The 54195-nt window shown below is 70.4% G+C and carries 52 protein-coding genes and 9 pseudogenes; 24 read left to right on the top strand and 37 right to left on the bottom strand.

The genetic code is table 11. The annotated features are described in order from the left end of the window. The first annotated feature begins 180 nt into the window (after nucleotides 1-180). Complete coding sequence (locus AB0P07_RS34510; protein ID WP_365557819.1) at nucleotides 181-1083, top strand: ferritin family protein; 903 nt, start codon at nucleotides 181-183, stop codon at nucleotides 1081-1083. A 218-nt stretch (nucleotides 1084-1301) separates the two neighbouring features. On the opposite strand, the gene AB0P07_RS34505 is transcribed toward AB0P07_RS34510, so the two are convergent. The 3 genes from AB0P07_RS34505 to AB0P07_RS34495 form a co-directional block, all read right to left on the bottom strand. Further along, on the bottom strand, nucleotides 1302-1814 hold the full coding sequence (locus AB0P07_RS34505) for a DUF2231 domain-containing protein (protein ID WP_365557817.1): 513 nt from the start codon (nucleotides 1812-1814) through the stop codon (nucleotides 1302-1304). A 109-nt stretch (nucleotides 1815-1923) separates the two neighbouring features. Continuing rightward, nucleotides 1924-2646 (bottom strand): transposase, encoded by a 723-nt coding sequence (locus AB0P07_RS34500; protein ID WP_365557816.1) that lies wholly within the window; start codon nucleotides 2644-2646, stop codon nucleotides 1924-1926. A 75-nt stretch (nucleotides 2647-2721) separates the two neighbouring features. Further along, nucleotides 2722-2979 carry a transposase gene (locus AB0P07_RS34495; RefSeq protein WP_365557814.1) on the bottom strand — a complete coding sequence of 86 codons (258 nt, stop codon included), beginning with the start codon at nucleotides 2977-2979 and terminating at the stop codon, nucleotides 2722-2724. 104 nt (nucleotides 2980-3083) lie between these two features. Between AB0P07_RS34495 and AB0P07_RS34490 the strand changes: the two are divergent. Next, nucleotides 3084-3244, top strand: a pseudogene (locus tag AB0P07_RS34490) (transposase); the annotation flags it as partial. A gap of 36 nt (nucleotides 3245-3280) precedes the next feature. On the opposite strand, the pseudogene AB0P07_RS34485 reads toward AB0P07_RS34490, so the two are convergent. Next, a pseudogene (locus AB0P07_RS34485) lies at nucleotides 3281-3421 on the bottom strand (transposase); the annotation flags it as partial. Nucleotides 3422-3569: 148 nt separating this feature from the next. Here AB0P07_RS34485 and AB0P07_RS34480 point away from each other — a divergent pair. Then, nucleotides 3570-4169, top strand: a complete 600-nt coding sequence (locus tag AB0P07_RS34480; protein ID WP_365557812.1) for a hypothetical protein — start codon at nucleotides 3570-3572, stop codon at nucleotides 4167-4169. Here the strand turns inward: AB0P07_RS34480 and AB0P07_RS34475 are convergent. Continuing rightward, entirely contained in the window at nucleotides 4153-4350 is a 198-nt protein-coding gene (locus tag AB0P07_RS34475) for a TetR family transcriptional regulator (RefSeq protein ID WP_365557809.1), read from the bottom strand. The genes AB0P07_RS34480 and AB0P07_RS34475 overlap by 17 nt on opposite strands. 245 nt (nucleotides 4351-4595) lie before the next feature. On the opposite strand from AB0P07_RS34475, the pseudogene AB0P07_RS34470 reads away from it, so the two are divergent. The 4 genes and pseudogenes from AB0P07_RS34470 to AB0P07_RS34455 all read left to right on the top strand — a co-directional run. Next, nucleotides 4596-4766: pseudogene (locus AB0P07_RS34470) on the top strand (alpha/beta hydrolase); the annotation flags it as partial. Nucleotides 4767-4811: 45 nt separating this feature from the next. Beyond that, nucleotides 4812-5027, top strand: a pseudogene (locus tag AB0P07_RS34465) (toxin); the annotation flags it as partial. Nucleotides 5028-6297: 1270 nt separating this feature from the next. Further along, the gene (locus tag AB0P07_RS34460) at nucleotides 6298-6636 is read left to right on the top strand and encodes a MerR family transcriptional regulator (RefSeq protein ID WP_365557807.1); all 339 of its coding nucleotides are present in this window, start codon (nucleotides 6298-6300) and stop codon (nucleotides 6634-6636) included. A 1720-nt stretch (nucleotides 6637-8356) separates the two neighbouring features. Then, nucleotides 8357-8873 (top strand): annotated as a pseudogene (locus tag AB0P07_RS34455) (hemolysin III family protein); the annotation flags it as partial. A 54-nt stretch (nucleotides 8874-8927) separates the two neighbouring features. Here the strand turns inward: AB0P07_RS34455 and AB0P07_RS34450 are convergent. The 6 genes from AB0P07_RS34450 to AB0P07_RS34425 all read right to left on the bottom strand — a co-directional run bounded on the left by AB0P07_RS34450 (nucleotide 8928) and on the right by AB0P07_RS34425 (nucleotide 14843). Then, on the bottom strand, nucleotides 8928-9239 hold the full coding sequence (locus tag AB0P07_RS34450; RefSeq protein WP_365557804.1) for an SCO5918 family protein: 312 nt from the start codon (nucleotides 9237-9239) through the stop codon (nucleotides 8928-8930). Between the two features lie 464 nt (nucleotides 9240-9703). After that, a complete protein-coding gene (locus tag AB0P07_RS34445; protein ID WP_023586105.1) occupies nucleotides 9704-9907 on the bottom strand; it encodes a cold-shock protein in 204 nt (67 codons plus the stop codon). 465 nt (nucleotides 9908-10372) lie between these two features. Next, nucleotides 10373-11353 (bottom strand): SDR family oxidoreductase, encoded by a 981-nt coding sequence (locus AB0P07_RS34440; RefSeq protein ID WP_365557800.1) that lies wholly within the window; start codon nucleotides 11351-11353, stop codon nucleotides 10373-10375. Nucleotides 11354-11818: 465 nt separating this feature from the next. Next, the gene (locus AB0P07_RS34435; RefSeq protein WP_365557798.1) at nucleotides 11819-12163 is read right to left on the bottom strand and encodes a Tn3 family transposase; all 345 of its coding nucleotides are present in this window, start codon (nucleotides 12161-12163) and stop codon (nucleotides 11819-11821) included. A 495-nt stretch (nucleotides 12164-12658) separates the two neighbouring features. Continuing rightward, nucleotides 12659-13777, bottom strand: a complete 1119-nt coding sequence (locus AB0P07_RS34430) for an acyl-CoA desaturase (protein WP_365557795.1) — start codon at nucleotides 13775-13777, stop codon at nucleotides 12659-12661. Between the two features lie 7 nt (nucleotides 13778-13784). Next, the gene (locus tag AB0P07_RS34425) at nucleotides 13785-14843 is read right to left on the bottom strand and encodes a ferredoxin reductase (RefSeq protein WP_365557792.1); all 1059 of its coding nucleotides are present in this window, start codon (nucleotides 14841-14843) and stop codon (nucleotides 13785-13787) included. 87 nt (nucleotides 14844-14930) lie between these two features. On the opposite strand from AB0P07_RS34425, the gene AB0P07_RS34420 reads away from it, so the two are divergent. The 3 genes and pseudogenes from AB0P07_RS34420 to AB0P07_RS34410 all read left to right on the top strand — a co-directional run. Then, nucleotides 14931-16070, top strand: coding sequence for a helix-turn-helix domain-containing protein (locus AB0P07_RS34420; RefSeq protein ID WP_365557789.1), 1140 nt, complete (start codon nucleotides 14931-14933; stop codon nucleotides 16068-16070). Between the two features lie 458 nt (nucleotides 16071-16528). Next, a pseudogene (locus AB0P07_RS34415) lies at nucleotides 16529-16609 on the top strand (ribbon-helix-helix protein, CopG family); the annotation flags it as partial. Between the two features lie 37 nt (nucleotides 16610-16646). After that, nucleotides 16647-17099: pseudogene (locus AB0P07_RS34410) on the top strand (alpha/beta hydrolase); the annotation flags it as partial. Between the two features lie 59 nt (nucleotides 17100-17158). Here the strand turns inward: AB0P07_RS34410 and AB0P07_RS34405 are convergent. The 4 genes from AB0P07_RS34405 to AB0P07_RS34390 all read right to left on the bottom strand — a co-directional run bounded on the left by AB0P07_RS34405 (nucleotide 17159) and on the right by AB0P07_RS34390 (nucleotide 21033). Further along, nucleotides 17159-18424, bottom strand: a complete 1266-nt coding sequence (locus AB0P07_RS34405) for an ABC transporter permease (protein ID WP_365557788.1) — start codon at nucleotides 18422-18424, stop codon at nucleotides 17159-17161. Further along, on the bottom strand, nucleotides 18421-19110 hold the full coding sequence (locus tag AB0P07_RS34400) for an ABC transporter ATP-binding protein (protein WP_365557785.1): 690 nt from the start codon (nucleotides 19108-19110) through the stop codon (nucleotides 18421-18423). Before AB0P07_RS34400 ends, AB0P07_RS34405 begins: the two co-directional genes overlap by 4 nt. Next, nucleotides 19107-20345: a peptidoglycan-binding protein gene (locus AB0P07_RS34395; protein WP_365557782.1), complete on the bottom strand. Its 1239-nt coding sequence runs from the start codon at nucleotides 20343-20345 to the stop codon at nucleotides 19107-19109. The genes AB0P07_RS34400 and AB0P07_RS34395 overlap by 4 nt, the downstream gene beginning before the upstream one ends. Nucleotides 20346-20439: 94 nt before the next feature. Further along, on the bottom strand, nucleotides 20440-21033 hold the full coding sequence (locus AB0P07_RS34390; protein ID WP_365557780.1) for a hypothetical protein: 594 nt from the start codon (nucleotides 21031-21033) through the stop codon (nucleotides 20440-20442). Nucleotides 21034-21178: 145 nt separating this feature from the next. Here AB0P07_RS34390 and AB0P07_RS34385 point away from each other — a divergent pair, with 145 nt between their 5' ends. Further along, nucleotides 21179-21877, top strand: coding sequence for a response regulator transcription factor (locus tag AB0P07_RS34385; protein WP_365557777.1), 699 nt, complete (start codon nucleotides 21179-21181; stop codon nucleotides 21875-21877). After that, entirely contained in the window at nucleotides 21867-23651 is a 1785-nt protein-coding gene (locus tag AB0P07_RS34380) for a HAMP domain-containing sensor histidine kinase (RefSeq protein ID WP_365557774.1), read from the top strand. The genes AB0P07_RS34385 and AB0P07_RS34380 overlap by 11 nt, the downstream gene beginning before the upstream one ends. A 76-nt stretch (nucleotides 23652-23727) precedes the next feature. On the opposite strand, the gene AB0P07_RS34375 is transcribed toward AB0P07_RS34380, so the two are convergent. The 3 genes from AB0P07_RS34375 to AB0P07_RS34365 all read right to left on the bottom strand — a co-directional run bounded on the left by AB0P07_RS34375 (nucleotide 23728) and on the right by AB0P07_RS34365 (nucleotide 26101). Beyond that, nucleotides 23728-25338, bottom strand: coding sequence for an alpha/beta hydrolase (locus AB0P07_RS34375; RefSeq protein ID WP_365557771.1), 1611 nt, complete (start codon nucleotides 25336-25338; stop codon nucleotides 23728-23730). Between the two features lie 115 nt (nucleotides 25339-25453). Then, nucleotides 25454-25672, bottom strand: a complete 219-nt coding sequence (locus tag AB0P07_RS34370) for a hypothetical protein (protein WP_365557768.1) — start codon at nucleotides 25670-25672, stop codon at nucleotides 25454-25456. A gap of 147 nt (nucleotides 25673-25819) precedes the next feature. Further along, complete coding sequence (locus AB0P07_RS34365) at nucleotides 25820-26101, bottom strand: hypothetical protein (RefSeq protein ID WP_365557765.1); 282 nt, start codon at nucleotides 26099-26101, stop codon at nucleotides 25820-25822. A gap of 142 nt (nucleotides 26102-26243) precedes the next feature. On the opposite strand from AB0P07_RS34365, the gene AB0P07_RS34360 reads away from it, so the two are divergent. Beyond that, entirely contained in the window at nucleotides 26244-26855 is a 612-nt protein-coding gene (locus AB0P07_RS34360; protein WP_365557762.1) for a TetR/AcrR family transcriptional regulator, read from the top strand. Between the two features lie 20 nt (nucleotides 26856-26875). On the opposite strand, the gene AB0P07_RS34355 is transcribed toward AB0P07_RS34360, so the two are convergent. Then, nucleotides 26876-27022 carry a hypothetical protein gene (locus AB0P07_RS34355; RefSeq protein ID WP_365557759.1) on the bottom strand — a complete coding sequence of 49 codons (147 nt, stop codon included), beginning with the start codon at nucleotides 27020-27022 and terminating at the stop codon, nucleotides 26876-26878. 349 nt (nucleotides 27023-27371) lie between these two features. On the opposite strand from AB0P07_RS34355, the gene AB0P07_RS34350 reads away from it, so the two are divergent. From AB0P07_RS34350 to AB0P07_RS34335, 4 genes and pseudogenes are all read left to right on the top strand, one after another. Further along, the gene (locus tag AB0P07_RS34350) at nucleotides 27372-27575 is read left to right on the top strand and encodes a cold-shock protein (protein ID WP_030404051.1); all 204 of its coding nucleotides are present in this window, start codon (nucleotides 27372-27374) and stop codon (nucleotides 27573-27575) included. A gap of 342 nt (nucleotides 27576-27917) precedes the next feature. Then, nucleotides 27918-29414: a DEAD/DEAH box helicase gene (locus AB0P07_RS34345; protein WP_365557755.1), complete on the top strand. Its 1497-nt coding sequence runs from the start codon at nucleotides 27918-27920 to the stop codon at nucleotides 29412-29414. Between the two features lie 48 nt (nucleotides 29415-29462). Continuing rightward, nucleotides 29463-29867 carry a CBS domain-containing protein gene (locus tag AB0P07_RS34340; RefSeq protein WP_365557753.1) on the top strand — a complete coding sequence of 135 codons (405 nt, stop codon included), beginning with the start codon at nucleotides 29463-29465 and terminating at the stop codon, nucleotides 29865-29867. Nucleotides 29868-29913: 46 nt separating this feature from the next. After that, nucleotides 29914-30060: pseudogene (locus tag AB0P07_RS34335) on the top strand (SCO5918 family protein); the annotation flags it as partial. Nucleotides 30061-30240: 180 nt separating this feature from the next. Here AB0P07_RS34335 and AB0P07_RS34330 read toward each other — a convergent pair. From AB0P07_RS34330 to AB0P07_RS34285, 10 genes are all read right to left on the bottom strand, one after another. After that, a complete protein-coding gene (locus AB0P07_RS34330; protein ID WP_365557750.1) occupies nucleotides 30241-31062 on the bottom strand; it encodes an alpha/beta hydrolase in 822 nt (273 codons plus the stop codon). Between the two features lie 331 nt (nucleotides 31063-31393). After that, nucleotides 31394-32626 carry a cytochrome P450 gene (locus AB0P07_RS34325; protein WP_365557747.1) on the bottom strand — a complete coding sequence of 411 codons (1233 nt, stop codon included), beginning with the start codon at nucleotides 32624-32626 and terminating at the stop codon, nucleotides 31394-31396. A gap of 108 nt (nucleotides 32627-32734) precedes the next feature. Further along, nucleotides 32735-34060, bottom strand: a complete 1326-nt coding sequence (locus AB0P07_RS34320) for a cytochrome P450 (RefSeq protein ID WP_365557744.1) — start codon at nucleotides 34058-34060, stop codon at nucleotides 32735-32737. Continuing rightward, entirely contained in the window at nucleotides 34057-34608 is a 552-nt protein-coding gene (locus tag AB0P07_RS34315; protein ID WP_365557849.1) for an ATP/GTP-binding protein, read from the bottom strand. Before AB0P07_RS34315 ends, AB0P07_RS34320 begins: the two co-directional genes overlap by 4 nt. Nucleotides 34609-34648: 40 nt before the next feature. Next, the gene (locus AB0P07_RS34310; protein WP_365557742.1) at nucleotides 34649-35008 is read right to left on the bottom strand and encodes a DUF742 domain-containing protein; all 360 of its coding nucleotides are present in this window, start codon (nucleotides 35006-35008) and stop codon (nucleotides 34649-34651) included. After that, nucleotides 35005-35451, bottom strand: coding sequence for a roadblock/LC7 domain-containing protein (locus AB0P07_RS34305; RefSeq protein ID WP_256111013.1), 447 nt, complete (start codon nucleotides 35449-35451; stop codon nucleotides 35005-35007). The genes AB0P07_RS34310 and AB0P07_RS34305 overlap by 4 nt, the downstream gene beginning before the upstream one ends. Next, complete coding sequence (locus tag AB0P07_RS34300) at nucleotides 35448-36908, bottom strand: ATP-binding protein (RefSeq protein WP_365557738.1); 1461 nt, start codon at nucleotides 36906-36908, stop codon at nucleotides 35448-35450. Before AB0P07_RS34300 ends, AB0P07_RS34305 begins: the two co-directional genes overlap by 4 nt. 464 nt (nucleotides 36909-37372) lie before the next feature. Beyond that, a complete protein-coding gene (locus AB0P07_RS34295; protein WP_365557737.1) occupies nucleotides 37373-38257 on the bottom strand; it encodes a hypothetical protein in 885 nt (294 codons plus the stop codon). Between the two features lie 152 nt (nucleotides 38258-38409). Further along, on the bottom strand, nucleotides 38410-38652 hold the full coding sequence (locus tag AB0P07_RS34290; protein WP_365557846.1) for a DUF6411 family protein: 243 nt from the start codon (nucleotides 38650-38652) through the stop codon (nucleotides 38410-38412). A 301-nt stretch (nucleotides 38653-38953) separates the two neighbouring features. Further along, nucleotides 38954-40387, bottom strand: coding sequence for an endo-1,4-beta-xylanase (locus AB0P07_RS34285; protein ID WP_365557734.1), 1434 nt, complete (start codon nucleotides 40385-40387; stop codon nucleotides 38954-38956). 406 nt (nucleotides 40388-40793) lie between these two features. Between AB0P07_RS34285 and AB0P07_RS34280 the strand changes: the two genes are divergently transcribed. Further along, nucleotides 40794-42221, top strand: a complete 1428-nt coding sequence (locus AB0P07_RS34280) for a non-reducing end alpha-L-arabinofuranosidase family hydrolase (RefSeq protein ID WP_365557731.1) — start codon at nucleotides 40794-40796, stop codon at nucleotides 42219-42221. A gap of 26 nt (nucleotides 42222-42247) precedes the next feature. On the opposite strand, the pseudogene AB0P07_RS34275 reads toward AB0P07_RS34280, so the two are convergent. Both AB0P07_RS34275 and AB0P07_RS34270 read right to left on the bottom strand, forming a co-directional pair. Continuing rightward, a pseudogene (locus AB0P07_RS34275) lies at nucleotides 42248-42971 on the bottom strand (GNAT family N-acetyltransferase). A 114-nt stretch (nucleotides 42972-43085) separates the two neighbouring features. Then, the gene (locus AB0P07_RS34270; protein WP_365557730.1) at nucleotides 43086-43865 is read right to left on the bottom strand and encodes an OBAP family protein; all 780 of its coding nucleotides are present in this window, start codon (nucleotides 43863-43865) and stop codon (nucleotides 43086-43088) included. A 349-nt stretch (nucleotides 43866-44214) separates the two neighbouring features. Between AB0P07_RS34270 and AB0P07_RS34265 the strand changes: the two genes are divergently transcribed. Continuing rightward, complete coding sequence (locus AB0P07_RS34265) at nucleotides 44215-45615, top strand: MFS transporter (RefSeq protein WP_365557727.1); 1401 nt, start codon at nucleotides 44215-44217, stop codon at nucleotides 45613-45615. Next, a complete protein-coding gene (locus tag AB0P07_RS34260) occupies nucleotides 45612-46766 on the top strand; it encodes an FAD-dependent monooxygenase (RefSeq protein WP_365557725.1) in 1155 nt (384 codons plus the stop codon). The genes AB0P07_RS34265 and AB0P07_RS34260 overlap by 4 nt, the downstream gene beginning before the upstream one ends. Here the strand turns inward: AB0P07_RS34260 and AB0P07_RS34255 are convergent. Together AB0P07_RS34255 and AB0P07_RS34250 are read right to left on the bottom strand one after the other, a co-directional pair. After that, on the bottom strand, nucleotides 46753-46947 hold the full coding sequence (locus AB0P07_RS34255; RefSeq protein WP_365557723.1) for a DUF397 domain-containing protein: 195 nt from the start codon (nucleotides 46945-46947) through the stop codon (nucleotides 46753-46755). The genes AB0P07_RS34260 and AB0P07_RS34255 overlap by 14 nt on opposite strands. Further along, the gene (locus AB0P07_RS34250; RefSeq protein WP_365557721.1) at nucleotides 46944-47762 is read right to left on the bottom strand and encodes a helix-turn-helix transcriptional regulator; all 819 of its coding nucleotides are present in this window, start codon (nucleotides 47760-47762) and stop codon (nucleotides 46944-46946) included. The genes AB0P07_RS34255 and AB0P07_RS34250 overlap by 4 nt, the downstream gene beginning before the upstream one ends. Before the next feature lie 144 nt (nucleotides 47763-47906). Here AB0P07_RS34250 and AB0P07_RS34245 point away from each other — a divergent pair, with 144 nt between their 5' ends. From AB0P07_RS34245 to AB0P07_RS34230, 4 genes are all read left to right on the top strand, one after another. Continuing rightward, a complete protein-coding gene (locus AB0P07_RS34245) occupies nucleotides 47907-48374 on the top strand; it encodes an ATP-binding protein (RefSeq protein WP_365557718.1) in 468 nt (155 codons plus the stop codon). A 98-nt stretch (nucleotides 48375-48472) separates the two neighbouring features. After that, nucleotides 48473-48655, top strand: a complete 183-nt coding sequence (locus AB0P07_RS34240; RefSeq protein WP_365557715.1) for a hypothetical protein — start codon at nucleotides 48473-48475, stop codon at nucleotides 48653-48655. 218 nt (nucleotides 48656-48873) lie between these two features. Further along, on the top strand, nucleotides 48874-49521 hold the full coding sequence (locus tag AB0P07_RS34235) for a helix-turn-helix domain-containing protein (RefSeq protein WP_365557712.1): 648 nt from the start codon (nucleotides 48874-48876) through the stop codon (nucleotides 49519-49521). A 184-nt stretch (nucleotides 49522-49705) separates the two neighbouring features. Beyond that, complete coding sequence (locus tag AB0P07_RS34230; RefSeq protein ID WP_365557709.1) at nucleotides 49706-51328, top strand: MFS transporter; 1623 nt, start codon at nucleotides 49706-49708, stop codon at nucleotides 51326-51328. A gap of 21 nt (nucleotides 51329-51349) precedes the next feature. Here AB0P07_RS34230 and AB0P07_RS34225 read toward each other — a convergent pair whose 3' ends face one another. Genes AB0P07_RS34225 through AB0P07_RS34210 form a run of 4 tightly spaced genes read right to left on the bottom strand, consistent with a single transcriptional unit; the run spans nucleotide 51350 to nucleotide 54008 of the window. After that, entirely contained in the window at nucleotides 51350-52210 is an 861-nt protein-coding gene (locus AB0P07_RS34225) for an ATP-binding cassette domain-containing protein (RefSeq protein ID WP_365557707.1), read from the bottom strand. Then, complete coding sequence (gene cbiQ / locus AB0P07_RS34220; protein ID WP_365557704.1) at nucleotides 52207-52956, bottom strand: cobalt ECF transporter T component CbiQ; 750 nt, start codon at nucleotides 52954-52956, stop codon at nucleotides 52207-52209. Before cbiQ ends, AB0P07_RS34225 begins: the two co-directional genes overlap by 4 nt. Beyond that, a complete protein-coding gene (locus AB0P07_RS34215; RefSeq protein ID WP_365557702.1) occupies nucleotides 52957-53313 on the bottom strand; it encodes an energy-coupling factor ABC transporter substrate-binding protein in 357 nt (118 codons plus the stop codon). Next, a complete protein-coding gene (locus AB0P07_RS34210; protein ID WP_365557700.1) occupies nucleotides 53310-54008 on the bottom strand; it encodes an energy-coupling factor ABC transporter permease in 699 nt (232 codons plus the stop codon). The genes AB0P07_RS34215 and AB0P07_RS34210 overlap by 4 nt, the downstream gene beginning before the upstream one ends. Between the last annotated feature and the right edge of the window lie 187 nt (nucleotides 54009-54195).

The raw sequence follows: 54195 nt of genomic DNA, 5'->3' as shown, positions 1-54195 counted from the left end.
ACGTGCGATGACTGTGCGTATTCACTCCTACGGGTGACGTAATAAGGCATCGTCCTGCAGGTGCGGGTGGCATGAGAAGGGACGTTCGCACCCACAGGGGGTGCGCAGCGTAAGGAGGACATAGTGTTCCGCCATTCGATACGTGCGCTCACAGTGGGTCTGTGTGCGCTGGCCGCAGCCGTGCCGGCAGTACCGGCTCTGGCCGGGGGTGCGCCGCCCCCGTCACCGCACACCACGACCGGTGCTCCCCAGCCGCAGACGCTGGCCGACCTGGCGACCGGGATGAAGGGTGAGGCGTACGCCTACGCCGCCTACAGCCTGTTCGCCGCCGAGGCCGACCGCCAAGGCATGCCGGCCGTTGGCAAGCTCTTCCGGAGCACGGCGCACACCGAGCTGAACGAGCACCTGCGCGAGGCGGCCGCCCTGGCCGGAACGGTCGGACTCAACACCGCCAACCTGAACCAGGCCATCAGCGGCGAGACCTACGAGCACCAGGTCATGTACCAGCGCTTCGCCGAACAGGCCCGTGAAGACGGAGACCTCGAGGCAGCCAAGCTCTTCAGCGAGATCGCCGCGGACGAGGGCCGTCATCGCGACGCCTTCCGCGCAGCCCTCACCGCCCTGTCCACCGGCCGCGGCACCGTACCGGCACCGCCGACGGCCGATGTGGTGAAGGTGCCCGCGGGCCTGCCGAAGGTGAAGGCCGACCGCACCAAGGCCAACCTCGACACCGCCCTGCACGGCGAGGCGCTCGCCCAGGCCAAGTACTCGCTCTTCGCCGCCCACGCCCGGCAGACCGGCAAGCCCGCCCTGGCTCGTCTCTTCGAGGGGACGGCCAAGGTCGAACTGCAGGAACACTTCGCCGGTGAGGCGGTTCTGGCCGGGCTGGTCCGTTCGACGAAGGAGAACCTGCGCAAGGCCGTCACCGGGGAGCACAACGAGGCGACGAACGTGTACCCGGCATTCGCCGAGCGCGCCGCCGCCGTCGGTGACACCGCCGCAGCCGACTACTTCCACGACACCGCCGGCGACGAGGCCAAGCACGCGGCTGCCTTCCAGCAGGCGCTGGACAGGCTGCGCTGACCGCGCTGACAGCAGCGGGAGTGCCTTGCGCCGCATGATGCGAGGCGGTCTGGGCGGCGCTTCACCCAGTCGTCCGGACCGCCTCCACAGGAACTCCGCGGAGCAAGCTCCAAGCGACGGTGTCGCATTGGCAGCATCGCTTTCGCCTGCCGCGCGGCAGGCGAAAGCCCCGGCCTCGTTCCTGCCCCGCACATCGGCTGTCGGTGACCGTTGCCGGGTCAGTTGGCTGTAGTGCTGAAGGATCCGCGCCATACAGACTTGGCGCCGGAATCACCGATTCGGTACACCTGGACAACCGCGCCTACGGCTACCACGACCGACAGTAGGACGGCGATCGCCCATACCGATGCTCTCGGCCGTGCTGCCGTGTCGGTGCCTGCCGCAGGGCGGCTTTCCGGAACGGCCAGATGCCGGTAGGCGAACCAGACCAGGGCAGCGACTGCGAGCATGCCGATCGTCCAGGGAAGCAGTTCGTCGCCCAGTTCCGCGTGCCTCTCCACGAGGGGCGTCTCCGGAACCCGCTCTTCCAGCCATTCGCCCGCGCCCGTGGTCAGGGGTACGAGGGCCAGGGAGATGAGTGCAAGGCCTGGCAGGGCCAGTCCGAACCGTCGCAGGATGGGCGGCCATGCCGCGCAGGCCACCAGGCAAAGCGCTGTCAGGGGTACGAGCACGACCACTGCATGGACCAGCAGAGGGTGTGCGGGGATTCCGTTGATCAGCGTGGGTTCCACGACGACTCCTTGGGCGGCTGGCCACAGGAAGGCAGCAGCACGCATGCTGTGCTCGCACCACGCTCTCCCACGTCCGCGGGAATGATCGGGAACCCGCTCGTGGAGGCGATCAGAGACGACCGCAACGGCCCAGCGTGATCTGCCACTGGCTGACCCTGCACCCGGGCCATCGGCGCTGCCGTATCACCTGTGCTCGCTTCTCTGGAGGACAGTGTCCCCGGTGTTTCTGCTGCCCGCCTGCTCGCCGGACCCGAATCCCGTCGAGTGGGTGTGGGCTCACGTCAAGCGCGGCCTGGCCGACATCGCCGAGGTTGCCCTCGACCGACTCGAGGCCCTCGTAAGCAACCGGATCAAGCGCCTCCAGTACCGGCCCGACACCCTCGACTGCTTCACAGCCGGCACTGGCCTCACGGTTCGCAGGGCTTCTTCTCGGCGTGGCGCCACCGGTAGTAGGTGGAGGAGGGGATCTCCAGTTCCCGGAGGGGGCTCCACCTCCAGGTGTCCGTGCTCGGTGAGGAGCACGGACACCTGGGCCGGGTCGGGTCGAGCTGTGCCGCGAAAAAGCCGAGGCCGTCCGCAGGATCTCGTTCGACCGCTTCAGCTGGGTGCTCTCTTTGCGCAACGCGGCCGGCTCGGCATGTTCGTCGCTGGTCAGCAGATCGCCTCGCTCGCCGGCATCGGCCTCGGCGTGGCGGATCCAGTTGCGCAGGGCCTCGTGGTGGACACCGAGTTCCTCGGCCGTGCGGCGGATCACCGTCTTCGGCTCCGCGGCGCGGTACATCCGCACCGAACGCTCTCGCAACTCCAGCGGATACCCCCTCGGGGCAGGCATCAGCAGCGCTCGTCTCTGTGAATCCCATTCGACCTGCTGTCGCCAATCCCCGCCTCTCGGGGGAACCCCGCACCCTCAACGAACCCACGTCACCTTGACGAGCCGAAGGCAGTGGCGGGCCGCGCTCTTGGGCGGCAGGCCGTGCGGGAGACGGGCCCACTGGCAGCCGGTTCGCCCCTGGTAGAGGACCGAGTTGACGATCTCCCGCATGTCGTAGGCGCCCTGGTGTCCGCTGACCGAGCGGTGTCGGTTCTTCCACGCGGTGATCACCGGCTCGATCAATGACCATTGCTCGTCCGATAAGTCACTCGGGTACGGCTTGCGTTCACTCACCCGGCCGCATCACCAGATCACCAACCGTGGACCGGCGGATTTCGCCCTGCCGTCACACCATCAGGCGATGGCAGACCCACCCAAAGACTTTAAGAACCGCCCGCTCACAGCGACGCGGGCGGCACCGTTGGACTGTCGAACGGACCATGGCCTGGCTCGCCGACTCCGCCGACTCCACCGTCGCTACGAGCGCAAGGCCGAGCACTTCCTTGCCTTCACCAGCCTCGCCTGCACCCTCATCTGCTACCGCGGACTCGCCAAATGAGATGACTTGTAAAGGGTCGCTTCCGCGTACGCGATGTTCCAGAGTGGCGGCGTCGCGGCCGGGCAGTACTTCGATCCGCCGGCCGGTCTCGGCGTTGATGATGACCGTAGCGTAGCTGTGCTGGCGCCGTAGGGCGAAGTCGTCGACACCGATCACTCGCGGGAGAAGGGCGGGCAGCGCGCGATAGCGAGCCGTCGGCAGCCAGCTCCTCTGTTACGGCATGCGGACAAACTCGGGTGAACCCGCGCCGGCCGGAGTGCCGTCTTCCAGGGCGCAACGAACAACACACGGCCGCGATCTCGACAACTCGCAGGAGGTTTCCCTCATGACCACTCGTCGTACCGTACGTCTCACCGGCCTGGCCGCCCTCACCGCCGCCGCGGCCTTCTCGCTGACCGCGTTCCAGGCCGGGACCACCGATGCCTCCGCCAGCCCGGCATCGAAGGACGCCGTCTCCGTCTCTCACTCCATCGGCGACGGTGGGGCCGGCGACGCGAAGATCCAGGCGGGATCAACGGCCGGCACGGAGACCCTGGCCGACGGAAGCACGGCCAGGATCAGCAAGCTCGGCGACCTGCACTACAGCGCCGAGATCGTCAGCGACGGCGCGGTGGTGGCCACGCTCGACGCCGACCAGCACGACGCCGGGCTCGACGCAAACGGCATGTACGTCGTACTCGGGGTGGACGGCGAGATCCACTCCTGGATGGGCGGCGAGCACTACGGCCCGGGCACCTACGAGCTCGAGGGCGGTTGGACGGCCGAGGTCACGAAGCTCGGCGAGCTGCGCTACCACGCGGACATCCTCGACGACGAGGGCGCCGTGGTCGCCACGCTGGACGCGGACAAGCAGGACGCCGGACTGGACGCCAACGACTCGTACATCGTGCTCAGCACCCGCGGCGTGATCAGCTCCAGCATGTAAGCGCCGGATGGGCGGCGGGAGCCTCCGGCCCCGTCGGGGACCCGTCCGCCAACGCGGCGATCTCGCGCACGGTCGTCGCGACGTATTCCCGTTCGGCGAACAGGCGGCCGGCCGCGTCGACGATCGCTTCGTGCGTACTCGCCGCGAGCATGGCTCGCCTCTGCTGTGAAGGCTGCTCCATCCGGCCAGCGCTACCTCCGCGACCTGTCGCGTTGCCCCGGTCCCCGGCCTCCTGGATCAGGACTCCAACTGATCGGAGTGAGGCTCCGGTTGGGGGGGAACGGGAGCTGCCCCCCACACGTCGCACAGAAGGCCCTCATGAAGAAGTCCTTCGTATCCGCACTCGCCGTCATCGTGGTGGTGGCGCTCTCCTCTGCAGGGTGCTCGTCGGCCAACGCGGGCGGATCAAAGCTGAACTGGAGAGAATGCCCGAAGGGCGTCGCCGCGCCGGGTGTCGAGTGCACGACCCTGAAGGTCCCCCTCGACTACAAGAAGCCGGACGGCAAGAAGATCGAGATAGCCGTCTCCCGCCTGGCGAGCAAAAACCCCGACAAGCGCCACGGTGTGCTGCTGACCAACAGCGGCGGCCCCGGCGGGCAGACGCTCACGATGCCCGCCACCCTCAAGAAGATCGGCGTCCCTCTGCACTCCGTCGCCCGCAATCACGCGCTGATCGACGGCAACAAGCCCACCGCCTGGCTCGCCATGCGCGTCTTCCTGTGGTTCAACGGCGCCGCGGCCGGGACTGTCCCGCCGCCCGTCTCCGTTGCCGGACCGTTCGTGGAGGAAGTCGCGCAGGACAACGTGGATGTACCGGTCATTGCCAAGTGCCTGGCTGTCTGGTCCCCCGTTTCCTGACGCTCGACGACGCAGGGCAGGATGCGCGCGTGCCCTGCCCACGAGCTGTCGAACGCCACCCACACATGGCCGCATTGGCTGGCTCGGGAGTATCGGCTGTGCCGACCAAAGGGCTTCGGCGCCCCGCGCCGGGTCGTCCGCCACGGCGTCACGTACCCGGCTCCGTCGCGATCGCCTCCTGGACCAACGGGGCGACTCGGTCATGGGCGCCATCGGCGACGGTGCCGGCTGCTACGACTCCGACGGCCGCCTTTGCAAGCAGAAGCTGCCGTGGAACATGGACGTCGAGTTCAAGCTCGACCCCACCGGCACGGAGACCTCCCGAAGGGTCACCTTGCCGGCGGTCTCGGGTGCGAGCCCCGGTACGAGACCTTGCAGAAAGTCACTGCCCTGTCGTGGGCGTCGGTCACGGATGTCGCCGAGCGGAGGGTGGCGGCCTTGGTGCTCACCGTTTCCATCAGGACACTCCGGCCTCTGGGGCAGCGATCTGATCCTGTCCGCCCGGGGGGTTGGGTCCCGGCTGCGGCCCGCAGGCCCTCCTCACCCCCAGCATCCATCACTGTTCGAGAGTGATTACCTTCCCATCGGACACGCGAAAATCTGTATCGGCTGGAGTAGACATTGGGCAGCAGTGTGGCTATGTTTCTCCTGTGACCCAGAAGGACCGCAGGGTCCGGCAGAGACGAACTGCCGGGCAGCATTACCCGTAGTTGCAGGACGGTGCGGTGGTGGAGTGTCGAAGCCAGGATGGTGCAGGACGGCGACGGGACTGACGACCGGACCGGGCGGCCCGCAGTGATCAGGGGCCGCCGCCGCAGTGGCAGTACCCAGCAGCGAAGTCAGTGAGCGGTACCTCGGTGAAGGCGTCGGCTGCGGACGCGCGCGCCGGGTGGTTCGGCAGTGGGGTTCCAAGCCGGAGCAGGTGCAGGACGGGCAACGGGGCCGACTGCCGGACAGTGGCGCTGTCACAGGTCGCTGGGAGGTTCGTGTCACCAGCAGTAGAGCAGTACTAGAGGAAAGAACGGAGGAACGAAGCGCCATCAGGATCGCCCGGGCGCAGTTTCGGGCTCGGGTACCGCAGGACATCGATAGTGAGGTGGTCTCCGGTCAAGAAACCGCGATCCCCGCGCCCCCGGCAGCAGGCAGGTCGGGTCCGCGGACACAGAAGGCCGACGCAGTATCAGGGTCGGCAGATGGTGTAGGAGTTCCTTCGGGGCCCTGGTGCCGCATGGCATCAGGGCCCCTCCATGCGTTCCGCAGAGAGGTGCAGATGACAGTAGACGATTCGTACGGCCGTCTCGACGACGACGACTACCCCGCCTACACCATGGGTCGGGCGGCCGAGATGCTCGGCACGACCCCCGCTTTCCTGCGGGCCGTCGGGGAAGCCCGGCTGATCACGCCGCTCCGCTCGGAGGGTGGCCACCGCCGCTACTCCCGCTACCAGTTGCGCATCGCGGCCCGCGCCCGCGAACTCGTCGACCAGGGCACTCCCGTCGAGGCGGCCTGCCGCATCGTCATCCTGGAAGACCAGCTCCAAGAAGCGCGGCGTATCAACGAGGAACTGCAGAGGCGCCCGGCCGGCCTGGTGGGCAAGGCCGACGGCTGAGGCCACATCTGCCGGCCGGTCCTGCGAGAGCCCGGCTGCCAAGACGGGAAGCCCTCGCGGCAACCCGAAGAGGCAGCTGTCCGCACCGATGTTCTGGGCCCGGTCCTGCGGTCCTGGCTGGGACTCCCGTCTTCTTGCCGGAGCGATGCGGCTGTGGACGCGGAACCGGACGGCAGTCTCGTCGGGCGCGGGGCGCGGGGCGCAGGCCGATGGCGACGGGGCCGGCGAAGGTGTATCCCTGTGCGCGGCCCGCGCCTGGGCCATGAAACGGCGGGTCACATCCCGGGCCTGACCGACGCGCTCTGCGCCCTCCAGGGCGACCGCGGACAGCAGGGGCCGGTCGGCCAGCGACTGATCCGCGTCTTCGGGCACCACTCGCCCCATACTGCTACCCTTGTCCTGTTTAATCCGGCTCGTGGACGCCCAACTGCCCTGAAAAACCGCCTACAGGCAACCCTCGTGTCACGGATGCATACATCACTCAAGTGCGGCGCGTCGTCGGGTGGGAGACGTCGGTGGGGGAGAGGCCGGGACGGGGCGATGCCAGCGTCGGCGGCGCAGGTGTCACAGGGGCATCGCTTCCGGCTTTCACCACCCGCCCGGGTGCTACCAGCGTGTCATCCACCTGATCCAGGCTGCCGCGGCAGGCGCTCGACGTCGGGGGTGTACTGGCGCAGCTGTACCGTTCCGCCGCGAGGAGCGGCCCGGGTGAGGCCGGCCATACGGCCAATGCCAGAGGCTGAGCGCTGTCCATGGTGAGTTCCGTGCACAAAAGGGCCTGCGGGACCTCCTTTCCAAGACCGTGCTGCAGGAGTCCGTCACAGCGCAGGTGATCCCGTGCTGTCCGCGACCCAGGACTGTCCTCCGTCTGGCCGAGGGTCCTCGTCTTCTGAGCGACATCCCTTTAGCGTGTGCGGTAGCCGCCGAAGGGAGGCGCCATGTCGGACGATCCGACGGGCCCGTTGGGTACGGCAATGCGGGAGGTCACGTTTCCGGACCAGTCTCGCGGGATCATCTTGGTGCGGGCGGGAACACCGCAGGCGGAGGCCGAGGCAATGGCCGCCCGTGTGTGGGCCGAGATGTCGAAAGGCTGACCTGCACGAACACGGACAAACCGTACCGTCTTCACACGCATTTTCCTGAGCCGTCGGCCATGGAACGGAACCAGCCGTACGAACCCCGCACCGGTGCATGGCGCCACCTGTACGCGTCAATCGCCTGGGACGGAGGTGTCCAGTGCCTGGGACGGAGGCGCCCGGGAGTCTCTGTGACGAGGCCGGGGCCACGCGGGGCGAAGAGGTCGCCCCGCGGTCCGCCACCTGGCGCGGCTGTCGGCTGTTCACGAGAACACCGAGGGAGGAGTCGCCCGCCTCTTGCCCGGCGCGTTGCCGGGTGAAGAGCAGGTGGTGAAGGACTTGCTCGCCGAAGGCGGCCGGGGGGCCCCGTCGGCCGGCCTGTACGGCGTTCACTGTCCCAGTGGCGGCAGGCCCCCGACCTAGGCGCCTCCTTGAGGCAGTAGTGACCCCGCCTGGCGATACCGGCCCGATGGTGGTGGGCCCCACCTTCGGCGCGGTTGTTCCGGGCATGCTTTTGGCCTGATCGGATGGTCTTCGGTGATGCCCATAGGGGCGAGTCAGCACGGGGAGTCGGGGCGGGGGAGGCTGTAGCCGGTCTCTCCGGCGGAGCATGCCGTGGCGGTGCCGGGGAGAACTCTCGTCCTGTGACCGACCCGGCCGGGCGGGCGGCGGATCTGGTCGAGCCGGTCAAGCCGAAGCTGCGTGGCTGGCACCACGCTGCTATGGTCGCGGCCTCGTCGAGTGCCGGCGTTGTCCTGATCTGTCCGGCCCGGACGTCGGCGACCTGGGCCTGTGCCGTGCACGCCGTGACTGCCTGGCTGCTGTTCGGGACGAGCGCCGTCTACCCATCTTGGCACCTGGGGGCCGCTGGGCGAGGCCGTTCTGCGTCGTCTCGACCACGCGAACATCTTTCTGATCATCGCCGGCACCTGTACGCCTTTGGCCGTGCTCCTTCGCTCTGACCGGCAAGCTCTGCTGCTGTGGATCGTGCGGACGGGTGCGCTGGCGGGCATCGCCTTCCGTCTCCTGTGGGCCAGCGCTCCCCGCTGGCTGTACACCCCCTGCTATCTGGCCCCGGGGTGGGCACCGGGGCGCTACCTGCCCGGCTTCCTGCACACCGGCGGAGCGGCCGTAGCCACCCTGACAGTGACCGGCGGTCTCGGTGCCGGTCGGGCCCTCACCACTGTTCTGGTGTCGGCGCGCTTGTCGCGTCGGTCAGACGGACAGGTGGGGGGCGCCGAGCATCGCGGAAGCCCGCTGCAGCGGACTGTCGCTGCGCGCAGGAGCGGCCTCGGGAAGGGCGCGGCAGGTGAAGCCCAGCTGGGCCATGGCCCTCAGGACTTCGCCGACGCTGAAGTCGCGGCGGTCCTGGCGGGTGATGACCTGGCCGACCTGCTTGGCGGGGTAGCGGCGTCGTCCGATGATCACGGACTCGCCGGTAACCGGTTCGGGTTTGACGCCCTTCATCGATTCCAGCACGCCGCTCCTGGTCAGGTCGAAGGGGAAGCGGGCAATGACACAGCGCATGGTGCCTCACAGACAGGAGAGGGTTACGGGGCCGGCCGCCGTTCGGCGGTTCAGCGGGAGAGAGCGAGGACGCCCGGGACGCTGCCGTATTCGTCGACCACGGGCGCCAGCCCCATGCGGAACCTTCCCCGAAGCGGCACATATCAAGGAATTCCCGAAGCGATGAACTGCACGGAGAATCGCAAGAACGGGCCGGTGGGCCTTGCCGGCGGATCTGACCAACAGAAAATCCGTTCGGCACATCCGCTGGAATGATTGGGGGTGCTGTGGACTCGATACTCGAAGCGTCCACTGCGCTGTTTCTATGAAGGATGCGGCTGCACCCTCGAAGGGCGATCCGTGTGCGGTAAGAACATGCTGTCCGGGGTGTCGTCCGCAGGTGACGTCACTGCGGGAAACGCATGTAGCTGGGGCCCGCACCCCGAAGGATGCGGGCCCCAGCTACAAGTATGTGACAGTCAGCGTCAGGCGGGAACGATGTTCTCGGCCGTCGGGCCCTTCTGACCCTGCGCGATGTCGAAGCTCACCTTCTGGCCCTCCAGCAGCTCGCGGAAGCCCTGGGCGGCGATGTTCGAGTAGTGGGCGAACACGTCAGCGCCGCCACCGTCCTGCTCGATGAAGCCGAAACCCTTTTCCGCGTTGAACCACTTCACGGTACCAGCAGCCATGTCATTTCTCCTTCGGGGCAGTCATACGGGATTCGCACCGTGCGAACCTCGTGTCGCCGCAATGATCACCCCGCCCGGAGAAAGACCGGAGATATAAAAGCGCTTCCAGTGGTATCGAGTCCGACCGGAGCACTTGAAATTTCGGGAACCACAACTGCAACTGACATCGACAGTAGCACGCCACGGCGGCCACTGTGCGGTGAAGAACGCCACCTTGCTAATTGCGGCAGAAAATCTACCCGCATGCTCCGATGGAAACTCGAACCGCGCGCACAGGTATTGACCCACCGTGCGACGCCACATATTGCATGCCGCGCTCGCGTGATCCGGTCCCCCACCACGCTCTCCGCTTCTGCCCGGGTCGGCCCCGGCTTGCCTGCGCGCCCGCTTCCGTGAACGCGTCGCAGCCCCGGCTGCCCTCTACCAGGCCGACCCTCAGGAGGCGCAACCCGGGGAAGCCGAGGATCAGCGGTAGTCGTCGGGGGAGCCTTCGTTGCCGCCGTAGGTGACGTCCTCGAAGTACGCCCAGGCGTCCGGCTGGCTGCCGTCCACGTCCGTCACCCCGTAGGCCCTGGCCAGTTCCCCGCTGGAGGTGGACTTGCCGTTCCACCGCTTCGCGCGGTCCGGGTCGGCGGCCAGCGCCGCCACCGTGCGGGCCAGGTAGCGCGGGGACTCCGCGATCGCGAACGTCGGCTCTTGGGAGATCGCGTCACGCCAGTTCTCCTCACTCACCCCGAAGTGGGAGAGCATCTGCTCCGAACGCAGGAAGCCCGGGGACACCGCGACCGCCGTGCCCCCGTACTCCGCCAGCTCCTGAGCCAGCCCGAACGCGAGGCGGATCGGGGCGTTCTTCGCCAGGTCGTAGTAGATGTTCTCCCGGTAGCGGCGGTTTGAGTGCGCGGTGCCGTCGGTGACTTCCACATGCAGCGGCGCGTCGGAGCGGATCAGCAGCGGAAGCAGCAGCGCCGCGGTGATCACGTGCGAGCGCGCGCCCAACTCCAGGATCCGCAGGCCGTCGGCGAGCGGTGTCTCCCAGCTCTTCTTCCCGAACACGGAGGTGGTCAGAAGGTGCTCGCCGCCCCACAGGTCGTTGACGAGAATGTCGAGCCGCTCGTACTCCCGGTCGATCCGCTCGACGAGGGCGCGGACCTGGGCTTCGTCGAGATGGTCGGTGGGGACTGCGATTCCGGTGCCGCCAGCTGCGGTGACGAGTTCGGCGGTCTCCTCAATGGTCTCGGCCGTCCGGCCGACCTCGCTGGCCCGGGCCCGGGTGGTTCGGCCGGTCACATACACGGTCGCGCCGGCCCGCCCCAGTTCCACGGCCTGAGCTCGTCCCGCCCCGCGGGTGGCCCCCGCCACGAGGGCGATCCGTCCCGTGAGTGGACCCTTCAGACTGGCCTGCTCGGTGCTCTTGGTGGTCTGCCTGGTGATGTCCTCGTTGCTCATGTCATCCATCGTTCACGCTAAAGCTGACAGAACACGTCACCTTTTATGTGGGAGGTACCGCGCATCATCCCCGCCATAGCGCCAAGTACGTCCTCACACTGATCGTTTTCAGCGTGGCCGACAGCCACCGATCGGGTGACGCCGGTCAGGTCGAGGTAAGGGCCACAACGCACAAGGCTCCCGTGCACGACACGGACACCGCACGCATGATCTCCCAGCGGGAGACCAGCTGCCATCACAGGAACGGGCGAGCACCGCTGTGGCGGCAGGCTCCCACCGCCGCGATCTCGGCCACCTGGTAGCGGCCCTGGACCGGCCCGCCAGGGAAGCAGCGTCCGACGCGACGCCCTGACGCACGCAGCCCTCCCACCAGGACGGAGGACGAACGGGACGAGGGACGACCACGGAGAACCCTGCCCACGATTCCTGCCCGGGCCTCCGGTCTCCGGCACGCTGCAAACGGTCCTAGAGGGGGGAGAGGCGGGCCACGGCCTCATCCTTGACGTCGTGTCCCCCGGAGGGGAGTTGGGCGACGACGGCATCCAGGGAGCGGGTGTTCCGCAGGGCGACAGTGGTGAGGACCAGGCCCAGGCTTGCCAACCGATCTTCCGGCTCCTCGAGGTACGCCTGGCGGAACTGCCCCGGCAGCCGTGGCGGATCGCGCGGGAGAAAGCGGCGGGAATCCTGGACGGTGAGCCACCGTTCAGCAGCCGCCCTCAGGCGTCGTCGACCGGGTCGACCAGAGCAAGCAGGTGCTCCGCAGCAGGTCGCAGGCCCGGGCCTGAGGGGTGACGAGCGACCCGGCGACACGGAGCATGTCGGGCCGATGCGTGGCGACCAGCGACTCCGGGCAGACGCCGACGGAACCTGCCCCGGTACGGCGCGAGGTCCTCGGCATCCGCGGGCGAGAAGCTCCCGGATACGGATGCAGAGTGCTGTGAGCTGGAGGACACCGGTCCCTCATGACGGCCGGGGGCGGTGTGGGCCGTGATAGTCCTGGTGGGCCGCAAGGTGGCTGCTCGAGTGACCCGCTGCACGCCCGGGGAGCCGGCCGCCATCGGCCTTCCCCGAGGTCCGGCCCTGACCAACCAGCCGGCCCGGGCGGTACCGGGCCGGCCGCAACACCTCGCCGAAGGCTGTGTGCCGAGCCCCTGGCGCGCCTCCGGGCGGCGGAGCCGGGCACCGGGCTGCCGCGGATCCTGTGCCGTACGGTCTGATGCCACGGTCACCCACCGCCCGCAGCGGATCTCGCGTACCCGGCGGTGCCGCCGGAACGGCCCAAGGACCTGAACCAGTGGAGGGGAATCAGGCGGCGACGAGCTCCGGCTCGCGGTCCGGCGTCTCGACCCTGGGCTTCTTGTTCGGCAGCGAGAGCCGGAAGACCTTGTGCCACGCGGAGAACACCTGCTTGGGCAGTGGTCCGGTGACGTACTCCAGCTCGTACTTCTCGAACAACGCGCGCACCTTCACCGCGACTTCGGCGTACCGGTTGCTCGGCAGGTCCGGGAACAGGTGGTGCTCGATCTGGTGCGAGAGGTTGCCGGTCATGAAGTGCATGGCTCTGCTGCCGCTGATGTTCGCCGAGCCCATCATCTGGCGCAGGTACCACTGGCCGCGTGTCTCGCCCTTGATCGACCGGCGCTCGAAGACCTGCACGCCCTCGGGGAAGTGCCCGCACATGATCACCGAATGGGACCAGACGTTGCGGACCAGGTTCGCGGTGAACGTGGCAGCGAGCGTGGGGAGGAACGACGGGCCCGACAGCAGCGGGTGGATCACGTAGTCCTTGAGTACCTGCTTGCGGATCTTGCGGCCCACCGCCCTGGCCCGCGCGCGGAACTCCGGGTCCTTGCGGCGGCGCTTGCTCAGGTTCTTGCCGAGCTCCAGGTCGTACGCCGCGATGCCGTACTCGAAGAAGCAGGCGTTGATGAAGTTCCACAGCGGCTGGCCGAGGTGGAACGGGTGCCACTTCTGGTCCTCGTCGACGCGCATGATGCCGTAGCCGAGGTCGTTGTCCTTGCCGATCACGTTGGTGTACGTGTGGTGCAGCTCGTTGTGCGAGTGCTTCCACTGGTCGGCCGGCGAGACGTGATCCCATTCCCAGGTGGTGGAGTGGATCTTCGGGTCCCGCAACCAGTCCCACTGGCCGTGCAGGATGTTGTGGCCGATCTCCATGTTGTCCATGATCTTCGCCACGGACAGACCGGCGGTGCCGAGCAGCCACGCGGGCGGGAAGATCGAGAACAGGAGCACACCCCTGCTGACCAGCTCGAGCTTGCGCTGCGCCGAGATGACCTTGCGGATGTAGGCGGCGTCTTTCTCGCCGCGGTCGGCGATCACTTCGTCGCGGATCGCGTCCAGCTCGCGGCCGAGCTCCTCGATCTGCTCCGCCGTCAGGTGGGCGGTGGGGTCAATGGCGGTCAAAGTGCTCCTACCGTTCGATGTCGCAGGGGCCCGCCGCGGCGGACACACAGGTCTGGATGAGGACGCCCGGCTCGGCCTCGGTGATCTCGCCGGTGCGCAGGTCGCGGACGGCGCCCGCCTTGAGCGGCGTGACGCAGCCGAAGCAGATGCCCATGCGGCACCCGGAGGGCATGAGTACGCCGGCCTCCTCGCCCACGTCCAGCAACGGCGTGGCGCCGTCCGCGTCGACGGTCTTGTCGGTGACGCTGAACGTGACCTCACCGCCGTCGCCTCCGGCGACGGCGATGCCGGGGCGGAAGCGTTCGGTGTGCAGGCGCTCTTGGACGCCGTGCTCTCTCCAGTGTTCTTCGGCGGCGTCGAGCAGGCCCGCGGGCCCGCAGGCCCAGGTCTCGCGCTCGGCCCAGTCGGGCACGAGTTCGTCGAAACGGGCGATGTCGAGCATGCCGTCTGTGTCGGTGTGCACCTCGGTGAGCCGCAGCTTCTTGTCCGCGACCAGGCCGTGCAGTTCGCTGCGGAAGATCACGTCTTGCGGCCGTGGCGCGCAGTGGACCATGACGACATCGTCGAACTCGGTGTCGCGCAGCATGCCCATCACGGGCGTGATGCCGCTGCCTGCCGTCAGGTAGAGCACCTTGGCGGGCTTGGCCCGCGGCAGCACGAAGTCACCGGTCGCCTGGTCGAGCTGGATCAGCGTGCCCGGCTTCACCCTGCGGACCAGGTGGTTGCTGACCTTGCCGTCCGGGATCGCCTTCACCGTGATCGTGACGCGACCGTCCTGGCGGTGCGTCGGCGAGGTGAGGGAGTAGGTACGCCACAGGCGGACGCCGTCGACGTCGACCCCGATCCGCACGTACTGACCGGCTGTGTGGCCGCGCCAGCCCCGTCCCGGCCTGATCACGAGGGTCGCGGCGTCACCCGTCTCGAGGTGCACCGCCTCGATACGCCCCCGCAGGTCAGCGCCCGCACGCAGGGGGCTGACCAGGTCGAGGTAGTCCGACGGCAGCAGCGGCGTCGTGACCATCTCCAGTAGTTTCCACGCCCTGCTGCGCAGGGCCGCGCTCGTCATGGCTCCAGCTTGCTGTGCCGCGAGGCGTAAAGTCCTGACCGCAGGACGTGAATCTGGTCGGATGAATTGTTCGCAGGGAACAAAAACATGAGCCATGCAATCCGGAGGGCCAGCGAACTGGCCTTGGACGAGACGACGGTCACCGCACTTCGGGCCGCGCTGAAGACCACCGCCGACGAGGTCGTCCAGGCCATCATCGACGAGGTCCCCTCCTACGCCAACGCCCTGTCGGGTCACATGGGCGCCACCATCCGCCGAGCCGTGCGCACCGCCCTGGGGCACTACCTGGACCTCGCGAGCGGGAACGCCACGGGCGGCGACGGCGGTGACGCGGCCTACGAGCTGGGCCGCGGCGAGGTGCGCGACGGCCGTTCCATGGACGCCCTGCTCAGCGCCTACCGCGTCGGCGCCCGCGTGGCCTGGCGCTGCCTGGCAGCGGGTGCCGTACCCGCAGGTCTGCCCGCCGCCGAGGTCGCCAAGTTCGCCGAGTTGACCTTCGCCTACATCGACGAGCTCTCCGCCGCGAGCGCCGCAGGCCACGCCGACGAACTGGCCGCCCGGGGCAGGGCCCACGAGCGCCACCTGGAACACCTGGCCCGCGACCTTCTGGGCGGCGCGAGCCCGGATGTGCTGCTGGCCTCCGCCCAACGGGCCGGGTGGCAGCCTCCGGCTTCGCTGACCGCGGTCCTGCTGCCCGCCGCCCAGGCCCGGCCTGCCTACCGCGCGCTCGACCCGGGAACCCTCGTCCTCGACGATCTTCCGGACGCCACCGGAGTGCTGCTCGTGCCCGATGCCGACCGATCACATCTCCTGCGGCAGCTGACCGACCGCACCGCCGTGGTCGGCCCGGCCCGGCCCTGGGCTCGGGCGTCCGCCTCGTACGCACGAGCCGTACGCGCGCGCTCCCTCTCCTCCGATATTCGCGACACTGAGGACCACCTGCCCGAACTGGTGCTGAGTGCCGACATGGACGCGTTCGCGGACCTGCGGGCCCGAGCCCTCGCACCGTTGCGGACCTTGCCCGTCGCGACCGCACGGCGGCTGGAGGAGACGTTGCGGGAGTGGTTGCTTCACCAGGGCAAGCGGGACGAGGTGGCGGCGGCGTTGTTCGTCCATCCCCAGACAGTCCGGTACCGGATGTCGCAACTGCGGGAGCTGTTTCCCGATCTCGCATCGCCACACCGGGTCCTCGAACTGACGCTGGCGGTCGGCCTTCCGGTCAGCTGACGCGTACGTCGACCGTCCGCGAACTCCGGGGCGGAACCCGCCATCATGCGCGCGGTCGCCCGCGGGCACCGCGTCTCCGGGTTCGGCCCGGGGCGGCTCTCGTGCCTCGGTGCCTGACTGGACGTTCTTGCAGCCGGGACGGTCCGGGTGGGCGAGACGATCATGATGCAGCAGGCCGGCTGACGGGGAGCGTCCCACCACATCGCGTCGAGCAGGGGTGGCGAAGGGCGGACAGTCGGCCGTGACGCTCGTTTGACGCCCTGGGTACGCGCATGCACGGCGGTGGGCCAGGAAAGGGGATCCGACCTCGGCCTTTTGAAGACCGCTCAGGTCGACATCTGTCCGATGACGCCTCGTGTGGAGTGCGTGGTGATCCTGGAGCCCGCGGCCAATACTTCGTGACCTGCTAGTTCGACGCGACCGTGCCCGCGGTGACACCCCTCAGGTGTCACGCCTGCATGGCGATGACCCTGCGGCTGCCCGACCACCTTGACGCGAAGCTCACCGAGCGGGCTCGTCGGGAGGGCCGCAGCAGCAGACGCTACTGCGGCACTTACGACCGTCGGAGGGGGGGCCGGACCGACTCTGGTGTTCCTGCGCTACTGGGGTGGTTCCGCCCGCACCTGGGACCTCGTCGTCGACCGCCTGGCGGGCCGTGACGTGCTCACGGTCGACTTCCGCGGGTGGAGCCGGTCGAGCGCTCCGCCCGGTCCCTGCACGCTCGGCCGGCTCGCCGACGACACACTCGCCGTGCTCGCGGACGCGGGGGTCACCGACTACGTCCTGGTGGGGCATTCCATGGGCGGCAAGGTCGCCCAGCTGGTCGCGGCCACCCGGCCCGCCGGCCTCCGTGGCATGGTCCTCGTCGGTTCCGGCCCGGCGAAGCCTGCCGCACAGGTCACTCCCGAGTACCGGCAAGCCCTGTCGCACGCCTACGACTCGGCCGAGTCCGTGGCCGGGGCACTAGATCACGTCCTCACCGCGACCGAGCTGCCCGGGCCGGTCAAGGCGCAGATCGTGACCGACTCGTGGACCGTCGCCGTCGCCGTCGCCGTCGCCGACGGCGCCCGCGGTGCCACCGCCGCCGGTCACGTCGACGCCAGTGCCTCTGTGGGGGGAAGGCGTGCCGCGCGGACCGAGGGGTAGACACCGGCCGCCATGCCGATCAGCACGGCGGCCAGACAGCCGCCCGTGACCGAGGTCAGCGGTATCACCGCAGGCCAGCCCTGGTAGTGCGCGTAGCCGATGTCCGCGAGGGCGCCGAACAGGGTTCCGGCGAGCGCGCCGAGCAGCGACAGGCCCACGGACTCGGTGAGGAACTGGACGCGGATCTGACCGCGGGTCGCGCCCAGTGCCCGGCGCAGCCCGATGTCCCTTCGGCGCTCCAGGACCGAGATGACCATGGTGTTGGCCACGCCGATACCGCCTACCAGCAGTGCGACACCGGCCAGGCCCAGGAAGAGCGAGGAGAAGGTGTTCTGCGTGGCGCGTTTGGCCGCCAGGGCGTCGGACGGGCGGCTGACCTGGACCTGTCCGGGTTGCTCCGGGAACACGGTGGCGGGGAGTACGCTCCGTACGTCCTCCAGATGAGCTTCCTGTGCCTTGACGTAGATGACCGTGGGGTTCCCCTCGAAGCGCAGTGTCTTCTTGGCGGCCGGCCATCCCGTCAGTACGGCGTTGTCGAGATCGTCGGAAAGCGGTACGGAGTGCAGGATGCCGATCACGGTGAACCACGACTTGTTGATCTGTATCTGTGGAGCCGGATCGTTCTCGGGGATTTCCCCGATGCCGAGTCGGCGGGCGGCCCCGTAGCCCAGGACGGCCGTGGGAAACCGCTCGTCGGCGGCGCTGAAGAACCGGCCCGAGAAGATCTCTCCGCCCACCACGCTCAGCAGGTCGCGTCGGGCCGCGAGGACACTGAGTCCGGTACCGGAGAGGTCGTCGTCACCGATGACGTCGGAACGCCGGACCACGGCATGGGTGTTGGCCACGGCGCTCGCCTCGGTGACCGGTTCGATGCGGCGCACCATGTTGATCGATTCCTCGGGCAGTTCGACCGGCACTGCCTGTCCCGAAAACGGCTGGACCCGCAGCATGTTGGATCCGAGCGCCGTCATCTCGTCCATCAGCGCCCGCTGGCTGGAGGCCGGGATCCCGGTCACCACCAGCATCGTGGCGACGCCGATCGAGATGCCGAGTGCCGACAGAGCGGCGCGCAGCTTGCGGGTGCGCAGGCCGAGCAGCCCCAGGACCAGCACGTCGAGAGGGGCGAGACGCACCGGTCCCATCCTGCCGTCGGCACGTCGGAAGGCGAGCCGCAGCGCGGCGCGGCCCGGCTTTGCGGGGGCGGTCATGAGGGGGTTCCGGTCAGTGTGGTGTCCATGATCAGGCGACCGTCACGCATGTGTACCCTGCGGGGCAGTCGGTCGGCTATGTCACGGTCGTGAGTGATGAGTGCGATCGTGGTGCCCGCCGCGTTGAGTTCGGTCAACAGGGCGAGCGCCGCTGCGCCGTTGGCGGTGTCGAGTGCGCCGGTCGGCTCGTCGGCGAGGACCAGGGCCGGCTCATGGACCACCGCGCGGGCGATGGCCACCCGTTGACGCTCTCCTCCGGAGAGCTGCCCCGGCAGATGGCCGGCCCGGCGGGCGAGTCCGACCCGGGCCAGGGCCTCCTCGGCAAGCTTCCTCCGGTACTTCCTGGGCACACCGGCGTACAGCAGGCCGGTCGCCACGTTCTCCGCCGCCGTGAGTCCGTCCGTGAGATGGAAGTGCTGGAAGACGAAGCCAAGGCGGCGTCCGCGGAGGGCGGACAGGTGGCGGTCGGACAACTCCGCCACGTCCTGACCCTCGATGACCACCCTGCCGGTGGTGGGTGCGGCCAGCGTGCCCATGATGTTGAGCAGAGTGGACTTGCCGGAGCCGGAAGGGCCGAGGATGGCCAGAAGTTCGCCCTGTGAGACGGACAGGGAGACCCGGTCGAGGGCTCTCACCTCGGGAGGGTAGGTCACGCTCGCCTCGTGCACGCTGATGACTTGGGTCATGCCGTGGTTTCCACCTTCGTGCCCTCGCTGACGCCCCGGCCGCTGATCTCGACCAGTCCCTGGGCGAACATGCCCGTGTCGACCGGGACGAGCCTGCCGCCGGAGAGCCGGACCGCGTACCCTCCCTCGCGCAGGGCGAGAAGGGCGCCGACCGGGACGGCGAGTACGTTCTTCTTGGACTCCCCCTGGAACCGGGCCTCGACAGGAGCGGAGTCGATGCTCCTGGCGGAGTCCGGGTCGTCCAGCGACACGGTGACGTTGGTCTTGGTCTGACCGGTGCCGCCCGCCTCTCCCTGGTTTCCCTGCTGTCCCTGCACGATGGTGCTGATCGCGGCGACCCGGCCCGGCACGGTGGTCCGGTCGGGCAGCACCACGGTGACCTTCTGGCCCGACTCGATGGACCCCATGTCGAGCGACTCCACCGGGACGGTCACGGACTTGGTGGTTGCGGTCACCGTCATCAGGTCTCCCGGCGCCTCGTCCCCGGGCTGGGCGAGGACGTCGGAGACCCGCACCGCCGACTTCGTCACCACCACGTCGGAGAATTCGAGGATGCCGGTCTGCTCCATGCCCACGGCCTTCTGCCAGCGCTTGATCGCGGACATCAGGGACCTGGTGAGCACACCGTCGCCCTCCTTGACCGTGGACCGCGAGGGACCCGGGCTCGGTGAAGCCTCCTGTGACGCATCGGTTCCCCGGCCCGCTCCGCCGTCCGGAGACGGGGACGCGCCGGCCGGGGGCGCGGTCTCCCCGTGTCCAGGGCCTGCCGTCCCGGGTGCGGTGTCGCCCGCGGACGGCTGCTGCCGGACGACCGTGCCCGGCGCCGGCTGTGCCCCGATGTCGTACCCGAGAGCCTTGAGGTTGTCGGCGACGACCCGTATGTCACGGCCGACGCTGCCGGGGGTGTCGAGCCTGCGGTACAAGGGTGTGCTGCCGTAGAAGACCACGGCCGGACGCTCGTCGACGCGGTACAGCGGCTGACCGCGTTCGATCCTCGCGCCCCGGTCCGGGAGCCATGTCACTCGTCCTTCGCCGGTGCTCCGGATCGTCCGAACGGAGTCGTAGCCGAGCACGCCCTGCATCTCTCTGCTGCCCGAGAGATCCGTTCTGACCACCGCGATCTGTCTGACCTTCGGGCCGGACTCGGGTGCGGAGCCGGTCCCACCCCGGTCGGCCCACAGCAGTCCGGCGCCCGTCCCTCCTGCCAGCAGCACGGCGACGATGCCGAGATGCAAGGCCCTCTTCTTCCCACGGCCCCCTCTCCGTCTGCGGGGGGCCGCCTCCTCCTGGACCGTCACCCGCAGGGCCACGGTGTCCTCGGATGCGCGCTCACTCGCCACTGAACGCCTCGATCATGCATTCCTTGTCGATCTCGTCGGCGTTCCTGGGCTGAGTCGCGCCGGGCTTGTAGTTCCAGCCGCCTCCGTCAGGGAGCGGGTTCACCTTGAGCCCCCGGCGGTTGTCGCACGCGATCCACTTACTGTAATCGTCCATGTAGTCGGGGTTCTTCTTCGGGTCCAGTTCCGGGGGCGGCAGCGGCCTCTTTCCGAGACACGCCTTTTCCGCTTCCGGACGCTCTTCAGCCACATTGATACTGGGGAACCAGAGTGATCCGGGATCGGCTTCCGGCATTTTGCTCCCCTTTGAGGAGATGGGTACTCCGTGATCCTTGAGGCAGTGCAGGTAGCCCTGGTACATGCGGATTTCCTCGACTTGCGTGGTGTCGAGCCGAATCTGGGGGCGGCCGGAATCGGAATCGTCGGTCTCCGGGCGCTTGGCCGCCCCACCCTTGGCCCCACCGGGTTCCGTGACGGAGGCGACTCCGTCCTTCTCGCTCTCGGCGTCTCCCCCGGAGGAGCAGCCGGTGATCAGCGTCAGCGCCAGAACGGCGCCGCAGAGTAGAAGATTTTTCTCGTTCAGCATGCCTGGAAGCGTGGCAAGGCTTTGTCAGGAAGGTGTCAACGTTCCCCTCCGACGAGCCCCCGCATGCGTTTGTCAGGAAGTTGTCATGGAATGGGGTTGTATTCGTCGACGGTCACCACGTGCTTCGCAGGATTACCATCGGGCCATGCCCGCATACGTACTGGTGGCCGAAGACGACGAAAAGCAGGCCGAACTGATGCGTCGTTACCTGGTGCACGACGGCCATGCCGTGACCGTGGTCCACGACGGGCCGACGGCCCTCGAGGAGGCCGCAAGGCGGCCACCGGATCTGCTCGTTCTCGACTGGATGCTGCCCGGTATGGACGGGTTGGAGATATGCCGGCGTATACGCGCCACGGGCGATATGCCCATTCTGATGCTCACTGCTCGCTCCAGCGAGGACGATCTGCTGCTGGGCCTGGACGTCGGGGCGGACGACTACATGACCAAGCCGTTCAGGCCGCGCGAACTGGTGGCCCGCATCCGGACCCTGCTGCGGCGCACCCGGCAGCAGGAGCGCACGGAGGATGTGCTCCTGAAGGCCGGCCCGCTGACCGTGGCTCCGGACCGGCACGAGGTGTCGGTCGCCGGTCGCCCGGTGGACTGCACTCCCGGCGAATTCCGCCTGCTCAGCACCTTGATAGCCGAACCCGAGCGGGTCTTCACCCGGGCTCAGCTGCTGCGCTGCATCAGCGACCACGGCCGCGCCGTCACCGAACGCACCGTGGACATGCACATGGTGAACTTGCGAAAGAAGATCGAGATCTCGCCGCGCAGACCGGAGTTGCTGCTGACCGTGCACGGCGTCGGCTACAAGCTCTCCCGAGGCCGCCGTGACGTCTGAGGTTCCCCTGCGCAACAGCCTGCTGTTCAGGCTCCTGGCCACCTCCGTGCTGATCTCCCTCGTGTCCATCGGGGCCACGGCCTGGCTGACGGTACGCGGCACCACCGTCGCCATCGAGCAGGAGCAGGGCCAGGTCCTCGCGGACGACACCACCATCCAGGAGACGCTGGAGGGCTTCGCCGCGACACACCGTGACTGGAACGGTGTCGAGCGCACCGTCCTGGATCTCTCCCGGTCGACGGGGCGCACCATCGTGCTGACCACGCGGGCGCGCCAGATCATCGCCGCGTCGCACGGGTCGGCTGCGCAACGGCTGCCCCGCAACCAGAGCGCGGTGATCGATCCGCTGCACGTCGCTCCGTCCGCGGAGCAGGATCCGGGCCGGGCGGAGCAGGCCTCCCGCATCGACCCACGCGCCGTCGGCCCCTACCGCCTGCCCGCCGAGGAGCGGACGAAGCTGCGACAGGTCGCCCGGGACGAGGTCGACTGCCTCCGCCAACGGACAGGAGTACGCGCGCACATCGTCGAGGAGGCCAGTGGCAGGCCCACCCTGCGCACGACCAGGAACTCGGGGGAGTTCATCCCGGCCTGCATGTCCAAGGGGCTGGGCACACCCACCCCGACCGAGGCCGCCGCCCTCGCCGAACTCACCGGACTCGTCCGCAGCTGCGCCGAGCGCAACCGCCTACGCCTTCCCGAACCGCTCACCATCACGGTGGACTTCCGGGTGGACGGCGACTACGCCACGGAGAGGTCCGCCGCTGTGGACGACTGTGTGGAAGAGGGCCGGCGGGAGCAGTTGGCCGCGTATGTCGCCTCCTCGGCCCTGCTGTTCGTCATCAGCCCACCCCGCAAGGCCACCGCCGTCCTCGACCTGTCACCGGCCGGAACCCTTCGGATCCTGGCCACCACCGGCCTGGTCCTGGCCGCGACCGTCGCCGTGACCGCCGTCATCGCGATCAGGCTGGTGCGTCCGCTGCGCACGCTGACCGACGCGGCGCGTGCCCCCTCGGGCGGACACTTCCGCATCCCGGTCACCGCGAAGGACGAGACCGGCTATCTGGCCGCCGCGCTCAACGACCTGTCCAAACGCCGCGAACGCACCGACGAGCAGCGCCGGGTCATGGTCAGTGACATCGCCCACGAACTGCGCACACCCCTCACCAACATCCGCGGCTGGCTGGAGGCGGCACAGGACGGCCTGGCCGAGACCGACTCGGCGCTGCTCACCTCGCTGCTGGAGGAGGCGGAACTCCTCCAGCACATCGTGGACGACCTTCAGGTGCTTGCCGCAGCCGACGCCGGCACCCTGCGCCTGCACCCGGAAGAACTGGACCTCCGCGAGCTGATGGAGCAGATCATGAGCGCGCACCGCGCGACCGCGCGGGCCGGCGGTGTCGAGACGACCGTGCACGCTCCGGAGGGTCTTTCGGTCCACGCGGACCCGGTCCGCCTCCGCCAGGTGCTGGGCAACCTGCTGTCCAACGCGATACGTCACACCCCGCCGGCCGGCCGGGTCACCCTCAGTGCCCGCCGGGTGGCCGGCGCCGTCGCCATCGAGGTGAAGGACACGGGCAGCGGCATCCGCGAAGAGGACCTGCCCCAGGTGTTCGACCGCTTCTGGCGGGCCGAGCAGTCCCGGAGCAGGCGGACGGGAGGCAGCGGGCTGGGGCTGTCCATCGTCAGACAACTGGTGCGGGCACACGGCGGAGACGTCTCCGTGGCGAGCCGGCCGCAGGTGGAAACGGTGTTCCTGGTGCGGCTGCCGAGCTGATCCGCGAACGCGTGACTCCCCGTCCGTCCGGCGGTCATGCCAGGCCTTCGCCTACGCGGTGAGGAACGGCTGTAGCTCAGGGGTTCGCGGGGACGAGGGGGCGGGTGGTGGCGGGTGTGTCCGTCTTGCACACGGTGCCGTCGGCGGGCTGGGCGCCGCGGACGAGGGCGTTGTCGACCGCGTTGTCGACGCATGTGTTGGTGCCGTAGGAGCCGTGTCCGACCCCTTCCCGTGTGAGCAGGACCGCGGAGTCCAGGGTGCGGGTCATGTTCTCGGCCCAGTGGTGCGGGGTGACGGGGTCCAGCCGGCCTGCGACCACCAGCACGGTCGGTGTACCGGCGCCGGTGAGCGGCTTGGTGACGCGGTCCTTGTTCGGCGCGGGCCAGCGGGCGCAGTCGAGAGCGGAGTAGGCGGCCCGGGGTCCGATCCGCTCGGCCTCGATGACGGCCTTGGTGGCCGCGGCCCTGTGCGCGGCGATGTCGGCCGGGGTCTGCCAGTCGGCGCAGCGTACCGCGGTGTGGGTTTCGAACATCGCGGTGGGGACGGGGAAGGGGGAGACCGTGACGCTGCTCCACATGGTGTGCAGAGGCGCGCCGTTGCCCTTCTGCGCGGCCAGCAGGGCCGAGGTCAGCAACGGCCAGGTGCTCTGGTCGCCGGCCAGGGCCCGGGTGGCCTCAAGGGCCATGGCGCCGTCGAGCTCACCACCCGGCGTGACCCCCTTGACCGGTGCGATCTCCAGCGGCTTCGCCTCCAGCGTGTCGATCAGTGTGTCGAACGCCGCCCGGGGGTCCCCCGTGCCGAACGGGCACACCGCGGTCCCCTCGGTGCGGCAGGTCTCGAACCAGGCGTTGAGCGTCCGTTCGCTCGCCACGGCGACCTCCTGCTGGAGGGGGAGGGGGTTGCCGAACCACTGGTTGGTGTCGACGGGTGCGTCGAGCACCATCTGGCGGACCCGGTCGGGGAACAGGGTGGCGTACATCGGTCCGACCACGGTGCCGTAGGACAGGCCGTAGTAGGTGATCTTCTCCTCGCCGAGCGCCGAGCGGACCTGGTCGATGTCGCGGGCCACGTTGTCGGTGGACAGACTGGCCAGGAACTTCTTGCTCTGGTGCCGGGCGCAGCCTCTTGTGAACGCGGCGGCATCGGTCAGCAGTCGCGGCAGCGGTTTGCCCCCGGGGACGGCCGGGTCGAAGTCGGTGCCGGCGGCGTCGGCCCGCTGCTGGTCGGTCAGGCAGCGGACGGCCTGCGACTGGCCGACGCCGCGCGGGTCCATCGCGATGATGTCGAACCGGTCGAGCACCTCGGCCGAGAAGGCACCCGGAGTGCCGGCCGTCTCGGGCAGATTGCGCAGCGTTTCGGTGGCGGAGACTCCGGGGCCGCCCGGGTTGAAGACCAGACTGCCGACGCGGCGGTCGGGATCGCCGGCCCGGTGCCGCATGAGCGCGAGCGGGATCCGCACACCGTCGGGCTCGGTGTACTCCTGCGGCACCTTGAGCGTGGCGCATTCGAGGTTCTTCCCGCAGGTGCTCCACGTGAGCGGGCCCGGGGACGGGGCTGAGGCCGACGTGGCCGCCGCGGACGTGCTGCGCGGCCCCGGGGCACCGGACGAGCACCCCGCCAGGGCCACGAGGGCCGCGGCGAGGGCCGCCCCGTACCGGGCAGTGGGCCTCGACCTCGACTGGATCATGATGATCTTCCCCTTCTCCGTATTCGTGACGTTGCGCGGGCCCGGGCCGTGCCGGTCGCGCGGGAGGCCGGCCGAGGAGGGCCGGCGTCGGTCGTGCCTTCTCGCTTCGCGAGGGTCAGCGCCCGGCCGCGTCGAGCAGCGGGAAGTGGCGCAGGCGCAGCGCGCGCTCCATGCCGGCCGGAACGGCCCCGAGCCCCAGCGCGACGTTCAGCCAGATCGGCAGGTGTACCGGCGATTCGAACGTTCCGAGCCGCTGCACGACGGGGGGAACGCGGGAGAGGAGTTCGGCGAGCTGCACCAGGTTCAGGCCCACTCCGACGACGAGCAGCAGCACCGATCCGACGGCGATCAACCGGCTCAGCCCCGGACGGCGGACACCGAGACGCGCCCGCCGTCCCTCCGCCGATGCCGAGTCGGGTGTGAGCTGACGCGGCTGTCCGTCCCGGGGGGAAACAGTGGCAGCGCTTGACGCCGTAGTCGCTCATCGCCACCTCGATGACACCCCCGTCGACGGGAAGACCGCGGGCAGGCTCGACTCGGCCGTGTGCCTGGCGTCCAGGAGCAGATGCGCCCGGATCCTGCTGGTGTCCAGCCGCGCCCAGTGCCTTACGTCGACGGCGTACCGGCGGGCGCGGCCGTAGGCGTCGGGAAGCCGCAGCCAGAACGGCGAGCGCAGGGGGAGCTGCCGCCGGCGGAACCGCTGCAGTTCCCTGCCGTCTCCCGGCTTGAGCCGCTTCGACGCCGCCCACTGCTTCCACGCCATACCCCGTCCACCCTTCCGCGGATCAGCCGCACGCTCACTGGTACAGCGTGTTAGCCACACGCTAGCACACTGTACTAGTACGCCGTGCTAGTACGCCGTGCTAGTACAGTGGGGGGCCGGCAGAAAGCGAAGGAGAGCGGGTATGGACACGCGCGAGAGAATTCTCCAGGCCGCCGCGGAGATGCTCGCCGAGGACGTGACGGCGAAGCTGAGCGTGCGAGCGGTCGCCGCGCGCGCGGGAGTGAGCACCGGCTCGCTGAGGTTTCACTTCCCCACCCAGCGCGCCCTGCAGGACAGTTTGCTCACGCGGATCTACGAACACCTCCTGCCCGGCGACCCGATCCGGGACCGGGCGCTGCCGCCCCGCGAACGGCTGCTGAACTGCCTGCGGCAGGTTCTCGCACTGACCGGCACCAACGAAGAAGCGCGAGCCGCATGGGGCGCGACGTACAGGTCCTTCATCGAACCCGAGCCGACCGAACAGGTGCGCGCCGCGTACCTCCGCTTCGAGCGGGAGGCGGAGCGCCGGGTCCAACACTGGCTGGCGGTGCTCGCCGAGGAAGGCGCCGTGCCCCCGGGAGACCACACCCGCAGCGTCAGGTTCCTGCTCGCCGTCCTCAACGGACTCTCGTTCGAACGCGCCCTGCCCACGCGCGAATCCGTCCTCGTCGCCGAGACCGAGACCCTCAAAGCCGCCGTGGACCATGTCCTCTCCACCGGCCCCGCATCACCCGCCCGGCCGACGAGGCCGTGAACCGGACCGGCCCCTCTGCATCAGCTGCCCCTGGGGCCCCAGTGCGCGTCGGTCGGACCGCAGCCGTCCGGCTCGCAGGCCTCGACGGTTTTGCAGCCGCCCCGGACCCGCGTGACCTGCGGGCTCTCGGCGCCGAGCCGGCCACCTCGGTCGAACGACTGCAGCACGCCCGACTCCGACCTGCCGTCTGCCGTGCCCCGCACTCTCCGGAACGTTGCGCTCTGGGCGGATCGAAATCTGTGCCGACGGGCTGAGATTTCGACGGAACGCGCAGACAGATTCTCTGTCGCAATAAGTGAACCCGGATTATTCGCCGCACGCGGACCGCTGCGGCGTGCTACGGTCGGTCTCAGTTGCAGTTGTGGTTCCCGAAAACTTCGAGCGCCTCCGGCTCGGCTCCTGTGCCACTGGAAGCGCTTCCGTATATCCGGTCTTTTTCCGGGCGGGGTGATCATCGCGGCGACACGGTGTCCGCGCAGTGCGGGCCCCGAGGCACTGCCCCGAAGGAGAAATGACATGGCTGCTGGTACCGTGAAGTGGTTCAACGCGGAAAAGGGTTTCGGCTTCATCGAGCAGGACGGTGGCGGCGCTGACGTGTTCGCCCACTACTCGAACATCGCCACCCAGGGCTTCCGCGAGCTTCTCGAGGGCCAGAAGGTGACCTTCGACATCGCGCAGGGTCAGAAGGGCCCGACGGCCGAGAACATCGTTCCCGCCTGACGCTGACGCGCATTTCGTAGCTGGGACCCGCATCCTTTGGGGTGCGGGTCCCAGCTGTTTGCGTTTCCCGCAGTGGTTTCTCGTGTGGACGACAACCAGGAAGCGCGGGGCTCACCGCATGCGAAGCATGCTTCAGGTCTGCACGCAACCCGTCATGACCTCATCGCGATGGATGCCCGAACACTGCGTCCACTTCGCGTCGCTCATTTCAGTGCCTGTGCGCGTACGGTTTTCCGTCGGCCAGATGCGCTGTCGCGTTCCACCGGCCCGTTCTTGCAATTCTCCGTGCAGTTCATTGCTTCGGGAATTCCTTGATATGTGCCGCTTCGAGGAAGGTTCCGCATGAACCGCACACGTACGAACGACCGTTTCACCCGTACCCGTAAGGGCGGTGCCGACTCCGGAAAGGGCGGCGGCCGATCCGGTTCGTCGGCGCCGCGCCGGGCGGCCGGACCCACCCGCTCCGGCGGTTACGGCCGCCGGCCCGCCGCGGTCCAGGGGGAGTTCGCCCTCCCCGAGACGTTGACTCCCGCGCTTCCCGCGGTGGAGGGCTTCGCCGATCTCGACATGCCCGGGGAACTGCTGGCCGCGCTGGGCCGGCAAGGGGTGACCGTGCCGTTCCCGATCCAGGCCGCGACCCTGCCGAACTCCCTCGCCGGACGGGACATCATGGGCCGTGGCCGTACCGGTTCCGGAAAGACCCTGGCCTTCGGTCTGGCGCTGCTGGCCCGTACGGCCGGGCAGCGCGCCGAGCCTCGGCAGCCGCTGGGGCTGGTCCTCGTACCGACGCGGGAACTGGCGCAGCAGGTCACCGACGCGCTCGCCCCGTACGCCCGCTCCGTGAGGCTGCGGCTGGCCACCGTGGTGGGCGGCATGCCGATCGGCAGGCAGGCGAGCGCACTGCGCGGTGGCGCCGAGATCGTCGTGGCCACACCGGGACGGCTCAAGGACCTCATCGACCGCGGCGACTGCCGGCTGGACCAGGTGCGCGTCACCGTCCTCGACGAGGCCGACCAGATGGCCGACATGGGCTTCATGCCGCAGGTCACCGCCCTGCTCGACCAGGTCCGCCCCGAGGGCCAGCGCATGCTGTTCTCCGCCACCCTCGACCGCAACGTCGACCTGCTCGTGCGCCGCTACCTCACCGACCCCGTCGTGCACTCCGTCGACCCCTCGGCCGGCGCCGTCACCACGATGGAGCACCACGTGCTGCACGTCCACGGCGCCGACAAGCACACGGCCACCACCGAGATCGCCGCACGCGACGGCCGCGTGATCATGTTCCTCGACACCAAGCACGCGGTCGACCGCCTCACCGAGCACCTCCTGAACAACGGGGTACGGGCCGCCGCCCTGCACGGCGGCAAGTCGCAGCCGCAGCGCACCCGCACGCTGACGCAGTTCAAGACCGGGCACGTCAACGTGCTCGTGGCGACCAACGTCGCGGCGCGCGGCATCCACGTCGACAGCCTCGACCTCGTCGTCAACGTCGATCCGCCCACCGACCACAAGGACTACCTGCACCGCGGCGGCCGCACGGCCCGCGCCGGCGAGTCCGGCAGCGTCGTCACCCTGGTCATCCCGAGCCAGCGCCGCGCCATGACCCGCCTCATGTCGGCGGCCGGCATCGTCCCGCGGACCACCCAGGTCCGCGTCGGCGGGGAGGACCTGCACCGCATCACCGGCGCCCGGACCCCCTCCGGCATTCCGGTCGTCATCACCGCACCCGTGACCGAACGCCCCAACAAGCGCGGCACCGGCTCACGCGGCCGACACCGCCCCGCCTCGGCGACCCGGCGTGCGTCCGTGCGGCAGTCGACCGTCGGTACGGCGGCGTAGCACCACTTCCGTCATCAGAAAGCCGGCTCACCCCCCAGGAGGCACCTCTTGACGCTGACCCAGACGCAGTTCCGCCCGGAGCGCGCCCATCGCGTGCACGGCACGGTGGCCGACGCCATGGAAGCGGCCGGACCACAGGTGTGGGAGGACATGACCGTGGAGGTGGCACTCTCCGTGATGGCCGCCGCCCGCACGGGGCATCTGGTCGTCTGCGACGACGACGGCCTGTGCACCGGTCTGGTCACCCGGGCCCGGCTCCGGGCCGTTCGTGACGGCTCCGGGTACACGGACCGGACCTGTCTGCGTGACATCGCCGACGTCGTCGCTCCCTTCACCTCGCCGCTGACCACGAGGGCCGAGGCCGAGCGTGCGATGCGGCGCCGCCGGCTCGGGGCCCTGCCTGTGGTCGACGGCCAGGGCAACGCTCTGGGCGTCATCGCCCTCTCCCGCTGAACCGCTTCACGGCGGTCGGCCCCGTCATTCCCTCTCCCCGTGAGGCATCACGCGCTGTGTCGTCGCCGGCTTCCCGTTCGACCTGACCCGGAGCGGCGTACTGGAATCGATGAAGGGCAGCACGCCCGAACCGGTCACCACCGAGTCCGTGATCGTCGGACGACGCCATTACCCCGCCGAGCAGGTCGGACAGGCCGCCGGCGGACCGAGGGGGAGCGGCGGCGTGGCACGCGTCTCCGCGCAGCAGTCGACGACACCACCCCCGGACCGGCGACCGACTGATCCAGATCCCACCGCCCACGCCCCCAAGGGGCGACGAACCGTCCTTGCGTTCGTCCGCGGGCCGGATCACCCGCTCAGCGGCCCCGCAAGCTCAGGCTGAGGCGAAGTCGGCCGTCAGGCAGGCCAGCAGCCGCCCGGGTGCGTCCTCCTGCAGGAGGTGACCGGCGCCCTCGATCCAGTGCAGCTCCGCATGCGGAACGTGTTCGTGCAGCCACTCGGCGTACTGCGGAGGGAGGATGCGGTCCTCGCGGCCCCAGACGATCCTGACCGGAATCGAGATGTCGTTCAGCAGTTGCTCGTACGCGGCCGTGTCCGCCTGCCTGATCTGGCTGTACTGACGGTAGAACGCCGCCTGCCCCCGCGCCCCCCGCCACGGGGCGAGGAAGGCGTCCAGGATCCCCGGCCGGAACCCGATGTGCGTGGCGTGCCGCAGATGGGCGGCGACCAGCGCCTCGTGCGCGTAGCCCGGGAGCCGCCGGAAGACCTCCTCGTGCTCCAGGAAGAGCTGGAAGAGCCCTCGCTCCCACGCACCTCCGCTCACCGCGTCGAAGAGAGTCAGGTCCCGGTAGCTCCTCTGCTCCAGTAGCAGTGTCCGTAGGGCCACCGCCCCGCCGATGTCGTGAGCCACGACGCTGGGGCGCGACAGCCCCCAGTGGTCGAGGAGCTGGGCGAAGTTCGCCGAGTGGGCCGCCAGACTCAGGTCCTGGCCCTCGCGCTGCTCGGACTGGCCGAAGCCGAGGTGGTCGAAGAAGAAGACCTTGCGGGTACGGGCGAGCGCGAGAGCGATGTCCCGCCACAAAAAGGAGGAGTACGGCGTGCCGTGCACCAGTACGAGTGGGTCTCCGCTGCCCACGGACCCCCACCGGATCACTCCTCCGGGTGTCTCGAACTCCTCGTCCAGCGGCCAGTTCATCGCTGCCCTCCTCTCCTGCCTCCTGGGCACCGTGTTCCACACGAAGCGTGCGTCGATGCCTCGGCGGCCGGGATGACTTCGGCCGGGTCGGTGGTGGCCCTCCGTGGGAGTCGACGCGGGAAGCGGTGACGCTCGTTCGACACTCCGGACAGCCCGGAGAACCCCACCGGGCCCGCGAAGGTACCGCGGACCCGAGATCGCGGCGAGCGCCTGCCAAGCGGCGGAAAGCCGCGCCCTGGCTTCCCGGCGGGTGGGGCCGACGGCTCGGGAACGGTGGTACGACGCCGACGAGCCGATGGCTGCCGATGAACCGGCGGGACCCGAGGCCGGGTCACCCTCTGAGCCGCACCGGCAGCTTCCGCACGCTGTTGCCCACGAACGAGGCGTGGCGCGGCAGTTCCGGCTCCGGGACCGCGAGATCAAGGGCCGGGAAGCGGGCGAAGAGCATGTCCAGGGCCGTGGCGCTCTCCAGCCGGGCCAGGGGAGCACCCATGCAGTAGTGCGCGCCGTGTCCCAGGGAGAGATGGCGGGACTCGCCGGTGCGGGTGATGTCGAAGCGTGCCGCGTCAGGGCCGTGGGCCCGCGTGTCGCGGCCGGCCGCGGAGTACCCGGCGAGGACCGGGGTGCCTTGCGGGATCACGGTGCCGTCCAGGGTCAGATCGCGGGTCGGGTAGCGGAAGGGGAAGTAGCTGACCGGGCTGTCCCAGCGCAGGGTCTCCTCCACCACGTCCGACCAGCTCGCCTCGCCGGAGAGGACCAGGTCGAGCTGGTCCCGATGGGTGCACAGGGCGCGTACGGCGTTCGTGATCAGATTCAGCGTCGTCTCGTGGCCCGCGATGATGGTCAGCATCAGCGTGCCGATCAGCTCGTGCGGGCTGAACCGGTCGCCGCTCTCCTCACGGGCCGCGATCATCGCGCTGGTGAGATCGTCCCCCGGATCGGCCGTCCGGGCGGCCGCGACCGTGCTCAGCACCTCCACCATCTCCCGGTTCGCCGCCACCGCCTCGGCCGGACCGATGTCCGTGGCCACGATCTGGTTGGAGAGGGCGTGCAGCCGGTCGTGGTGGGCCTCGTCCACGCCCAGCAGTTCACAGATGACGCCCATCGGCAGCGGCAGCGCGAAATGGGCGCGCAGGTCGACGACGCCGTCCTCGCCGGCGGCCGCCTCCAGACCGCTCAGCAGGCGGGACGTCAGCTCTTCGACGTAGGGACGGAGTTCCTCGACCCGGCGGGCGGTGAACGCCTTGCTCATCAGCGACCGCAGCCGCCGGTGGTCGGCGCCGTCGGCGGTCGTCATCCCCTGCACCGTGGCGAACGTCTTCAGCGGCCAGCCGTCGGAGATCTCCCCGGCCTGGAGCGCGGTGAAGTGCCGCGCGTTCTTGGCGACGTCGGGGTGTGCGAGGAATTCCTTCAGTGCGTCGTGGCCCAGCACCGCCATCCCCTGCACCTCCCCGGGCAGGACCACCGGGGCGACCGCCCCCCGGGCCAGCAGTCGGGCGTTGGCCGCGTGCGGGCAGCCTCCCGCCGGGTCCAGGCGGTGCGGACGGTCGGCCGCTTGGTTCACCGGGGACGTGTTCAACGTGGCTCCAGGTCTTCGGAGGGGCGGGACAAGCCGAGGGGGACAAGCCGAGGGGGCAGGCCGAGGAGGGGGAGGGGGCGGGCAGTGAACGGGTCAGTGCGGCCGGGGCGGTCCCGCCGGGGCGAGTGTCTCCGCAGGCTGAGCGGGCACCGGGTCCCGCGGGAACTGCGGCGAGGTGAAGCGCACGGGCAGCGTGCCCAACCCCTTGCTCCAGGGTGAGTTGACCCACTTCAGCTCACCCTCCGGAACCGCCAGTTCGAGATCGGGCAGCCGGTGCCGAATCGTGTCGATCGCGGTCCGGGTGATCAGCCGGGCCGGGTCCTGGGCGGGGCAGGTGTGCGGGCCCGCGCCGAACGCCAGGTGGGAGCGGTTGCCGACGACAGGGGCGCCGTCGGCCGGCAGGACCTCCGGGTCGGCGTTGGCCGCTGCCAGGCCCAGGATCAGCATGTCGCCCGCCCGGACGTCCTGGCCGCCGAAGCTCATGTCGCGGGTGGCGTAGCGGGCCGGGAAGTTCTGGGTGGGCGGGAAGCGCCACAGGACCAGGTCGAGCGCGTCGTCCACGCCGAGGTGACCGCCGGTCAGCGAGGAGCGCAGCGCGGGGTCGCAGAGCAGGATGCGCAGCGCGGTGGCGATCCAGTTCACCGTGGTCTGGTTGCCCGCGACGAACATCACCACCAGGTTGTGCAGCACCTCCTCGTCGGTGAGCCGCGCCGGGTGGTGCAGCAGCGCCGAGACGATGTCGTCGCCCCTCGCCCGCCGCTTCTCCGCGATCAGTTCGTGCAGGATGGCGCCCATCCTCCGGCTGGCGTCCCGCGCCCCGCTGGTGGCGGACGCAAGGCCCGCCACCGCCTCCACCAGCTCCCGGCCGGTCCGGTCGTCCAGCCCGAGCAGCCCGGCGATCACCCGCATCGGGAGCGTGCGCGCGTACGCGGCGACGAGGTCGGCCTCGCCGTGCTCCGCGAAGCCGGCGATCAGGGCCTCGGCTGTGGCCCGGACGCTGCGGCGCAGCTCGTGCCCGTTGATCCCGCCCAGTGCGTCGGAGACGGCGGTGCGCATCCTGCGGTGCTGCTGCCCGTCCGCGAAGAGCAGCGCCGGTCGCCAGCCGACCATCGGCAGGATCGGCGAGTCGGCCGGCACCCGGCCTTCGCGCAGCAGGCTCCACCGGCGCGGGTCGTGTGAGAAGTCCTGTTCCTCGCGCGTCAGACGGAGCAGTTCCCGGTGGCCCAGGACCAGCCAGGCGTCGACGCCGGGAGCGATGGTCACCGGCGCCACCGGCCCGTACTCGCCGCGCAGTTGCTCGTACAGCGCGGGCAGTGTGTTGCCGTCGAGCTCCGGCCCGTACAGTGCGGCCGCCGTACCGGGGGCGCCGGTCGCGGGGCAGCCGAAGGCCGGGCCGGTGGGGGAGTGCGGCGTGCTCATGAGGACTCCGTGGCGACGTGGATGAGGTGACGGACCAGCGCGATCAGCGCCCGGACCGATGAGGACCGGTCCCGTGCGTCGCAGGTCACCAGCGGGGTGCCGGGCAGCAGGTCGAGGGCCGTACGGATGTCTTCTGCCGCGTACCGGGGGCCGTGCGGGAAGACGTTGACGGCGACCGCGAAGGGCAGGTCCAGGTCCTCCAGATTGCCCAGTGCGTCGAAGGAGGCCGCCAGGTCCCGGGCGTCCACCAGCGCCAGCGCGCCGAGCGCCCCCTTGGCCAGGTCCCGCCAGGCCGGCAGGAAGCGCTGCTGGCCCGGGGTGCCGAACAGATACAGGACCAGGTCGCCGTCGACGGTCCGCCGGCCGAAGTCGAGGGCGACCGTGGTGGTCGTCTTGTCGCTGTCTCCCGGGTACGGGTCGACCCGGACGCCCGCCCGGGTCATCGACGCCTCGGTGGACAGCGGTTCGATCTCCGACACCGTCCCGATCAGGGTCGTCTTGCCGACGCCCAGCGGGCCGACGACCAGGATCTTGGCCGCGCCCGACACGTTCGAGGCGAGGTACTTCCCGCCGGTCCCGGCCGGCGTTTCAGAGGCAGCTTTCGAGACCATGGAGGACCTTTCTGAGCATGGTCACATCGGCGCGTTCGGCCGGCGGGATGGGCGGGCGGGTCACGATCAGCCCCCACCGCAGGAGATCGGAGAGCAGTACCTGTACGACCGAGGGCGGCTGGCCGAGGTGAGCGGCCACCTCCGCGACGGAGATGAGTCCCTCGCAGTGCGCCAGGATGGCGAGGTGCTCCGGCTGGAGGGCGGCGGGGAACGCCGCGTCCGCCGCCATCACCAGGGACTCCCAGGCGAAGGGCTCGCCCTCGGACTCCGTGCGGCCGCGTGTGATGACGTAGGGGCGGATCGCCGAGGCCCTCGGTACCTCAGGCCGCTTCGTCATGACGTCGCGGCGGCCTCGTCCCGGGGCAGGCTGCTCAGATGTGCGCCGATCTTCGCCACCAGCAACTGCATCTGCTGGGCCACCAGGCCCACGTCGGCGTCGGGCTCGGTGGCGACCCCCAGGTGCGCGCCCACCCCGGCGTGGGTGAACAGCACGAACCCCCGGTCGGTCTCCAGCATCAACTGACGTGTCGCGGCACCCCGGCCGAACAGCAGCGCGCTGGTGGACCGGCCCGTCATGGTCATCGCCGCGCAGGCCGCCGAGAGCGACTCCGCGTCGGCGACGCTCAGGCTGGGCACCGGCCCCGAGAGTTTCTCGGCGGAGGCGTGTCCGAGGCGCAACCCGTCCTCGGACACCACCACGGCGTGCCGGACGCCGGGAATCTCGGTGAGCGGGCGGAGCATCCACCCCAGGTCGGGGAGTCGGGTGATGGTTCCGGTCACGGTCGGCCTCCGGCGTTCTCGTGCGGCTTGCTGGGCAGGGACTGTCCGCCGTGCGGGGGCGAAGCCGGGTCGGTGTCGCCGTCCGCGTCGACGGCCGCACGGCCGCGCAGCGACCCGGCCACCACACTGGCGATCGAGGCGCGTGCCGCCTCCGGTGTCCAGGGCTCGGCGGGCGCGGCATCGGACAACGGGTCGGGCGCCGAGTGCCGTGGAGCGGTCGTGGCCCGGCCGAGACCGCGCCGGCTGCGCCGCTGGGGCAGACCGGCCGTCGTCGGGGCGGGTACGCCGACCGGCCCGGACGCGTCGGCGGGCACCGGGGAGCCGTCGCGCCCGCCCGTCACCGGCACGACGGGACCGACGTGCCCGGCCGGTTCCGCCGCCGGGCGGCGGTGTGCGGCGGGTCGCGGCAGCGGGTCGGTCAGCAACTGGAACGGTACGAACATCACCGCCCGGGTGCCGCCGTACGCCGAAGACCCGCTCAGCTCCACGTTGAAGCCCAGCTCCCGGCTCCAGCGGCCGACACACGCCAGGCCGAGCCGGGGCACCGCACCCAGGCGGGTCAGGTCCAGGTCGTCGCGGAGCTGGCCGAGGGCCTGGTCAAGGACGTCCGGCGGCATCCCGAGCCCGGCGTCGTCGATCTCGACGACCGCACCGGCGCCCACCTCTCGCACGCTGACGACGACGGGGGAGCTGGACGGTGAGAACACCGTGGCGTTCTCCAGGAGTTCGGCAACGGAGTGCATCAGCCCCTCCACCACCGGTGGCACCGCGTACAGGGTCTGTCCGCCGTGCACCTCGATCCGCCCGAACTCCACGATCCGGGACTGGGCGCCCCGTACGCAGTCGTAGAGCGAGACCGGCTGGGTCTCCCGACGGGCGGGCCAGATCCCGCACATCACCAGTAGCGTCTGCGCCTTGCGGGTCATCTGCGAGGCCGCGTGGTCGGCCTTCATCACGTCCGCCATCAGACGAGGGTCTTCGATGGAACGCTCGACCTCGTCCAGGACCTGCTGCTGCACGGTCGCCATCACATGCATGGTGCGCGCCACGGATTCGAAGGCGGCCTGCACCGAGTCGCGCAGCGTACGCTCGCGGTTCACGGCCGCGTCCGAGCCGAGTGCCACCACGACCGAGTCCAGCGCCCGGGCGAACTCCTCGCCGGTCTCCTCCGGCGACGCCACCGGTCCCGGCACACCGTCCAGTTGCCGCCCCGTGCGCAGTCGTTCGGCGACGGCCGGGACGCGCACCGCGGCCAGGTGAGCCACCTCGGTACTCCGGGCGGTGGCCACCGCGGCCTCCCGGGCACGGCGTGCGCGTTCGGCGGACAGCCGCCGGCTGAGGATCACCACGAGGGCGATCAGCAGGACGACGGCCGCGGCACAGGCTCCCGCCAGTAACTGGCGCACCCCGGTGTCCGCGGTGGCGGCGGCCCACCCGACGCAGGCGGCGGCCAGCACGGTGGCGGCCCCTCCGGCGACGGCGGCGTTCGCACCTCGGCCGCCACTTGGCTCCCTCGGCGGTCGGTTCACCACAGCGGTCCCGAAACGACAGCCCTGCAGACACCGGTGCCAGCCACGAACAGCGAAACCTTTCACGACACATCGAACCCCTGTCTGGGGAGCATGCAAAGCGTAGGCCAGCCGGTCGGAATTGTTGGGGCACCGATCCTTTTCAGTCACACCACGCCCCCCGGAATGGCGCGTTGACGCCCCTTACGACGCGCTGCGCCGTACGTGAGTCGGGGTGCTCGGCTGCCGTGCCGCCGGTACGGCAGCCGAGCACCCGTGCCGTTCCCGGGGGTACGTGCACCGAGGTGCCCGACGGCGAGCCGAGCGCCGCCTCGGTGCACCGCAACGGGTTGCTGACGGCCCCGGTCCGTCGCTGGGAGAGAGAAGGGGGGACGTCCGGAACTCGTCGGCGGTCAGCTCTGCTTGTCTCCGCCCTGCAGTGCCTGGCCGGTCATGTCGGCCGTCTGCCCGGCCGGCGGTGCCTCGGCGTCGACCTCGGTGCCGAAGTCGGAGAACCGCATCACGGTGCTCATCTCGAGCTGCTTCGAAGGTGCGCTGTCGTCCGGCTTCGCGGATGCGGAGGCGGGGGCCTCGACGGTCATGTCGATCTGTTGCCGCCGGAGCCGGCCCTCGTCGTCGAGCCAGACCTGCATGGGCAGCGTCGGGCCCAGCTGCCGGCTCATCCGGTCGCCGCCCGGCAGTTCGGAGACGTCCACCGTGACCTTGTAGTGGGTGGTGTCGACTCCGTCGATCTTCTCGGGGCCGACCTTCTTGACGTCCTTGTCGGTGATCGCCTTGGCGTAGGCGGCGGTCTGCGCCGGGTCGCCGATCTGCTGGTTGCTCAGACCCTGCCGCGCGGCCACCTTCTTCAGGTCGATCTTGATCCAGGGCTTGCCGCCGGGGGCCTTCTGGTCGGGGGACTTCTGGTAGAGCACCTGGTCGACGACACGCTGCTCCACGCTCTTGCCCTGCGCGGTGATCTTCATGACGCTGTCACCCTCGGCCAGGTCGATGGCACCCTTGCCGTCGGAGGTGATCGTCCTGCCCTCCGCCGAGAGCTTCATCCGGATCGTCATCCGTGCCGACTCGGCCTCGGCCGTCTTGTCGTAGGCCGCCCGTACCTTCGTCGTGCCCTGTTCGCGGGCGCCGTCGCCGCCGCTCGCGCCCTGCGACGCGTCGCTCCCCTTCGCTTCGGACCCGCCGTCTCCTCCGCACCCCGACAGGATGACGGCCCCCATGACGGCGGACACCACGATCGCACCCGTCCTCGTCCCCTTGACACGCATGTGAATCCCCATCTTCCCGGCCCCTCCTCAACGAGGAGCGGCCGTCGTCACGTCATGTCTGCGTGACGTACCGAATGCCCTGGACAATTCACAACACGCCTGCATAAGCGTGTATTTGGAGAGGAATCGGCGGAAATGTGCTCACGCCGGGGTACCGCGCCGGTTCAGAACGGCATGTGGCCACGGGCCCGCCGGCCGGCAGAGCCGCTGCGGCCGACGGCCTTGGAGCTGCTGCGGAAGGGCTTGCTGAAGGCGCGACCGAGGACACCGGGGGCCTTGCCTCCGGCTCGGGACCCGGCGCTAAGTGTGCGCTGGGTCCCGCGTTGCGGATGGCGGGAGAGGCGCGGCACGAAGAAGGCGAGAACGGCGAGAACGACGCACACAGCGACGATTCCCAGGATTGCCACGATGAACCTCCCGAGCTTGAGACGTGTCAGCTCGGGTGCCCGGGAGCCGCGGCTTGAACCAGCTGCGCGCTCCGGGGCAGCAGGCCGGCGTCGTCCGAGAAGATCCGGGCCGGCGACGCCGGCCTGCGCGCGGGTGAGGCTTTCGCCGAGGCGGGCGGTGCGTGGCGTCACGGCACTTCCTCCGGATGGTGCTCCGCGCCGACTTCGCGCACCCGCCGCTGCGGTGAGTCGCCCTCCACCCATGGCCGGTCCCGGGCCGCCGCCATCGCGGCGGCGACCCGGGACGGTCAGGACTGTCCCGTCAGGTAAGGGTCCAGCGTTGGTTGCTTCCGTTGGAGCAGGTGTAGAGCTGGATCTGGGTGCCGTTGGCCGTGCCGTTCCCGACGGCGTCGAGGCAGAGGCCGGACTGGACGCCGACGATGGAACCGTCGGAGTCGAGGCGCCACTTCTGGTTGTCGCCGCCCCAGCAGCTGTAGATCTGGACCTTGGCGCCGTTGCCGGTGCCGGCGGCGTCCAGGCACTTGTCGCCGTAGACCCTCAGCTCGCCCGCGTCGGTGGCGGCCCACTGCTGGTTGCTGCCGCTGTGGCAGTCCCACAGCTGGAGCTGGGTGCCGTCGGCGGTGCTCGCGTTGGGCACGTCCAGGCAGCGGCCCGAACCGACGCCCTTGATCTGGCCGCCCTCGGCGGGGGGCGTGGTGGAGTCGCCGCCGTTGAGCGCGTTGAGGACGGCGGTGTAGGCGGGCTTCTTGCTGCCGTCGTTGTTGAACAGCAGCGGCGTCTGCTCCGAGCGCCACGAGTCGCTGTCGCGCACACCCCAGACCGTGATGCCGAGGCAGCGCTCGACGGCCAGGCAGTCGTTGGTCACGTTGGCGTACGTCGAGGCCGGGGCGCCCTGGATGTCGAGTTCGGTGATGGCCACGTCGACGCCGAGGGCGGCGAAGTTCTGGAGCGTGGTGCGGAAGTTGCTGTCGTAGGGGCTGCCGCTGTTGAAGTGCGACTGGAAGCCGACGCAGTCGATCGGCACGCCGCGCTGCTTGAAGTCGCGGACCATGGAGTACATGGCCTGGGTCTTGGCCCAGTTCCAGTTCTCCACGTTGTAGTCGTTGTAGCAGAGCTTGGCGTTCGGGTCCGCGGCGCGGGCGGTGCGGAAGGCGACCTCGATCCAGTCGTTGCCGGTGCGCTGCAGGTTGGAGTCCCGCCGGGCGCCCGAACTGCCGTCGGCGAAAGCCTCGTTCACCACGTCCCACTGCGCGATCTTGCCCTTGTAGTGGGCCATCACGCCGTTGATGTGGTCGATCATCGCCTGACGCAGAGCGCTGCCGCTGAGGCTCTGCATCCAGCCGGGCTGCTGGGAGTGCCAGGCCAAGGTGTGGCCGCGTACCTGCTTGCCGTTCTGCACGGCCCAGTTGTAGACGCGGTCGGCGGCGGAGAAGTTGAACTGCCCCCGCTGCGGTTCGGTGGCGTCGATCTTCATCTCGTTCTCGGCCGTCACCATGTTGAACTCACGGTTCGCGATCGACGTGTAGGTCGAGTCGCCGAGTCTGCCCGAGGCGATGGCCGTGCCGAAGTAGCGGCCGCTCTGCGCCGCCGCGGCACCGAGCGTGCTCTCGGCGGCGTGTGCGGCCGGCGGCGAGACCAGCGCGGTGGCCGTGCCGAGGGCGCCGACGACCAGCGCCAGCAGCAGGCCGCGCGCCTTCCGGCGGATGTCGGGTCTGGGGAGGGCGTATGAGCCCATGGCGGTGCCTCCAAGGTAGTGGTCACGGGAGGGCTGGAGCGCGTGGTGTGCGATGGCGGCCTGTTCGGGACATCGATCTGCGGCCGGTTTCCCAGACAGGGATGATTGGGTTTTGACGATGCCCGGTCAATACCTCCAGCAAGGAAAGTTTCTGTTTTTTGTCGAAAGTTTCGATGACCACCGCCCGTGCCACTGCTCGCCCCATGTGGGCCTTCGGAGAGCGGCGTGTTTCGACATCGCGCTGTATCGCACGGTAAATCGGCCGGAAATGTTTCGCGGTGTCGATCGATACATGCGAGAGGTATTGACGGCGCTCGTCGGCTCTCTAGGATGCGGTTCGCTCGACACTTCGATCGATGTTCGATATTGCGAACGCACCGTGTCACTCCAGGGCAAGGGAGTTCCCATGCACAGAGGAAGAAGATCCAGTCGCGGGCGAGCGTCCGCGGTGCTCGCCGCCGTGGTCGCGGCTCTGGCCGCGTTGGCGGCGACGCTCGTTGCCACCCCCGCTCAGGCGGCCTCCAGCGGTGCCCTGCGCGGCGTCGGCTCCAACCGGTGTCTCGACGTGGTGGGCGGCAGTCAGACCGACGGCGCGCTCCTGCAGATGTACGACTGCTGGGGCGGGGACAACCAGCAGTGGACCTCGACGGACGCCAACCAACTGACCGTGTACGGCAACAAGTGCCTGGACGTTCCGGGCCACGCCACCGCGCCCGGTACGCGGGTGCAGATCTGGTCCTGCTCCGGCGGTGCGAACCAGCAGTGGCGGGTGAACTCCGACGGCACGGTCGTCGGGGCGGAGTCCGGGCTGTGCCTGGAGGCTGCGGGCGCCGGTACGGCCAACGGCACGGCGGTGCAGATCGGGACGTGCAACGGCGGCAGCAACCAGAAGTGGTCCGGGCTGACCGGGACACCGCCGACGGACGGCTCGTGCTCCCTTCCGTCGTCGTACCGGTGGTCGTCGACGGGTGTGCTCGCCCAGCCGGCGAACGGGTGGGCCGCGGTGAAGGACTTCACCACCGTCACGCACAACGGCAAGCACCTGGTCTATGCCTCGAACGTGTCGGGGTCCTCCTACGGTTCGATGATGTTCAGCCCCTTCACGAACTGGTCGGACATGGCATCGGCCGGCCAGACCGGGATGAACCAGGCCACGGTGGCGCCCACGCTGTTCTACTTCGCGCCCAAGAACATCTGGGTGCTGGCGTACCAGTGGGGTGCGTGGCCCTTCATCTACCGCACGTCCAGCGACCCCACCAACCCCAACGGCTGGTCCGCTCCGCAACCGCTGTTCACCGGCAGCATCTCCGGCTCGGACACCGGACCGATCGACCAGACGCTGATCGCCGACGGCCAGAACATGTACCTGTTCTTCGCCGGTGACAACGGCAAGATCTACCGGGCGAGCATGCCGATCGGGAACTTCCCGGGCAACTTCGGCTCGTCGTACACGACGGTCATGAGCGACACGAAGGCCAACCTCTTCGAAGCCGTACAGGTCTACAAGGTCAAGGGGCAGAACCAGTACCTCATGATCGTCGAGGCGATGGGCGCGAACGGGCGCTACTTCCGCTCCTTCACGGCCTCCAGCCTGAACGGCTCGTGGACCCCGCAGGCCGCGAGCGAGAGCAACCCCTTCGCGGGCAAGGCCAACAGCGGCGCCACCTGGACCAACGACATCAGCCACGGTGACCTGGTCCGCGACAACCCCGACCAGACCATGACCATCGACCCCTGCAACCTGCAGTTCCTCTACCAGGGCAAGTCCCCGAACGCGGGCGGACCCTACAACCAACTGCCGTGGCGGCCGGGGGTCCTCACCCTGCGGCGCTGACCGGGAGAAGGACCTGGACGGCCGCCTCAGGGGGTGCGGAAGCCCCGGAAGGTCACCGGGCGCCGGGTTCGGAAGCCGAGCCGTTCGTCCAGCGCGATCGCGCCGGTGTGGGTCTCGGCGACGTGGAGGAAGGGGCGCTCGCCGCGCGCCAGGACGCGGGCGGCGAGCGCACCGATCAGGCGGGCGGCGTGGCCCTGCCCGCGTGGTTCGGGAGCGGTGCGGACGGCGCTGATCTCGGTCCGTCCCGAAGGGCGCAGGCGTTCTCCGGCCATCGCCACCAGGGTGCCGTTTACCCGCACACCCAGGTAGCTGCCCCGTTCGTGGGTGCGCGGCCAGACGGGCCCCGGCTCGGTCCGCGCGACGAGGTCGAGCATCTCGGGCACGCTGTCCGCGCCCAGCTCGGTCACGCCCAGGCCGGGCCCGGAGTCCGGACGATCGGGGCGGGCAGGGCGGGGCGGGGCCAGATCATCTGGCGGCCTTCGAGGCTGACGACGGGCTCCCCGTCCGGCGGGGGGAGGGCCGGGCAGCTGAACATGTCGGCGAAGGCGCCGGGGCCGAGCAGCTCGGCGAGGTCGGCCCGGTCCTCCGCGTCGGGGTCGGCGGACACGGCGGAGAAGGTCGCCACGTCCGGGAGGCAGGCGGCGGCCCGGCCGAGGCGGGGGCGAGAGGTGTGTGGCGGGCGCCGAGCGACCGACCCACCGGATCGTCCAGCACCGGACTGCCGAGCACCGGGGCGTCGTCGTTCGTCATCGGGCTGCCCTGTCAAGGGCTGTGTCCGAGCACCCGCCCAGTGTCACATCCGCGCCGTCGAGCGTCGGTGGTCCCGCCCGTACCGCTCAGGAGGGGAGCGGACGGCGACCGAGGTCAGCGTGTGAAGTCGGTCTCCTCGATGCTGGTCTGCACCGTCCGGCCGCTTTCCCACGCGTTCGCGCCCGGGGCCACGTCCGGCCAGGGGATGTCCGCCCGCCCCTCCCGCTTGCCCGGTGTCGAGAGGCCGAGCCCGTCGTCCCGGGCCCGGATCAGCCCGTCCGACGCCTGTCCGTCCTCGGTGAAGCCCATCATCAGCTGGGGAATGCCGTAGGGGAAGTCGTCCCGGTCGTACTGCCAGGTGTGGAGCGTCTTGCCGTAGGTGGTGACGAGGTCCTCGAAGTAGGCGTGCTCGGCCAGGTCGGGGATGCCGGGGGCGGTGAGGATGCCGGACTTCACCTCGTAGTGGTGGCTGTGCCAGAGCCGCTTCTCGTCCTCGGGCAGGCCGCGGAAGCGTTCCTCGGTGATGATGTACTCGATGCCGATCAGACGGGCGTCGGGCGCGTTGCGGTCGAAGATCACGCACTGGTGCAGGTCGGGCCGGAGGTGAATGCACAGGTGCGTGGCCTCCACCTGCCGGCCCATGTCGTCGGCGTACATGTGGAAGCCGTTGAGGTACGTGCTCATCGCCTCCAGCGGGTACTTCCGCTGCAGGGCCCCGGCCGCCAGGTCCAGCGAGCGGTGCTTGAGCGGGTGCCCCTTGCCGAGCCGGCCGGCCGTGGCCGCCTTGCGGCCGAGCAGGAGACCGGCCGCCGCCGTGACGCCTGCCGCGGCACCGATGCCGATGCTCGCGGCCGCCCCCGTGCCGGAGCCGTGCGTGCGCCGTGTGAGTGTCATGGGCGGCGAGTCCCCTGCGCCGGGTGCTCGTAACGCGCCGCCTCCGCCGGATCAGTGCCGGCAGGCGAGGACCTTCGCGATGCCGTTGCGCTGGGATCTCGGAGTCCCCACCCCCTACCCCGGTAGTGCCTCCACCTTGGCTCCCGGGTATGACGCCCGGCGCGCGGGCGTCACCGCACTCTGCCTCCCGTCGCCCAGGGACCGCCGCACCGCCCGCGGACGGCTCCCAAACGGACAAGGAGACAGAGATGACGACCCGACAGCCAGAGCAGCCAGAGCAGCCAGAGCAGCCAGCGCAGGAAGCGCACGACACAGGTGAGCCGGCCGGTGCGAGCGCGGCCGGTCGCTCATGACCACGACCACCCTCGCGCCACCGGCCCGGACCGGGAAGGCCGCGGTCGGGGCCCTCGGCCTGCTGGCGCTGTCCACCGGCGCCCTGGAATCGGTGGTGTCACCGACGATCCCGCTCCTGGAACGCGAACTGGACATGAGCCAGTCCGAGGGGGCACTGCTCAGCATCGTCCTGCTCATCACCGGCGCGCTCGTCACCCCGCTCGCGGGCAAGTTCGGTGACCGCTACGGCGGCAAGCGGGTCCTGATCCTGCTGATGGCGGTGGTCTCGGCCGGCGGCACGGTGTCAGCCCTGGCCCCGACCCTGCCCGTGCTGCTGCTCGGCCAAGTCCTCCAGGGCGCGATGGTGGGTGCGCTGCCCCTGTCGTTCATCGTGGTCCGCAAACACCTCCCCGCGGGCGAGTCCAAGGTGGCCATCGGCGTGGTCAGCGGCCTCTTCGTCGGTGGCGGCATGGTCGGCATGCTGGCGGCCGGGCCGGTGGCCGAACAGCTCTCCCGGCACTGGATGTTCGCCCTTCCGACGATCGCGGTCGTCGGGGCCACCCTGCTGGTGAACAGGCTGATGCCGGCCGATCCGCCGGGCCGGACGGACGGCGCGGGGATCGACTGGCCCGGACTGCTGCTCCTGAGCGGGATGCTGGTCACGCTCATGCTCGTCCTCGCGCTGGCCCCCGAAGCGGCCTCCCAGCCGCTCGTGCTCGTCACCCTCGTACTGGTCCTGGCCGCGTTCGTCACCGGGTGGGTGCGGGTGGAGCGGCGTGCCGCCTCTCCCATGATCGACCTGGGCATGCTGGCCCGGCCCGCGATCTGGAAGGCGTGCGTACTGACCTTCGTGATCTGCCTCGGCACCGCGATGGCGGTCTACCTCGTGCCACAGCTGCTCGACGAGCGCGGCGACGGATACGGCTTCGGGGCGAGCGCCACCGAGATCGGCTTCTTTCTGCTGCCCGGCGCCGTCGCCGCGACGCTGGCCGGGCCGCTCGGCGGCATGGGGGACCGGCGTTTCGGTTCCCGGGCCGTCGTCACCACCGGCGTCGTCCTGATGGCCGTCTCCCTGGTCGCCCTGGCGGCCGTGCACAGCGAGGTCTGGCACCTCGTCACCGGCAAAGCGCTGATCGCGCTGGCCAACGGGCTGTGCGTCACGGCGATGATGACCAGCACCGCCACCGCCGTCGACCGCGACGACACCGGCATCGCCACCAGCCTGATCCTGGTGAGCCGCGTCCTCGGCTACGCCGTCGGCGGCCAGCTCGGCGGCGCGCTGCTCACCGCCGCCACTCCCTCGGGCTCGGAGGCCGCCGCCGAATCGGCCTACGTCACCGGATTCGTCGTCGCCGGCGTCGTCACGTCGCTGGCCCTGTTCGTCACCCGCACCCTGCGCAAGGGAGTCACCGCATGACCCGCACCACGCCCCCCACCACGCCCCGCACCAAGCGCAGGCCCACGGCCCTCGTCTCCGGGGCCAGCATCGCCGGACCCGCGCTGGCCCACTGGCTCAACCGCCACGGATACGCCGTCACCGTCGTCGAGAAGGCCCGCACGATCCGCAGCGGCGGCTACCCCGTCGACGTACGCGGCCCCGCCCTCGACGCCGTGGAGCGGATGGGGCTCCTGCCCCGACTGCGGGACGCGCACATCGACCTGCGCCGCCTCACCTTCCTCGACGCGGACGGCGGCGAGATCACCTCCCTGCACCCGCACGCCGTCACCGGCGGTGCCACCGGGCGGGACCTGGAGGTGCGGCGCGGCGACCTGACCGACGCGCTGTACACGGCGGTCCGGGACGACGTGGAGTTCCTGTTCGACGACTCCGTCGACACTCTCGACCAGTCCGGGCACGGCGTCGACGTCACTTTCCGCAGCGGCGGCAGCCGTACCTTCGACCTGGTCTTCGGCGCGGACGGCATGCACTCGCGCACCAGGGAGCTGGTGTTCGGCCCCGAGGAGCGGTTCCACCGGTACCTCGGCCACTGCTTCGCCGTGTTCACCATGCCCAACACCCTCGGCCTCTCCCACGAGACGGTCATGTGGAACACCCCGGGCAGGACCGCCGCGCTCTACGCCGTCGGGGACGACGAGGTACACGCCTTCCTGAACTTCGCCCGCCCCCACCCGCCCCACGACGCCTTCGGCGATCCGCAGTCCCAACGGAGGCTGGTCGCCGAGGTGTTCGCCGACGCCGGATGGAAGGTCCCGGACATCCTGGCGGCCCTGGACGACACGGACGACCTGTTCTTCGACGCGGTGAGCCAGATCCGCATGCCCCGCTGGTCCAGCGGCCGGGTCGCGCTGCTGGGCGACGCCGCGCACGCGCCCTCGTTCCTCACCGGCCAGGGCACCAGCCTCGCCCTCATCGGCGCGTACCGCCTCGCCGGTGCCCTGGCCGACGGGGACCACGTGGCGGGCTTCGCCGCGTACGAGCGCGGGACGCGCGACCTCGTGAGCCGCACCCAGGACCGGGTCGGTGCGGGCGGCGGCACCCTGTTCCCGACCACGGCCGAGGCCCTGGAGCGGCGCAACGAACGGCTGCGCGCGCTCAGCGGCGGATGAACCCCGCCCACGCCTCGCGCGACACGCGGATCACGGGGCCGGGCACGGCCTTGGAATCCCGGACGAGGACGGTGTGTGCGCCCGCGGCTATCTCGACGCAGTCGCCGCCTTCGGCTCCGCTGTAGCTGCTCTTGAACCAGGTGAGGTGGGGCATGACGGCCGAGGGCTCAGCGGTGTTCATAGGTCTCCCAGCAACCTCTCGATGAACTCCAGCGACTCTCGCGGAGTGAGAGCCTGTGATCGGATGATCCCATAACGGGCGGCGGCGAGCGCCGCCTGTTGCGGGTCCGTCTGCAGGCTGCTGGTCCCCTGGGCCTCCGTGTAGGCGAACTTCTTGCCATCCTCCCGGGTGACGACCGTGAACGGGCCGTCCACGCCGGCGCTTTCCTCACGTGCGAGCGGCATGATCTGAATCTCGACGTTCCGTCGCTGCCCCGCGAGCAGGAGGTGCTCCAGCTGGCCTCGGAGCACGGCCTCTCCACCGAGCGGACGTCGTACCACCGACTCGTCCATCACGAAGCTCAGCAGGGGCGCCGGCTGCCGATCGAAGACGCTCTGCCGGGCGAGCCGTGCCGCCACCCGTTGCTCGATCATGTCCTGGTGGAGGGGCGGTCTCCGCATGGTGAGCACCGCTCTCATGTAATCCTCGGTCTGCAGCAGGCCCTTGACCACCAGGGTGTCGTACGCGAGCAACTCGATGGCCTCCTTCTCCAGCGCCGCCATCCCCTGGAAGAACACCGGATACTGAGCCCGCTCCACCTGCTCCTTCCACACCGTCAGCAACCCGCCTGCGTCCAGGACCTCGTCCGCCCGCTCGATGGTCCTGGGCGCCGGAATGCGCCGACCCTGCTCGTACGAAGCGACCGTGGCCGCCGAGTAGCCGATCCGCCGGCCGAACTCCTCGCGCTCCAGCCCCGCCCGGATCCGCAGCGTCTTCATCGTCTGGCCGAACGCGACGACCACCGTCTGTCCGGACGTGTCCGCACCCTCGCTCATCACCACCGCCTCCCTGCCCCAACGCGGCCCCGGCCGCCCCGTCACGCCGCGCGGCTCGTACCCGTACCGACACCGCGCGTACACCGGGCCGCGTCGGTGCGTCACCACTGGTCACGCTACGCGACCGGCGCCACCGTTGTCGGCATGACGAACCAACCCGTCCTCGCCCACGGCGCCTTGAGGCGTACGTTCGAGATGCGCTTCACCTCCACCCCGCGCGGTGCCCGCCTCGCCCGTCGGCTGGCCGCGCACCGGCTGGACGCCTGGGGCATCCCCTACGGCACCCGCCCGCACGAGGAGATCGTGCTGGTGCTCGGCGAGTTGACCGCCAACGCGGTGCGGCACGGCCACGTCCCCGGCCGGGACTTCCACCTGCTCCTGCACGCGGTCGCGCCCTGCGGCACCGTGCGGATCGAGGTCACCGACAGCCGTGGCGGGAGCCTGCCGCCGGAGCCGGAGGCCGTGCGTGCGCCCGACGGCGAGGACACCGGCGGCCGGGGGTTGCTGCTGGTCGCCGCGCTCGCCGAGCGCTGGGGTCGGCACCCGCGGGCCGGAGGGCCGGGCAAGACGGTGTGGGCGGAGTACTCACCACCGGCCGCCCCCACCTGTTGACACATTGGTCCAGACCACCTGCGTTGTGGGCGCTCAACTGCCTCACGCGCGCACGGTTCACCTCACCCCTGTACCACCCCACCACCACAGGGAGAGCCATGTACCACAGGCGCAGACCACCACTGACCGGTACGAGATGGCGCATCGCCGCCCTGCTGACCGCACTGCTGCTGCCGCTCGCGGCGCTCACCGCGCTCGCGAAGCCCGCCCAGGCGGCCGGGGCCTGCTGGGCGGCTTCGTCTGGGAGATGTCCGGCGACACTCCCGACGGCCGGCTCGTGACCGCGCTGGACGACGGACTGGAGTGAGGTGAGGAGCGACCGGCCCTGCCGCCCCTCGCCGGGCGCGGCGGGGCCGGTCCGCCCCACCGGACGCCACGGCCGGTCCGTCGGGCCGGCCCCCGGGCGACGGCGGTGCGGCCCGGTGCGTGCCCGCCGTGCCAGAATGGACACCCCACACCCGCGGGCGCTGCCCCCGCCCCGCACCGCCCCGAGGTTCCCGTGAGCAAGCCTGTCGCCCGCGAGCCGCAGCGACGCAACGCCCGGTCCAACCGGGCGCGCATCCTGGCCACCGCCCGCCGGGAGCTGGGGCGGAACCCGGACACCACCCTGGAGGAGCTGGCCCGGGCCGCCGGTGTCGTACGGCGTACCCTCTTCGGTCACTTCCCGGGACGCGCCGCGCTCCTCGAAGCCCTCGCCGAGGAGGCGTCCGAGGTGCTGCGGGCCGCGATGGCCGACGCGGCGGACGCGGCCGAGCCGGCCGACCGGGCGCTCGCGCACTTCACGCTGCTGATGTGGCCCGTGGGCGACCGCTACCGCATGCTGCTCGCCCTGGCCCGGCACGATCTGGGCGTGGAGCGTGTGTCGGCGATCCTGGCCCCGGCCCGCGCCGAGGTCACCGCCATCCTGGAGCGCGGCCAGCGGCACGGGGTCTTCCCGGCCCACCTGCCGCCCGCCGTACTGAGCGCCGGACTCGAGGCGATGGTCGTCGCGCTCCTCGAACAGGTCAACACCGGTGCCCTGGAGGACGACGGCACCCGGGCCGCCGCCGCCATCCTCATCGCGGCCGGCGTGCCGGAACGGTCCGCGCGGACCGTGGTCGAGGACGTGAGCCCGGCGGTGCCCGCGAAGCCCGTCCCGGCCGAGTAGTCCGTCCCGGCTCAGTAGTCCGTCCAGGTCCGCCGTCCCGGCCGAGTGGGCCACCCCCGTTCAGCAGGCGCCCTCCCACGTGGTGGGCGCCTTATTTGCACGCCCGTGTGCAACAAACTACTCTGCTCTTGTCTGCACGTCTATGGGCAATTAAGTAGCCCTCGCTCGTTTCCCGGGAGCCCTCATGCCCCTACTGGCCACCACCCCCGTCGAGAAGATGCCCGGGCCCTACGCCCGGCGCTGGTGGGCTCTCCTGGTGCTCTGCCTGAGCCTGCTGATCGTCGTCATGGCCAACACCTCCCTGATCGTGGCCGCGCCGGACATGACCGCCGACCTGGGCCTGAGCAGCAGCGACCTGCAGTGGGTCATCGACGGCTACACCGTCCCGTACGCCGCGCTGATGCTGGTGCTCGGCGCGATCGGCGACAAGTACAGCCGTCGCGGCGCCCTCGTCACCGGTCTGGTGATCTTCGCGGGCGGCTCGGTGATGGGCAGCCTGGTCCACGAGACGGGGCTGGTCGTCGCGGCCCGCGCGATCATGGGCGTCGGTGCCGCCGTCGTCATGCCGGCCACGCTGTCCCTGCTGGTCGCGGTCTTCCCGAAGGGGGAGCGGGCCCGCGCCATCACGGCCTGGACCGCCACCTCCGGACTCGCCATCGCGGTCGGGCCGCTGGTCGCCGGCTGGCTCCTGGAGGACCACGCCTGGGGCTCGACCTTCCTGGTCAACGTCCCCGTCGCGGTCCTCGCCGTCGTCGGCGCGCTGATCCTCGTACCGCCGTCGAAGGCGGCCGGTGCGGGCCGCATCGACTACGTCGGCGGGCTGCTCTCCATCGTCTCCGTCGGCAGCCTGGTCTACGCGACCATCGAGGGCCCGCACTTCGGCTGGGGCGCCGGCCCCGTCGCCGCGGCCGTGGTGGCCGGGGTCGGACTGATCGCCTTCGTGGCCTGGGAGCTGCGCCACCCGCACCCCATGCTGGACGTCCGGCGTTTCCTGCTGCGGCCCTTCAGCGGCTCCATGCTGGCGGTGCTGTTCTTCTTCTTCGGCACCTACGGCGCCATCTACTACGCCACCCAGTTCCTGCAGTTCGTCCTCGGCTACGGCGCGCTGGAGACCGGCGTACGGCTGCTGCCGCTGGCCGGTGCCGTGTTCGTCGGCGCGGCGGCGACCGGGCGGCTCACCCCGAAGCTGGGCGTGCGGGCCATGGTCGGCTCGGGCATGGCCATCGGCACCGTCGGCGTCTTCCTGCTCGTCCTGATCGACCAGGGCTCCACCTACGCCGACTTCCTCGCCCCGATGCTGCTGCTCGGCCTCGCCATCGGCCTCAGCGTCTCCCCGGCCACCGACACCATCATGGGCTCCTTCCCGGAGAGCGAACTGGGCGTCGGCGGCGGCGCCAACGACACCGCGCTGGAGCTCGGCGGCTCGCTGGGCATCGCCGTCCTGGGCTCGCTCCTCGGCACCTCCTACCGCGACGAACTGTCCGGCCTCGTGGGTGACCGGCTCCCGGCCGCCGCGCTGGACACCGCCCAGGACTCGGTGGGCGGGGGGCTGGCCGTCGCCGAGCGCCTCGCCACCAACCCGGCCGCCGGACCCCAGCAGGCGCAGGCCCTCGCCGACGCCGTGCACAAGGCCTTCGCCCACGGCGTCTCGACGACCAGCCTGGTCGGCGGCGTCATCATGGCCGCCGGGACGGCCGTCGTCCTCGCCGTCCTGCCCGGGCACCGGGCCCGCCGGGCCGCCGAGGAGGACTCCGCGCAGCGCACGGGCCAGGACCGGGACGCCGAGCTGAGCCGCTCCGGGGGCTGACCCCGGCCCCCGGCTCTCCCGTCAGTCGGCCAGCGCCGCCAGCTCCTCCGCCGTGCGCGGACCGGTCGCCGCGTCGGGCAACAGCCCCCGCGCCCGCAGCAGTCCGGCCGCCGCGACGCCCCACGGCAACCGCAGCCCGGCCCGCCGCAGCAGGTCGGTGCGGGCCAGCGTCGCGGCGGCCGGGCCGGTGCGCACACCGTCCGGGGTGAGCAGGGCGGCGTCGTCCGACCAGCGCAGGGCAAGGTCGACGTCGTGCGTGGCCATCACCACGGTGGTGCCACCCGCCCGCAGCCGGTCCAGGGTGGCGAGCAGCCGCTCCTGCCCGTCCGGGTCGAGTCCTGCGGTCGGCTCGTCGAGGATCAGCACCCGGGGCCGCATCGCGACGGCCCCGGCGATCGCGGTCCGCTTGCGCTGCCCGTACGACAGCAGATGCGTGGGCCGGTCGGCCAGCCCCTCGATGTCCAGCGCGGCGAGCGCCTCCGCCACCCGGGAGCGGACCTCCGCGTCGGGCAGACCGAGGTTCAGCGGCCCGAAGGACACGTCCTGGCCGACCGAGGCCGCGAAGAGCTGGTCGTCCGGGTCCTGCACCACCAACTGCACCGTGGTCCGCAGCCGGGTCAGCCCCCTGCGGTCGTACGTCACCGGCTCCCCGCCGACCGTCAAGGTCCCCGCACGCGGCCTGAGTCCGCCGCTGAGCAGCCGCATCAGCGTGGTCTTGCCACTGCCGTTGCGGCCGAGCAGCGCCAGCGCCCGCCCCTCGCGCACCGCGAAGTCCAGCCCCGCCAGCACCTCGGGGCCCTCCTCGTACGCGAAGGACACGTCCCGCAGGGCGACCAAGGCAGGGACAGGGTCCGCTCCGGGTGACCGCACCGGTTCGTTCACGACAGGATTCCTTCCAGTACGAGGGTGAGGCCGGCCAGCGCCGCCAGCAGCGCGACACTCGCCGCCGTGAACGGCACCGAGACCCGCGCCTCGGGCACCAGCACGCGCAGGGTGCCGTCGTAACCGCGCCCGGCGAGCCCCGACTGGAGCCGCGTCGCCCGGTCGAAGGCCCGCACGAACGCGGTGGCGCCCAGCCCGCCGAGCGAGCGCCAGGTCGCGGCCCGGGTGGTGTGCCCGAGCCGGGCCGCCTGTGCCTGCCTGACCCGGCGCACGGAGTCCAGCAGCAGGAAACTCATCCGGTACGTCACCAGCGCCACGTCCACGACCGCCGCCGGCACCCCGGCCCGCACCAGCCTCGGCAGCAGGTCGGACATCGGCGTGGTGAACGCGAACAGCAGCACCCCCAGCGAGGCCGCCGAGGTGCGCAGCAGCAACCCGCCCGCGCGCACCGCGCCGCCGTCGGCCGCCGTCAGGAACCCCTCCGGGCCCCCGACCTGCACGAGGAGCGGCAGCACCCCCGTCACGCAGAACCCCAGCGGCACCCGGTACGCCCGCCACAGCCGGCGCCCCGGCACACCCGCCGGGCCCAGCAGCATCGTCAGCGCCGTCACCAGCACCAGCGCGGCACCCGGCCAGGGCGGCAGCGAGATCGCCAGCACGGTCAGACCGAGACCGAGCACGGCCTTGTCCACGGGATGACGGCGGCGCCAGCGACTGCTGTGCGCCGCCGCGTCGATCGGCAGCACTCAGTCCCCTTCGGGGGTGTCCCGCGGCACCGACGTGGCCTCGGCAGCCGCCATCGCCCGCTGCTCGCCCTGCCGCCGGCCCCGGCGCAGCCCGAAGTAGTACGCCAGCACGCCCGCGCCGAGCGAAGCCTGCAGCGCGAACAGCGCCGACTCGACCTCCCCGGACGGCGGTTCGTACAGCGGGGAGAACCACGGCTCGTAGTCCGGCTCGATCTCGGTGATCGCCGTCTCCGCCTCCGCGTCGGACCCGCTGAACGGCTCCTCCTTGTGGTCGCCCAGCCCCAGCGCCAGCGGCAGCACCGCCAGCGCGGTCACGGCGAGCAGCAGCAGGGTGTTGATCTTCGCGTTGCGGCTCATCGGGCCACCGCCTCCCGCTCCCGCTCGCCGGAACGGGTCAGCAGCACGCCCAGCCGGGTCAGTTCGCCCTTGCTGGACTGCACGAGCAGCCGCATCACGATCACCGTGAGCAGACCCTCGCTGACCGCGAGCGGGAGCTGCGTGACGGCGAAGATCGAGCCGAACTTGCCGAGCGCGCCCAGGAATCCGCTGCTCGGGTCGGGAAAGGCCAGCGCCAGCTGCACGCTGGTCACGCAGTACGTGGACAGGTCGGCGACGAACGCGCCGAAGAACACGGTGACCATCAGCGGCACGTCCCAGCGGCGCAGCAGCCGGTAGACGCCGTACCCGGCCCAGGGGCCGACGATCGCCATCGAGAAGACGTTGGCGCCGAGCGTGGTCAGCCCGCCGTGGGCGAGCAGCAGTGCCTGGAAGAGCAGGGTGATGGTGCCCAGGACCGCCATGATCGGCGGCCGGAACAGGACCGCGCCCAGACCTGTGCCGGTCGGGTGCGAGCAACTCCCGGTGACGGACGGCAGTTTCAGGGCCGACAGGACGAACGTGAAGGCTCCGGAGGCGCCGAGGAGCAGCGTGCTCTCCGGGTGCTCCCTGACCTCACGGGTGAGTGACCGGACTCCGTGGACGACGAACGGCGCGGACGCGACACCCCAGGCGATCGCGTGCGCCGGTGGCAGAAAGCCCTCGGCTATGTGCATGGCTCAGCAGACCCTCTCCAGCACCTCGTGGATGGACGACGCGCCTTGGCCGGTCTCCTGGCTTACGGGTACCACCGCCCGTGCTCCGCCTTCCCGGATCGCAAGCGATCCAGTGGCTGCCCGTTGGGGCCTGTCGTGGCCGTGGCCGGCGCCCCCCCCGGGGGCGGGGTTTTGTTGTGAGGCCCCC

This window comes from Streptomyces sp. NPDC085944 (genome assembly GCF_040686295.1).
Classification (GTDB): Bacteria; Actinomycetota; Actinomycetes; order Streptomycetales; family Streptomycetaceae; genus Streptomyces; species Streptomyces salinarius.
This window is presented reverse-complemented; position numbering and strand designations above follow the sequence as displayed.

What these genes read in the sequence shown, in the direction of transcription:
- AB0P07_RS34285 (WP_365557734.1), bottom strand. Translation starts at nt 40,387, where the DNA reads ATGGGCTCATACGCCCTCCCCAGACCCGACATCCGCCGGAAGGCGCGC.
- AB0P07_RS34260 (WP_365557725.1), top strand. Translation starts at nt 45,612, where the DNA reads ATGACCCGCACCACGCCCCCCACCACGCCCCGCACCAAGCGCAGGCCC.
- AB0P07_RS34375 (WP_365557771.1), bottom strand. Translation starts at nt 25,338, where the DNA reads ATGATCCAGTCGAGGTCGAGGCCCACTGCCCGGTACGGGGCGGCCCTC.
- AB0P07_RS34215 (WP_365557702.1), bottom strand. Translation starts at nt 53,313, where the DNA reads ATGAGCCGCAACGCGAAGATCAACACCCTGCTGCTGCTCGCCGTGACC.
- AB0P07_RS34385 (WP_365557777.1), top strand. Translation starts at nt 21,179, where the DNA reads ATGCCCGCATACGTACTGGTGGCCGAAGACGACGAAAAGCAGGCCGAA.
- AB0P07_RS34440 (WP_365557800.1), bottom strand. Translation starts at nt 11,353, where the DNA reads ATGAGCAACGAGGACATCACCAGGCAGACCACCAAGAGCACCGAGCAG.
- AB0P07_RS34420 (WP_365557789.1), top strand. Translation starts at nt 14,931, where the DNA reads ATGAGCCATGCAATCCGGAGGGCCAGCGAACTGGCCTTGGACGAGACG.
- AB0P07_RS34245 (WP_365557718.1), top strand. Translation starts at nt 47,907, where the DNA reads ATGACGAACCAACCCGTCCTCGCCCACGGCGCCTTGAGGCGTACGTTC.
- AB0P07_RS34280 (WP_365557731.1), top strand. Translation starts at nt 40,794, where the DNA reads ATGCACAGAGGAAGAAGATCCAGTCGCGGGCGAGCGTCCGCGGTGCTC.
- AB0P07_RS34390 (WP_365557780.1), bottom strand. Translation starts at nt 21,033, where the DNA reads ATGCTGAACGAGAAAAATCTTCTACTCTGCGGCGCCGTTCTGGCGCTG.
- AB0P07_RS34310 (WP_365557742.1), bottom strand. Translation starts at nt 35,008, where the DNA reads ATGACGAAGCGGCCTGAGGTACCGAGGGCCTCGGCGATCCGCCCCTAC.
- AB0P07_RS34460 (WP_365557807.1), top strand. Translation starts at nt 6,298, where the DNA reads ATGACAGTAGACGATTCGTACGGCCGTCTCGACGACGACGACTACCCC.
- AB0P07_RS34425 (WP_365557792.1), bottom strand. Translation starts at nt 14,843, where the DNA reads ATGACGAGCGCGGCCCTGCGCAGCAGGGCGTGGAAACTACTGGAGATG.
- AB0P07_RS34210 (WP_365557700.1), bottom strand. Translation starts at nt 54,008, where the DNA reads ATGCACATAGCCGAGGGCTTTCTGCCACCGGCGCACGCGATCGCCTGG.
- AB0P07_RS34445 (WP_023586105.1), bottom strand. Translation starts at nt 9,907, where the DNA reads ATGGCTGCTGGTACCGTGAAGTGGTTCAACGCGGAAAAGGGTTTCGGC.
- AB0P07_RS34330 (WP_365557750.1), bottom strand. Translation starts at nt 31,062, where the DNA reads ATGAACTGGCCGCTGGACGAGGAGTTCGAGACACCCGGAGGAGTGATC.
- AB0P07_RS34500 (WP_365557816.1), bottom strand. Translation starts at nt 2,646, where the DNA reads ATGCCTGCCCCGAGGGGGTATCCGCTGGAGTTGCGAGAGCGTTCGGTG.
- AB0P07_RS34265 (WP_365557727.1), top strand. Translation starts at nt 44,215, where the DNA reads ATGACCACGACCACCCTCGCGCCACCGGCCCGGACCGGGAAGGCCGCG.
- AB0P07_RS34475 (WP_365557809.1), bottom strand. Translation starts at nt 4,350, where the DNA reads ATGGAGCAGCCTTCACAGCAGAGGCGAGCCATGCTCGCGGCGAGTACG.
- AB0P07_RS34450 (WP_365557804.1), bottom strand. Translation starts at nt 9,239, where the DNA reads ATGCGCTGTGTCATTGCCCGCTTCCCCTTCGACCTGACCAGGAGCGGC.
- AB0P07_RS34250 (WP_365557721.1), bottom strand. Translation starts at nt 47,762, where the DNA reads ATGAGCGAGGGTGCGGACACGTCCGGACAGACGGTGGTCGTCGCGTTC.
- AB0P07_RS34295 (WP_365557737.1), bottom strand. Translation starts at nt 38,257, where the DNA reads ATGGGGATTCACATGCGTGTCAAGGGGACGAGGACGGGTGCGATCGTG.
- AB0P07_RS34270 (WP_365557730.1), bottom strand. Translation starts at nt 43,865, where the DNA reads ATGACACTCACACGGCGCACGCACGGCTCCGGCACGGGGGCGGCCGCG.
- AB0P07_RS34405 (WP_365557788.1), bottom strand. Translation starts at nt 18,424, where the DNA reads ATGACCGCCCCCGCAAAGCCGGGCCGCGCCGCGCTGCGGCTCGCCTTC.
- AB0P07_RS34255 (WP_365557723.1), bottom strand. Translation starts at nt 46,947, where the DNA reads ATGAACACCGCTGAGCCCTCGGCCGTCATGCCCCACCTCACCTGGTTC.
- AB0P07_RS34230 (WP_365557709.1), top strand. Translation starts at nt 49,706, where the DNA reads ATGCCCCTACTGGCCACCACCCCCGTCGAGAAGATGCCCGGGCCCTAC.
- AB0P07_RS34345 (WP_365557755.1), top strand. Translation starts at nt 27,918, where the DNA reads ATGAACCGCACACGTACGAACGACCGTTTCACCCGTACCCGTAAGGGC.
- AB0P07_RS34350 (WP_030404051.1), top strand. Translation starts at nt 27,372, where the DNA reads ATGGCTGCTGGTACCGTGAAGTGGTTCAACGCGGAAAAGGGTTTCGGC.
- AB0P07_RS34360 (WP_365557762.1), top strand. Translation starts at nt 26,244, where the DNA reads ATGGACACGCGCGAGAGAATTCTCCAGGCCGCCGCGGAGATGCTCGCC.
- AB0P07_RS34320 (WP_365557744.1), bottom strand. Translation starts at nt 34,060, where the DNA reads ATGAGCACGCCGCACTCCCCCACCGGCCCGGCCTTCGGCTGCCCCGCG.
- AB0P07_RS34480 (WP_365557812.1), top strand. Translation starts at nt 3,570, where the DNA reads ATGACCACTCGTCGTACCGTACGTCTCACCGGCCTGGCCGCCCTCACC.
- AB0P07_RS34365 (WP_365557765.1), bottom strand. Translation starts at nt 26,101, where the DNA reads ATGGCGTGGAAGCAGTGGGCGGCGTCGAAGCGGCTCAAGCCGGGAGAC.
- AB0P07_RS34400 (WP_365557785.1), bottom strand. Translation starts at nt 19,110, where the DNA reads ATGACCCAAGTCATCAGCGTGCACGAGGCGAGCGTGACCTACCCTCCC.
- AB0P07_RS34240 (WP_365557715.1), top strand. Translation starts at nt 48,473, where the DNA reads ATGTACCACAGGCGCAGACCACCACTGACCGGTACGAGATGGCGCATC.